The sequence below is a fragment of the Gammaproteobacteria bacterium genome, from assembly GCA_037388465.1.
GTDB lineage: Bacteria > Pseudomonadota > Gammaproteobacteria > SpSt-1174 > SpSt-1174 > JARRKE01.
Window position 1 is genome coordinate 1 of the sequence record JARRKE010000017.1, and the last position, 43,271, is coordinate 43,271.

40 protein-coding genes are annotated in these 43,271 nt (G+C 63.8%); 20 read left to right on the forward strand and 20 right to left on the reverse strand.

The window, feature by feature from the left end; all coding sequences use genetic code 11:
* The 3 genes from gcvPB to P8Y64_05325 form a co-directional block, all read left to right on the forward strand.
* The coding region (gcvPB, locus tag P8Y64_05315; protein MEJ2059890.1) for an aminomethyl-transferring glycine dehydrogenase subunit GcvPB at positions 1 to 1,299 on the forward strand (1,299 nt) is incomplete at its 5' end.
* A 66-nt stretch (positions 1,300 to 1,365) separates the two neighbouring features.
* Entirely contained in the window at positions 1,366 to 1,743 is a 378-nt protein-coding gene (locus tag P8Y64_05320; protein ID MEJ2059891.1) for a diacylglycerol kinase, read from the forward strand.
* Positions 1,744 to 1,834: 91 nt separating this feature from the next.
* Complete coding sequence (locus P8Y64_05325; GenBank protein MEJ2059892.1) at positions 1,835 to 2,701, forward strand: UDP-2,3-diacylglucosamine diphosphatase; 867 nt, start codon at positions 1,835 to 1,837, stop codon at positions 2,699 to 2,701.
* A gap of 319 nt (positions 2,702 to 3,020) precedes the next feature.
* Here P8Y64_05325 and P8Y64_05330 read toward each other — a convergent pair whose 3' ends face one another.
* Complete coding sequence (locus tag P8Y64_05330; GenBank protein MEJ2059893.1) at positions 3,021 to 4,985, reverse strand: DUF839 domain-containing protein; 1,965 nt, start codon at positions 4,983 to 4,985, stop codon at positions 3,021 to 3,023.
* 224 nt (positions 4,986 to 5,209) lie between these two features.
* Between P8Y64_05330 and P8Y64_05335 the strand changes: the two genes are divergently transcribed.
* Together P8Y64_05335 and P8Y64_05340 are read left to right on the forward strand one after the other, a co-directional pair.
* Positions 5,210 to 5,584, forward strand: a complete 375-nt coding sequence (locus P8Y64_05335) for a DUF5362 family protein (GenBank protein MEJ2059894.1) — start codon at positions 5,210 to 5,212, stop codon at positions 5,582 to 5,584.
* Positions 5,584 to 6,069 carry a Fur family transcriptional regulator gene (locus tag P8Y64_05340; protein ID MEJ2059895.1) on the forward strand — a complete coding sequence of 162 codons (486 nt, stop codon included), beginning with the start codon at positions 5,584 to 5,586 and terminating at the stop codon, positions 6,067 to 6,069. The genes P8Y64_05335 and P8Y64_05340 overlap by 1 nt, the downstream gene beginning before the upstream one ends.
* 4 nt (positions 6,070 to 6,073) lie before the next feature.
* Here the strand turns inward: P8Y64_05340 and P8Y64_05345 are convergent, their stop codons facing one another.
* From P8Y64_05345 to P8Y64_05370, 6 genes are all read right to left on the reverse strand, one after another.
* The gene (locus P8Y64_05345; GenBank protein MEJ2059896.1) at positions 6,074 to 7,456 is read right to left on the reverse strand and encodes a sodium:solute symporter; all 1,383 of its coding nucleotides are present in this window, start codon (positions 7,454 to 7,456) and stop codon (positions 6,074 to 6,076) included.
* A 402-nt stretch (positions 7,457 to 7,858) separates the two neighbouring features.
* Entirely contained in the window at positions 7,859 to 8,362 is a 504-nt protein-coding gene (locus P8Y64_05350; protein ID MEJ2059897.1) for a phosphatase PAP2 family protein, read from the reverse strand.
* Positions 8,355 to 9,563, reverse strand: a complete 1,209-nt coding sequence (locus P8Y64_05355; protein MEJ2059898.1) for a glycosyltransferase family 1 protein — start codon at positions 9,561 to 9,563, stop codon at positions 8,355 to 8,357. The genes P8Y64_05350 and P8Y64_05355 overlap by 8 nt, the downstream gene beginning before the upstream one ends.
* On the reverse strand, positions 9,535 to 10,245 hold the full coding sequence (locus P8Y64_05360) for a lysophospholipid acyltransferase family protein (GenBank protein ID MEJ2059899.1): 711 nt from the start codon (positions 10,243 to 10,245) through the stop codon (positions 9,535 to 9,537). The genes P8Y64_05355 and P8Y64_05360 overlap by 29 nt, the downstream gene beginning before the upstream one ends.
* 22 nt (positions 10,246 to 10,267) lie before the next feature.
* Complete coding sequence (locus P8Y64_05365) at positions 10,268 to 11,065, reverse strand: GNAT family N-acyltransferase (GenBank protein ID MEJ2059900.1); 798 nt, start codon at positions 11,063 to 11,065, stop codon at positions 10,268 to 10,270.
* Between the two features lie 97 nt (positions 11,066 to 11,162).
* Positions 11,163 to 11,576 carry a rhodanese-like domain-containing protein gene (locus P8Y64_05370; GenBank protein ID MEJ2059901.1) on the reverse strand — a complete coding sequence of 138 codons (414 nt, stop codon included), beginning with the start codon at positions 11,574 to 11,576 and terminating at the stop codon, positions 11,163 to 11,165.
* A 109-nt stretch (positions 11,577 to 11,685) separates the two neighbouring features.
* Between P8Y64_05370 and P8Y64_05375 the strand changes: the two genes are divergently transcribed.
* Complete coding sequence (locus tag P8Y64_05375) at positions 11,686 to 12,456, forward strand: MBL fold metallo-hydrolase (GenBank protein MEJ2059902.1); 771 nt, start codon at positions 11,686 to 11,688, stop codon at positions 12,454 to 12,456.
* Here the strand turns inward: P8Y64_05375 and P8Y64_05380 are convergent.
* The gene (locus P8Y64_05380) at positions 12,449 to 14,524 is read right to left on the reverse strand and encodes a thioredoxin domain-containing protein (GenBank protein MEJ2059903.1); all 2,076 of its coding nucleotides are present in this window, start codon (positions 14,522 to 14,524) and stop codon (positions 12,449 to 12,451) included. The genes P8Y64_05375 and P8Y64_05380 overlap by 8 nt on opposite strands.
* 280 nt (positions 14,525 to 14,804) lie before the next feature.
* Between P8Y64_05380 and P8Y64_05385 the strand changes: the two genes are divergently transcribed.
* Genes P8Y64_05385 through folA form a run of 4 tightly spaced genes read left to right on the forward strand, consistent with a single transcriptional unit; the run spans position 14,805 to position 18,139 of the window.
* On the forward strand, positions 14,805 to 16,007 hold the full coding sequence (locus P8Y64_05385) for a class I SAM-dependent rRNA methyltransferase (protein ID MEJ2059904.1): 1,203 nt from the start codon (positions 14,805 to 14,807) through the stop codon (positions 16,005 to 16,007).
* Between the two features lie 48 nt (positions 16,008 to 16,055).
* Positions 16,056 to 16,838: a prolipoprotein diacylglyceryl transferase gene (gene lgt, locus P8Y64_05390; protein ID MEJ2059905.1), complete on the forward strand. Its 783-nt coding sequence runs from the start codon at positions 16,056 to 16,058 to the stop codon at positions 16,836 to 16,838.
* A 15-nt stretch (positions 16,839 to 16,853) separates the two neighbouring features.
* Positions 16,854 to 17,648: a thymidylate synthase gene (locus P8Y64_05395; protein ID MEJ2059906.1), complete on the forward strand. Its 795-nt coding sequence runs from the start codon at positions 16,854 to 16,856 to the stop codon at positions 17,646 to 17,648.
* 8 nt (positions 17,649 to 17,656) lie between these two features.
* Positions 17,657 to 18,139 carry a type 3 dihydrofolate reductase gene (folA, locus tag P8Y64_05400; protein ID MEJ2059907.1) on the forward strand — a complete coding sequence of 161 codons (483 nt, stop codon included), beginning with the start codon at positions 17,657 to 17,659 and terminating at the stop codon, positions 18,137 to 18,139.
* Between the two features lie 21 nt (positions 18,140 to 18,160).
* Here folA and P8Y64_05405 read toward each other — a convergent pair whose 3' ends face one another.
* Both P8Y64_05405 and moaA read right to left on the reverse strand, forming a co-directional pair.
* Entirely contained in the window at positions 18,161 to 19,798 is a 1,638-nt protein-coding gene (locus P8Y64_05405; GenBank protein MEJ2059908.1) for a diguanylate cyclase, read from the reverse strand.
* Between the two features lie 28 nt (positions 19,799 to 19,826).
* Positions 19,827 to 20,810: a GTP 3',8-cyclase MoaA gene (gene moaA, locus P8Y64_05410; protein ID MEJ2059909.1), complete on the reverse strand. Its 984-nt coding sequence runs from the start codon at positions 20,808 to 20,810 to the stop codon at positions 19,827 to 19,829.
* Positions 20,811 to 20,908: 98 nt separating this feature from the next.
* Here moaA and P8Y64_05415 point away from each other — a divergent pair, with 98 nt between their 5' ends.
* The 6 genes from P8Y64_05415 (at position 20,909) to P8Y64_05440 (ending at position 30,321) form a co-directional block, all read left to right on the forward strand.
* Positions 20,909 to 21,349 (forward strand): DsrE family protein, encoded by a 441-nt coding sequence (locus P8Y64_05415; GenBank protein MEJ2059910.1) that lies wholly within the window; start codon positions 20,909 to 20,911, stop codon positions 21,347 to 21,349.
* Positions 21,350 to 21,422: 73 nt separating this feature from the next.
* On the forward strand, positions 21,423 to 25,028 hold the full coding sequence (locus P8Y64_05420; GenBank protein MEJ2059911.1) for a hydantoinase B/oxoprolinase family protein: 3,606 nt from the start codon (positions 21,423 to 21,425) through the stop codon (positions 25,026 to 25,028).
* 123 nt (positions 25,029 to 25,151) lie between these two features.
* Positions 25,152 to 28,046, forward strand: coding sequence for a molybdopterin oxidoreductase family protein (locus P8Y64_05425; GenBank protein MEJ2059912.1), 2,895 nt, complete (start codon positions 25,152 to 25,154; stop codon positions 28,044 to 28,046).
* 13 nt (positions 28,047 to 28,059) lie between these two features.
* Entirely contained in the window at positions 28,060 to 28,755 is a 696-nt protein-coding gene (locus tag P8Y64_05430; protein MEJ2059913.1) for a 4Fe-4S dicluster domain-containing protein, read from the forward strand.
* Between the two features lie 30 nt (positions 28,756 to 28,785).
* Positions 28,786 to 29,727: a dimethyl sulfoxide reductase anchor subunit gene (locus tag P8Y64_05435; GenBank protein MEJ2059914.1), complete on the forward strand. Its 942-nt coding sequence runs from the start codon at positions 28,786 to 28,788 to the stop codon at positions 29,725 to 29,727.
* Positions 29,728 to 29,766: 39 nt separating this feature from the next.
* The gene (locus P8Y64_05440; GenBank protein ID MEJ2059915.1) at positions 29,767 to 30,321 is read left to right on the forward strand and encodes a hypothetical protein; all 555 of its coding nucleotides are present in this window, start codon (positions 29,767 to 29,769) and stop codon (positions 30,319 to 30,321) included.
* An 85-nt stretch (positions 30,322 to 30,406) separates the two neighbouring features.
* Here the strand turns inward: P8Y64_05440 and P8Y64_05445 are convergent, their stop codons facing one another.
* Positions 30,407 to 30,802, reverse strand: coding sequence for a VOC family protein (locus P8Y64_05445; protein MEJ2059916.1), 396 nt, complete (start codon positions 30,800 to 30,802; stop codon positions 30,407 to 30,409).
* A gap of 210 nt (positions 30,803 to 31,012) precedes the next feature.
* Between P8Y64_05445 and P8Y64_05450 the strand changes: the two genes are divergently transcribed.
* Entirely contained in the window at positions 31,013 to 31,465 is a 453-nt protein-coding gene (locus P8Y64_05450; GenBank protein MEJ2059917.1) for a hypothetical protein, read from the forward strand.
* A 31-nt stretch (positions 31,466 to 31,496) separates the two neighbouring features.
* Here P8Y64_05450 and rhlB read toward each other — a convergent pair whose 3' ends face one another.
* Positions 31,497 to 32,825 carry an ATP-dependent RNA helicase RhlB gene (gene rhlB / locus P8Y64_05455; protein ID MEJ2059918.1) on the reverse strand — a complete coding sequence of 443 codons (1,329 nt, stop codon included), beginning with the start codon at positions 32,823 to 32,825 and terminating at the stop codon, positions 31,497 to 31,499.
* Between the two features lie 255 nt (positions 32,826 to 33,080).
* On the opposite strand from rhlB, the gene trxA reads away from it, so the two are divergent.
* Positions 33,081 to 33,407 carry a thioredoxin TrxA gene (gene trxA, locus P8Y64_05460; protein MEJ2059919.1) on the forward strand — a complete coding sequence of 109 codons (327 nt, stop codon included), beginning with the start codon at positions 33,081 to 33,083 and terminating at the stop codon, positions 33,405 to 33,407.
* Between the two features lie 201 nt (positions 33,408 to 33,608).
* Entirely contained in the window at positions 33,609 to 34,868 is a 1,260-nt protein-coding gene (rho, locus tag P8Y64_05465) for a transcription termination factor Rho (protein ID MEJ2059920.1), read from the forward strand.
* A gap of 45 nt (positions 34,869 to 34,913) precedes the next feature.
* Here the strand turns inward: rho and P8Y64_05470 are convergent, their stop codons facing one another.
* The 5 genes from P8Y64_05470 to hemW form a co-directional block, all read right to left on the reverse strand.
* On the reverse strand, positions 34,914 to 37,388 hold the full coding sequence (locus P8Y64_05470) for a glycogen/starch/alpha-glucan phosphorylase (protein MEJ2059921.1): 2,475 nt from the start codon (positions 37,386 to 37,388) through the stop codon (positions 34,914 to 34,916).
* A gap of 63 nt (positions 37,389 to 37,451) precedes the next feature.
* Positions 37,452 to 38,738, reverse strand: coding sequence for a phosphoribosylamine--glycine ligase (purD, locus tag P8Y64_05475; protein ID MEJ2059922.1), 1,287 nt, complete (start codon positions 38,736 to 38,738; stop codon positions 37,452 to 37,454).
* Between the two features lie 66 nt (positions 38,739 to 38,804).
* A complete protein-coding gene (locus tag P8Y64_05480) occupies positions 38,805 to 39,056 on the reverse strand; it encodes a transcriptional antiterminator, Rof (protein MEJ2059923.1) in 252 nt (83 codons plus the stop codon).
* Positions 39,056 to 39,253: a CPXCG motif-containing cysteine-rich protein gene (locus P8Y64_05485; protein ID MEJ2059924.1), complete on the reverse strand. Its 198-nt coding sequence runs from the start codon at positions 39,251 to 39,253 to the stop codon at positions 39,056 to 39,058. The genes P8Y64_05480 and P8Y64_05485 overlap by 1 nt, the downstream gene beginning before the upstream one ends.
* Complete coding sequence (gene hemW / locus P8Y64_05490) at positions 39,246 to 40,412, reverse strand: radical SAM family heme chaperone HemW (protein MEJ2059925.1); 1,167 nt, start codon at positions 40,410 to 40,412, stop codon at positions 39,246 to 39,248. The genes P8Y64_05485 and hemW overlap by 8 nt, the downstream gene beginning before the upstream one ends.
* A 64-nt stretch (positions 40,413 to 40,476) precedes the next feature.
* Here hemW and P8Y64_05495 point away from each other — a divergent pair, with 64 nt between their 5' ends.
* Positions 40,477 to 41,292 carry a hypothetical protein gene (locus P8Y64_05495; protein ID MEJ2059926.1) on the forward strand — a complete coding sequence of 272 codons (816 nt, stop codon included), beginning with the start codon at positions 40,477 to 40,479 and terminating at the stop codon, positions 41,290 to 41,292.
* On the opposite strand, the gene rdgB is transcribed toward P8Y64_05495, so the two are convergent.
* From rdgB to P8Y64_05510, 3 genes are all read right to left on the reverse strand, one after another.
* Positions 41,289 to 41,900, reverse strand: coding sequence for an RdgB/HAM1 family non-canonical purine NTP pyrophosphatase (gene rdgB, locus P8Y64_05500; protein MEJ2059927.1), 612 nt, complete (start codon positions 41,898 to 41,900; stop codon positions 41,289 to 41,291). The two genes, P8Y64_05495 and rdgB, sit on opposite strands and share 4 nt — an antisense overlap.
* 5 nt (positions 41,901 to 41,905) lie before the next feature.
* Positions 41,906 to 42,622: a ribonuclease PH gene (gene rph / locus P8Y64_05505; protein MEJ2059928.1), complete on the reverse strand. Its 717-nt coding sequence runs from the start codon at positions 42,620 to 42,622 to the stop codon at positions 41,906 to 41,908.
* Between the two features lie 172 nt (positions 42,623 to 42,794).
* The coding region (locus P8Y64_05510) for a c-type cytochrome (protein ID MEJ2059929.1) at positions 42,795 to 43,271 on the reverse strand (477 nt) is incomplete at its 5' end.

Below are 43,271 nucleotides of genomic sequence, written 5' to 3' on the forward strand. Positions count from 1 at the left end.
CGGCTGTCGCAAAAGAACTTTTCCATCGACACGCATTTTTATCCGCTGGGTTCCTGCACCATGAAGTACAACCCGCGGGCCTGTCATGAACTCGCCATGCTGCCGCAGTTTCTCGGCCGACATCCTTATGCGCCGGAAAGTCACAGCCAGGGCTTCCTGGCCTGCATGTTCGAGCTGCAGGAAATGCTCAAGGCCGTCACCGGCATGCAGGGCGTGTCGCTGACCCCGATGGCGGGCGCGCAGGGCGAATTCGCGGGCGTGGCCATGATCCGCGCGTATCACGAATCGCGCGGCGACGCGGCCCGCACCGAGATCCTGGTGCCCGATGCCGCGCACGGCACCAACCCCGCCACCGCCACCATGTGCGGCTACAAGGTGCGCGAGATCCCCACCGACGACAGCGGCGACGTGGACATGGAGGCGCTGCGCGCCGCCGTCGGACCGCAAACCGCGGGCATCATGCTCACCAATCCCTCCACCCTGGGCGTGTTCGAGCGCCGTATCGAAGAGATCGCCCGCACCGTCCACGAGGCCGGCGGGTTGCTGTACTACGACGGCGCCAACCTGAACGCCATTCTCGGCAAGGTGCGTCCGGGCGACATGGGGTTCGACGTCATTCACGTCAACCTGCACAAGACCTTCTCCACCCCGCATGGCGGCGGCGGGCCGGGCTCCGGTGCCATCGGGGTGGGCAAGCGCCTGCTGCCGTTCATGCCGGTGCCGGTGGTCGGGCGCGAAGGCGACGCCTATCGCTGGCTGACCGAACAGGACCTGCCGCAGAGCATCGGCCGCCTGTCCGCCTTTATGGGCAACGCCGGCGTACTGCTGCGCGCCTATGTCTACATGCGGCTGCTGGGCCGCATCGGCATGGAGCGGGTGGCGGAGTTTTCCACCCTCAACGCGAACTACCTGATGGCGCGCCTCAAGGAGAAGGGCTTCGATCTCGCCTTCCCGCAGCGCCGCGCCACGCACGAGTTCATCGTCACCCTCAAGCGTCAGGCCAAGCAGCAGGGCGTCACCGCCATGGATTTCGCCAAACGCCTGCTGGACTTCGGCATTCACGCGCCGACCACGTACTTCCCGCTGCTGGTGCCCGAGTGCCTGCTGATCGAGCCCACCGAAACCGAAGCCAGGGAAGAACTCGACCGCTTTGTCGATGCGATGACAGCCATCCTGGCCGAAGCGGAAAGCGATCCGGACAAGGTCAAGGGTGCACCGTATACCCAGCCGAACCGCCGTTTCGACGAGGTGCGCGCCGCACGTGAGCTGGATCTGAAATGGCAGCCGCCTGCTGCCTGAGGATGTTGTCACAGGCCTGACATGCAGGCTTCATAAACTGCGCCCTTTAATTCGAATAACAACTTCATGGCATACAGCGGTAATACGGGGCTGACCCGCATCATCAAGGCGGGCGGATATTCCTGGAAGGGGCTTAAGGCCACGTTCAAACACGAAGCGGCATTCCGTCAGGAGCTGGCGCTGTTCGTGATCCTCGCACCGATCGCTATCTGGTTGGGGCATACCGGGCTGGACCGCGCCATGCTCATCGGCAGCCTGTTTCTGATCCTCATCGTCGAACTCCTCAACTCGGCCGTGGAGGCCGCCATCGACCGTTTCGGTCATGAAATCCACAAACTCTCGGCGCGCGCCAAGGACATGGGCTCGGCCGCGGTATTGCTCAGTATCCTCAATGCCGTGGTGATCTGGGGCCTGATCCTGATCCCCTGGCCGTCTTCGCTCTAATGACGCTGCCATCGAACTGCAATTAAATCGATAAATAAGCGTCATCTTCAGGTAGCAGACTTGGCGGCAGCGAAGCTGCGGGAGTGCCGTCATGTCGAAGCTGAATTACCGTTCCATATTCATCTCCGACGTCCACCTGGGCACGCGTGATTGCCACGCCGCCTATTTGCTGGACTTTCTCCAATCCACCGACTGCGAACATCTCTACCTGGTCGGCGACATTTTCGACCTGTGGAGCATGCGCAAGCAGGTGCACTGGACGGCCGAACAAAGCGCCGTGGTGCAGTGCATTTTTGACAAGGCTGCCGCCGGCACCGAGGTTACCTTTATTCCCGGCAACCACGACGCCCTGTTGCGCGATTTCGTGGGGACCACCTTCCGCGGCGTGAAGGTGCGCCGTGACGCGATCCACACCGCCGCGGACGGCAGGCGCTTCCTGGTAAGCCACGGCGATGAGTTCGACACCGTGGTCAAGCACAACGCCCTGCTGCGCTTTATCGGCGACAACGTTTATTACTGGCTGCTGCGGCTTAACCGCTGGTACAACGGCCTGGGCTGCCGCCTCGGTATCCGTTACTGGTCGCTCGCCACCTGGCTCAAATCCCGGGTGGGCAACGCGCGCGCCTACATCCGCAAGTTCGAGGAGGCCGCCGCGCTCACCGCCAACGACCAGGAGCTGGACGGCTATATCTGCGGGCATATCCACAAGGCGTCGATCGAAAAGATCAACGGCGCCCTGTACTGCAACGACGGCGACTGGGTCGAGCACTGCACCGCCCTGGTCGAGGACGACGCGGGCTGGCTGCAGCTGCTGCACTGGTCCGATCACCAGCGCGTCGAACTCATCACCCAGGGGCAGGAGGTCGCGCCGGCCGGCATTCCGCCGGGTTCGCCGGCACTCGCCCTGTTGATGCAGCAATATGAAATCGAGGTGTCCAGTGCAAAAGAAGCGGCTTGAGGCATTGCGACACCCCATCCGATCCTGGCGGTCGGCACGGCACCGTTGGTCCGCCTATGGGGTGACCCTTTCGCTGTTGCAGGACTGGCGGTTTTTGTAGGTTTTTGAGTACTAAGTGCTCGCACCAGATGTTCGATTGGACAGTCATGAGGTTTCGTTTCGCGCGCTAACGCGCTGGGGTTTGGGGGTGAGGTGAAAAACATCCTCTCTTCCTTATGCCTTACTCCTAACCCCTCACGCCTCGCTCCTCTCAAGCAAAAAACCCCCTCTCCCGACGGGAGAGGGGGTTTTTTTACTGCGGTGCCGACGGTGCCGGCTGTCAGGCGTCCTTGATGCGTCCCGTGATGGTCAGGTAACCCACTGCGGCGCTGAACTTGCCGTTGTAGTTCGCTGACTCCAGCGGTTCGAGCACACCCTTCACCACGTCATGCAGCGGGCTTTCCCAGTCACCGGGGTGCTGGAAGTTGCTCATGATGTAGCTGAAGCCGTTGACGTCGTCCACCGCATGCAGGCCGGTGGATTCGGCGCCCGCCGGGCAGGACAGGATGCGGCTCAGTTCCCTGGTGTCCACGTTGTAGGCCCACAGGAAGTTGTTCACGTGGTTGCCGCTGTCCTCGCCGATGAACAGGGTGCGCATGGCCTCGGAGTACTTGATGTTGTCCGGGTTGGCGATCCTGTCGGCGTTGGCGCTGTTGCCGAGCGGGTCGCGCACGGCGAGGTCTTCGCCGGCCAGGCCTTCCGGCACCGACATGGAGGTGGACACCCACTCGCTGCGGATCGGATGGCCGTCGCTGTCGGTCTGGCCGCCCTGCAACACATGCTCGTACACCGCGCCGGCCACCGGACCCTGCACGTGGATGTCGGTACTGCCGTCGGTCATCGACTTGTAGATGTAGGACATGGCGGAATAGGCGCGCTTGTCGGCGGCGTTCACCGTGGTGCCTTCCATCTTGGTGAAGCCCATGGAAGCACCGACCAGGGCGGCGTAGCGGTGGGTTTCGAGGAAGGCGGCGGCCTTTTCCATGCCCGGCATCAGCTTGACCCAGTTGTCATGCCCGCCGAAGCGGATCTTCGTGTAGCTCGCGTCGCCGGGGTCGCTGGTCTTGACGTCCATGATGTCGAAAGGCTTGATGCCGCCCTCGACCAGGGCCTTGATCTCGGCGCTGGTGGCGTGGCCGAGCCGGATCCAGGAGATGTCACCGGCACCGGGGCCGACGCCGGAGGTCTGGGTCCACTTGGCCACGTACAGGGTGCCGGCGGACAGGTCGCGGCGGCGGTCGGCCACGAACATGAACAGGCCGCCGTTGGTGGCGTCGTCGCCCATCAGCACGGTGCGCTCGTCGGGCATGACCTGCACCAGTTCGTGGGAGATGCGGCCCAGGCAGTAATGTTTCTTGATGCTGCCGGTACCGTTGCGGTGCACGGTTACTTCCGGCAGATGGCCGTAGTCGTAGGGGTTGGCCACGCTGCTGTCGCCGAACAGGTTCTGGCTGAAGGTTTCCAGCTGCGCGTTGCTCGCGCGCGTTGCGTCCGGCTCGTATTCCTCGCTCGCCAGATGGGTGTTCCAGGGAGACTTGCTCGCGCCGCAGGTAATCCACAGGCCCTTCACGTCCGAGGTGTCGACGTTGTGGTAGCTCACCAGGCTGAGCTTGCCGGTGCGCTCGTCCTGGTCCAGGGTCAGCACGGCGATGGGCGAGGGCAGCTTGCCGTACATGGAGGTGCCGGCCGCGTTCTGCGAGGTGTATTCGAACTGCACGACCGCGAAGACACGCTTGCAGCCGCGCCGACGCGAACGCACGCCATGGAGCTGGATCAGCGACATGCCGTCCGGGCAGTCGGAGAAGAACTGGCGCTGGTCGGCCGAGGTGGTGTCCAGGATCGGGTCGTTGTGGATGTCGTAATAACCGCCGGCGATGACCGTGCCGCCGCCGGTGGCGGGCACCGTGTCGCCGGTGAGGAAGAAGGTCTCATAACCCAAGGCGTAGGTCGCTTTATGGTGTTTGCCGATGCGCTTGGTCAGCGTGGAGGCGACGTAGGTGGTCGCCATCTGGGCCGGGTCCGCCAGCGAAGGGGCGGCCATGGAACCGAAGCTGTAGCTGATCGGCACGCCGTGGCGGAACGGCCGGTCGAACCAGCCGCCGTGGTGACGGCCAAAAGGGGCGGCCTCCGCCAGCAGCGGCAGACCGGTCAGGGTTGTGGCCAGCGGCAGCATAGGGGCGCCGGCGAGCATTTTGAGCGCCCGGCGGCGTGAAAAGGAAACGGAATCCGAATCGGAATCAGACATGATGCACCTCCCAGTAGGCATCGAATTTGGGTCCGGGCGCCCCCCTGGCGACCGGATGGACCCGACGCTAGCAAGCGGTGATGACCGGCCGGTGACGTGCAGATGGCAGTTGATCTACAAGATGCTTCGGTGCCGCCCCGGGAAGGGCTGTGCCGCGGCTCGGTGGCATTCGATAAGTGCATCTGACAGACTCTCCGGGAGAAAGACCGCCGGGCGAGGTGCCGATGAATACCGAAACAGACCAGACCATCGCGCAGATCGCGCTGCCCCTGTTCAATGCCAAGGGCTGGATGAAGTTTCTGGCCGTGCTCATGATCATCTACGGCGTGATGATGGTGTTCACCATCTGGGGAATTCTGTTGTGCTGGCTGCCGATCTGGATCGGCGTGTCGCTGTATCAGGCGGCGACGGCCGTGGAGCGTGCCTACATTTCCCAGCAGACCGATGAGCTGGTGCGGGCAATGATGCGCCTGAAGACCTTTTTCACCGTGCAGGGCGTGCTGATGCTCATCACCCTGGTGCTGAGCGCGGCGGGTTTCCTGATGATGGGCTTCGGCATGTTCGCCATGATGGCCGGCCAGCAATCCGGACAGTTCTGATGGCTGCCGGTCTGCGCGTCAAACACCTGCGTCCCGAGGTCGTGCAGCAGCACCTCGACCGTGCCGAGACGCTGTGCGCCCAGCACGGCGCGCGTCTCACGCCGCTGCGCCGGCGTGTGCTGGAGCTGGTGGTGCAGGCGGGCAAGCCGGTGGGTGCGTACGACATTCTCGACCGTCTGCGCGCCGAGGGTATGGGCAGTGCGCCGCCCACGGTGTACCGCGCCCTGGAGTTCCTGCAGGAGCAGGGACTGGTGCACCGCGTTGCCACCGCCAATGCCTTCGTGGCCTGCAACCAGCCGGGACCCCGGCATTACGGGGTAATCCTGATCTGCAGCCGTTGCGGCACGGCGCTGGAGGTGCATGACGAGGACATCGACCATGGCATCGAGGCCGCCGCACGCAGCCGGGGGTTCGAGGTTGAGACCCGGCCGATCGAGGTGTCCGGCCTGTGCGCGGCCTGCCGGGAGGGAAGTACGGGCGCCTGAATCCTCAGGTCCGGCGTGCGGGCCTCAGCAGGCTGCCGAGCAGCCCGATCAGCAGGACGGCCAATGTGCCCGCCAGCCCGACCAGCATCAGGTTGAAGGGAAACGCCGGACCCGCCCAATGCCCCTGCAAGCCGTGCGTCAGGGTTGCCCACGCGACCACCAGAATACCCACGATCACGCCCCACAGGGCGTCCCGGCTTCGTGCCCCGGGGACCAGCAGACCCAGCAGGAACAACCCGAGCATCGCACCGCCGAAGATCGCCGACAGCTGCCACCAGACGTCCAGCACCGTTTTGGCATGAATCATGAGCAGTGCGGCGGCCGTGCCCAGGATGCCGATCAGCAACGTGGCGCCGCGGGTGACCACGAGCAGTTTGTGTTCGTCGGCATTCGGTTTCAGGCGCTGGTAGAAGTCCACCGCACAGACGGTGGCCGAGGTGTTGAGGCTGGAATCGAGCGTGCTCATGCCCGCCGCCAGAATGGCGGCCAGCAGGATACCCACCAGGCCGTGCGGCAGTTCGGTGACGATGAAGAACGGGAAGATCTGATCGGGCTTGGCCGGCAGGCCGAGCCCGGTGTGTGCCTGGTAGTACACATACAGGGCCGTGCCGATGAAAAAGAACAGCGCGGAAACGGGTACATAGAGCAGTGCGCCCAGCCACAGCGAACGGCGCGCGGCGGCGGTGTCGTGCGCCGACAGCATGCGCTGCACGTAATTCTGGTCCACGCCGAAGTTACGCAGGTTTTCCACGATGCCGAACAGCAGGATGACCCAGAAACTCTGGTGCAGCAGGTCGAATGAAAAGCCTCCCAGGCCGAATTTTCCTTCCATCCAACCGGTGTGGATGATCTGCCCGAAACCACCGGGCAGGTCCAGGACCAACAGCACCACCGCGATCAATGCTCCGCCGATCAGCACGATTGCCTGGACCACGTCGGTCCATACCACCGCCTCGAATCCGCCCAGCGTGGTATAGGCGATGGTGACCACGCCCAGCAGCAGGATCACGCTGATCAGGTCCCAGCCCAGCAGTTCGCCGAACGCCAGTGCGATCAGATACAGCACCACCGCGAAGCGGCCGATCTGCAGCAGCACGATGCTGATTGCGCCGTAGGCGCGCGCCCAGTAGCCGAAGCGCCGTTCGAGGTGTTCGTAGGCCGTGGTCTGGATGCGTTCGCGATAAAAGGGAATGAACCAGCGCGAGGCGACGAAGGCCGCCAGCGGTATGGTCAGCGAGAACACGAAGGGTCGCCAGTCGGTGGCGTAGGCCTTGCCCGGATTGGCCAGGAAACTGATGCTGCTCAGATAGGTGGCCAGGATCGACAGTCCGATGGCCCAGGCCGGCAGGCGCCGGCCGCCCCAGGAGAGGGCGTGGTTTTGCAGCATGAGGCCGGGGTTTGTTGGCTTTGTTCTGGGCGGTTAGTTTAACCGGGGAGAGTGTGAGGGGTGAGGAGAGGCCGTGTCTTTTCGCCTCACTCATCACATTTCACGTCTTACCAATAAACCCCGTCCCGCCTTGCCGAACAGCTGATGGCTTGCAGGGTCAGCCCGGCATGGACGCCGGGCTGAGGTTCATCGCACCAGGGAAGGTGCGTTGAGCCGTGCCCGTTGCAAGTCAGCGGTTGTGAGGGAAGCCGAAGGCCAAGGTGGTGGGGCGCCCTTCTCTTTCCCCTGTTTCTCTTGGGCGAGCAAGAGAAACAGGGTCGCGCACTATGACTGAAGTTAGATAAGAACAGGAGGTCTTAAGTGCGCGAAACAGGACTACATGCCCGTCTAACTGGGCTCAATTCAAAACAACACCAAACTCCCAACTGCCACTGTCGTCCCGATAATCGCTCCGACCAGTACGTCGCTGGGGTAGTGCAGGCCGAGCACCAGCCGCGACAGGGCCACCAGCAGGGTGAAGGGCACGACGACGATCGCCCACTGCGGATAGTAGCTGACCAGGATGATGGTGAAGCCCACCGCGTGCATGGTGTGCCCGGAGGGGAAGCTGAAGCGGTCCAGCGGCGGGACGCTCTGCAGGATGTCGCTGTTCATTCTGAAGGGGCGTTCGCGCTGGGTGCTGAGCTTGATCAGTTTGTACAACAGCAGCGAAAGCAGCCCGACGATCATCATGTGTGCCGAGACCCGGGCGGCGGACTGGCCGTAGAGAAACGGCAGGGCGATGATGATGCTGTACCAGAAGATACCGTCTCCGAGCCGGCTCACCACGGCGAAGCTGCGCCTCAGCAGACGGCGTCGGGTGATGCGGTTGAAGAACAGGCAGGCCGAGATCTCGGCTTCACTCATACGCGCTAGCCAGTTCATGACGTAGACCTCTCTGTGCGTGTTCCAGAAGAATGGCCTCGAGCTGGTCGAAGATATGTTCCCAGTCGAGGCGGTCGGTGGTGTCACGGGCGGCGGTGCGCAACGCTGCGATGCGTTGGGGTGCATCAGCCAGGTCGGTGGCGGCACGAATGAATGCCGCCGGGTCGTTTGGGGTGGCGAGCAGGCCGTTTTGCCCGTCGCGAATGTGTTCATGCGCCGCGGCGTCGTCGAAGCTGACCACCGCCAGCCCGCTGGCCATGGCCTCGATCACGACGTTGCCGTAGGTCTCCGAGGTGGAGGGGAACAGGAAGATGTCGCCGCTGGCGTAATGGCGGGCGAGGTCTTCGCCGCGTCGCGTGCCGCAGAACACGAAGTCCGGGTTTTGCGCCTTGAGGGGCTCCGCCTCGGGGCCGTCGCCCACCAGCACGAAGCGTGCGCCGGGATGGTTGACCTCGATGCCGCGAAAGGCCTGAGCGGCGAGCGACAGGTTTTTTTCGGCGGCGAGGCGGCCGACATAGACAATGGCTAGGGCATCGTCGTTCACGTCCCAGCTCCGGCGCAGTTCGTCGCTGCGGCGTACCGGATTGAACAGCGTGGTATCCACCCCGCGCGCCAGCACGTTCACGTTGGCGAAGCCGCGTGCCTCGAGGTCCTGCTTGAGGGCCCGGGTCGGGACCAGGGTGGCGCGGCTGCGATTGTGGAAGCGTCGCAAAAAGCCGGTGATGACCGTTTCCAGAAAGCCGATGCCGTAATAGCGGGAGTAGTAATCGAAATTGGTGTGAAAGCCCGTCACGGTCGGGATGCCGAGCCGGCGCGCGGCCTTCAGGGCGGAGCCGCCCAACGGGCCCTCGGTGGCGATGTAGATGACGTCCGGCATGGACACACGCCAGGATCGCTGTATGGCGCGTCGGGCCGGCAGGCCGATGTGTAGGCCGGGGTAGCCGGGCAGAGGCGCTCCGCCGACCAGCAGTTCCTGATACGCGCCTTCTGTTTGCGGCCGGTCGTCGCGGCCCTGGCGCGGGCGGATCACCTGGATACTGTGGCCTCGTTTGTGCAGCCCACGCACGAGCTGGGAAAGGGTATGGGCGACACCATTGACCTCCGGGGGCCAGGTTTCGGTGACCAGGGCGATGTGCAGCCCCGGTTCGACCGCGTCATCCGCGTTGGCTGCCTTGGTGTCCATCGTGTACGACTGCACGAACGATTGTGTGGGCATGGGCCGCCAGGTCGGTGCGCGAGGCGCCATGGGTGTCCTGAAGCGGCAGGAAATTCACCTCCACCTGGATCCGCTTTTCGCCGGTCAGATGCCACAGGTTGTCCAGCAGGCTCTGATCGTCGATGAAAGGCGCGACGGGGTTCACACCTTCCGGATGCGGGTAGGTGATGGCGACGGGCTGTACCGGGCGATGGGTGGCCACCGCGGTGTGGAACAGACGCGAATGGAAACGGCGTACGTCGCTGCCGTCACTGGTGGTGCCTTCGGGGAACAGCGCCACCTTCGCGCCGGCCTGCAGGCGGGTTTCCATTTCCCGGGAGGTAGCTTCGGCCGCGCCGCGGGCGCCGCGCTGGATGAAGACGGTGCCGGTGACGCGGGAAAACCAGCCTATCAACGGCCAGCCGCTGACCTCGGCCTTGGAAACGAAGCACAGCGGGGCGAGACCGCCCAGTATGTGGATGTCCAGCCAGGAGATGTGGTTGGCCACTACCAGGGCGGAACCCGCGTGGGGAGTGCCCTTGACGCGGATATCGAGCCCCAGCGCCCGGCACAGGCCGTGGTGCCACCATTGGATGATGCGGAAGAAGCGCGGTGTGGGGACGCCGCCTTCTCCGGTCCGGGCCATCAGCAGGGTGAGCAGGACTCCCATCAGGGCGTACCCGATCAAGAGGCTATAACGAGAGATTCGGCGCAGTGTTTTCATGCGCCCCTTTATACTCGACGTACTCCTTGCCGAGGAAATGACGCTGGTATCGCGGATTGACATGCTCCATATCCAGCAGGATGAAAACGTCCGCCACACTGAAGTCCGGATCCCAGCAGGGCTCGCCGCAGACCTTGGCGCCGAGACGCAGATAGGCCTTGAGCAACGGCGGCATGAAGACGTCCGCGGCGGGGATCTGGTTGATGTCCGGCAGCGCCAGGCGCGGCGCGACGCGTTGTTCGGGATCGGCCAGGTACTTGTCGCGGATCTGCTCCATGATGGCGTGGGCCTGATAGCCGCCGTCCAGCATGGGGATGCTGGCGCAGCCCATCATGTAGTCGAAGCGGTTGATGAACATGAAGCGCGCGAGTCCGGACCACAGGACCGCGATCGCGCCGCCGCTGCGATAATCGGAATGGATGCAGGTGCGCCCCACTTCCATGATGCGGCCGGGCAGCGGCAGCAGGCCGTTGAGATCGAATTCGTTCTGGGAATAGAAGCCGCCGGCGAGCTGGGCCTGGTCGTCGGTCAGGATGCGGGTGCTGCCGACCACTTCGCCGCTGGCGTTGTCGCGCACCAGAAGATGATGGCAGTACGAGTCGTAATGGTCCTGGTCCAGGCCGCTTTCACCGGACTCCAGTTGCGCACCCATCTCCTCGGCGAAAATGCGGTAGCGCAGTCGCTGAGATTCACGTACGGCGTCCGCGTCGGCAGCGAGCATGACGCTGAGCGCGGGTTGGTCCTGTTTGGCTGCGGTATGAGTCATGGCGTCTTCCCTCTGAGACGGATGACGCCATCGTATGCACGTTAATTGTCAACTTCGTGAAATGCCTGTGACAGCCAGGTGACGGTGATACTTCAAATCAAGGAAGTGGGCCTTCATAAGGGCCGGATTCCAGCGGCAGGTCTTCCGCCTCCCACATCTTGATGCCGCCGGCCAGGTTCAGCACCTGGTCGAAACCCATCAGGTTCAGGGTGGTGCAGGCCATGGCGCTGCGCGCGCCGGTGTCGCAGACCAGCACCAGTTCGCGCCCCCGGGCGCTGTACAGGGTCTCGACGCGGTGCTTGTTGTTGGGGTCGGCGGCGCCTTCCAGCATGCCGCGCGGGATCAGCAGGCTGTCCGGGATGTGGGTCTGCTCGTACTCGTAGGGCTCGCGTACGTCGACCAGCAGCAGGTCCTCGCCGTCCTCGATCCGCTCGGCGAGGTCGTCGGCCTGGATCTCCTGCAGATTGGCCCGGGCCTCCTGGATGAAATCGCTCAAGGTTTTGCTCATAATCAAATTTCAGATTTTTTACAGGGTTTATAGTTGTAACCTAGCTGCCAGTGCGTGCGGGCTATGACAAGGTCGAACATTATATAAATCTCCACATTATTAAGGATTCCACATGCCGGTCGAACTCTATAACGATGGCAAGCATCGTTGCATTGTCTTCACCGATCTGGTCACGGGGGAGGGTGTCCAATCCAACCAGTTCCTGATCGTTGACGGTACCCACGAAGCCCTGATCGATCCGGGCGGGGAACTCACCTTCACTGCGTTGAGCATGGCGATCTCGCAGGTTACCAACATCAAGAACCTGGACTACCTGCTGGTCTCCCATCAGGATCCGGACATCATCTCCTCGCTGCCGAGCTGGATTTCCCGCACCGAGGCGAAGATCGTCGTCTCCCAGCTCTGGTCACGTTTCCTGCCTCACCTGATCCCGAACTATATGGGAGACAAGGTGGGCGATCGCTGCATCTGCCTGCCGGATACCGGCGGCGTGGTGCCTTTCGGCGACAGCGTCATCAAGGCAATTCCGGCGCACTTCCTGCATTCGGTCGGCAATATCCAGTTCTACGATCCGGTGAGCAAGATCCTGTTTTCCGGCGACATGGGGGCGTCCATCGTCGAGGCCGGGGCCGATGAAGCGGTCGAGGACTTCGCCGCCCATGTGCCCTCCATGGTCGGGTTCCACCGGCGCTACATGGCCTCGAACAAGGCCTGCCGCCTGTGGGCCAACATGGTGCGCGAAATGGACGTCGACATGATCGTTCCCCAGCACGGACGGCACTTCAAGGGGCCGGAAATGGTCAATCAGTTCCTCGACTGGATTTCCGACCTGCAGTGCGGGGTGGACCTGCTGACCCAGGACAATTTCCGCGAACCTAAGTAGTTCCTTCCAGCGCCGCCTCCAGTTCCGCCGCTGCGCGGATGGGGGCGGAGCAGGTCATGCCGGTGCACAGGTAGGCCACCGTTTGTTCTTCCACCGGTTTGTCCGCCAGCGCGGGCGGCAGATCGTCCGCCTGCGCCGGTAACGCAAAGCACAACCGGCGCGGCGCGTACGGCCTGATGCAGGCCTGCGCCCAGCGGTCCAGGTCCTCTCCCTCGCCGCGCAGGATCGCCACCTGCGGATAATGCAGGTGCTCCTCGAAGGCGGTCAGCAGGGCGCAGTGGGCGGAAGGCGCCTGTTCCATGGCGTAGGCCGCCGCGCGCAGCGCGCGTTCGGCCGCCTCCAGATAGCGGGTCTCGCCCAGCAGATGGCCAAGGCGGGACAGGGCCTGTACCGCGATGGCGTAGCCCGCGGGCATGGCCTCGTCGGCCAGCGCCCGCGGACGCTGGATCAGCGTCTCGTGATCGTCGGCGGTAAAGAAGAAGCCGCCGTGTTCCTTGTCCTCGAAATGCGCCAGCAGCACCTCCGCCAGCTCCCTGGCGAACAGGAGCTCGTCGGTGCGCCAGCGTACCTGCAGCAGCTCCAGAATCGCGTCGATCAGGAAGGCGTAATCGTCCAGATAGGCGGCCAGATGGGCCCGTCCGCCCTTGTAAGTGGCCAGCAGCCTGCCGTCCCGCCACATCGTGGCGCGGATGAAGTCCAGGGCGCGGTCGGCCGATTCCGTGCAGCGGTTCAGGCCAAGGTGGCGTGCGGCGATGGCCATGCCGCGGATCATCAGCGCGTTCCAGCTGGTGAGGATCTTGTCGTCGCGCCCCGGGCGCACGCGTCGTTCCCGTGCGGCGAGCAGGGTCGCGCGCGCCGTATCGAGCAGGACCTCGGTTTCCTTGACCGGGCGGCCGGTCTTCGCGGCAAGGGTTTCGAGATCCTTGAAGACGTGCAGATGCCAGCGTCCCTCGAAGTTGGGTGGATGATCGAGGCCGAACCGTCGGGCAAGGGTTTCATAGGCGTCAGGTGGCAGCAGCTCCCTGGCTTCGTCCGGGGTCCACACGTAATAGCGTCCTTCCTCTCCCTCCGAATCGGCATCCAGAGAAGCGTAGTAACCGCCTTCCGGCGACTGCATCTCGCGCATCACCCAGTCGGCCGTTTCGCGCGCGATGCGCTCGAACAGCGGCTCGCCGGCCGCCGCGGCGGCCTGGGCATACAGCGCCAGCAGCGGGCCGTTGTCGTAGAGCATCTTTTCGAAGTGCGGAATCATCCACTGGTCATCCACCGAATAGCGGCAGAATCCCCCGCCCAGCTGATCGTAGATGCCGCCCAACGCCATCTTCTCCAGGGTGAAGAGGGCCATGTGCCGGGCGTGATCGTCCGCCCCGCCGCCGTCGCATGTCAGGGCCCAGTGGCGGAGCAGCCGTTCGATGCTGGCGGGATGCGGAAACTTGGGTGCCGCACCGAAGCCGCCGTCGTGGCTGTCGAAGGCCTGGGCCAGCTCCGCTCTTGCCTGATCGAGGGCGGCCGAATTGAGCGGCATGCCGGTTTCGCGCTGGGCGTAGACCTCGCCCAGCGCCGATTGCAGCGACGCATTCTGGCGTTCGATTTCGTCGCCGTGCTGCTGGTGGAAATCGGCCACGCGCTGCAGCAGCTCCCGGAAGGCGGGCAGGCCGTAGCGTGCCTCTTTGGGGAAGTAGGTGCCGCCGAAGAACGGCATCTGGTCGTGGGCGGTGAGGAACATGGTCAGCGGCCAGCCGCCCGCGCGCTGGGTGAGCATGGCGTGCGCCGTCTGATACAGCTTGTCGAGGTCGGGACGCTCCTCGCGGTCCACCTTGATGTTGACGAAGCGTTCGTTCATCAGGCGGGCGGTATCTTCGTCCTCGAAAGACTCGTGTGCCATGACGTGACACCAGTGGCAGGCGGAATAGCCGATGGACAACAGGATCGGCTTGTTTTCGCGGCGGGCGGTTTCCAGGGCCTCCGGGCCCCAGGCGTACCAGTCCACCGGATTGTCGGCGTGCTGCTGCAGGTAAGGGCTGGTCTCTTCGCCCAGGCGATTGCGTGTCTGGTGGGTGTCGTTCATGATCTGATCTGTCGAATATTCGAAAATGTGCGCTCTGCACATTTTTCAATCGCGCCGGTGTGGTACCTATCCGGGCGTGGCTTTGGATTTCGGGCGGGCTCCGGCCCACGCGGACCTGTCGCGGCAGAAGCGCTTTGCGACGACTTGCCGGACACTATAGCGACTGTGAACGGAGCCCGTCTCGTTTCCGCGTTGCACGTGGGGGCATGCGGATGAACCTGTTACCGCCCTTGCCTCGGAACCCGTTCGATAACAACCGTACGATCAGAGCTCGAATATCATGTCCGATCCCAGTCTGCCCGTCCTGCGCCTCAAGCGACATGAAGAACGCCGCCTGCGCGCCGGCCATCTATGGATATTCAGTAACGAGGTCGATACCCAGGCCACCCCACTGAACGATTTTTCTCCGGGGCAGGTGGTGGAGATCCAGGATTCGGGCGGGCGTGCGCTCGGTACCGGCTACGTGAATCCGCACTCCCTGATCTGCGCTCGCCTGGTCAGCCGCGACCCGCGGGTGGTCCTCGACGCGGCGCTGATCGGTTTGCGTCTTACCCAGGCGCTGGCGCTGCGTGAGCGCCTGTTTGCAGAACCCTATTATCGTCTGGTGCATGCCGAGGGCGACGGTCTGCCCGGGCTGGTGGTGGACCGTTACGGCGACGTGCTGGTGGTGCAGATCACCACCGCGGGGATGGAGGTCCAGCAGGACGTGGTGCTGGAGGTACTGCAGACCCAGTTGGCGCCGAAGGCGATCGTGTTGCGCAACGACACCGCGGTGCGCGAGCTGGAAGGGCTGCCGCAGGAGATCCGCGTCGCCCACGGCGAACTGGCGGACATCCTCGAGGTGCGCGAGAACCACGCCCGCTACCGGGTCGCGGTCAGCGGCGGGCAGAAGACGGGCTGGTTCTACGACCAGCGCGACAACCGTGCGCGTCTGGGCCGCTACGTGCGCCTGCCGGGCGCGCGGGTGCTGGACGTGTTCAGCTACGTTGGCAGCTTCGGCATCCAGGCCGCCCTCGCCGGTGCCGACGAGGTGGTGTGCGTGGACGCCTCGCAGCAGGCGCTCGGACTGCTACGCGAAAACGCCGCGCTCAACGATGTCGCGGCGCGCGTCGAGACGGTGCACGGCGATGCGTTCGAGGCCCTGCGGGCCCTGCGCGGCGAAGGGCAGCGCTTCGACGTGGTGGTGGTCGATCCACCGGCCTTCATCAAGCGGCGCAAGGACATCAAGGCGGGGGAACAGGCCTACCGGCTGATCAACCGGCTGGCCATGCAGGTGCTGGCCGACGACGGCATCCTGGTCTCCTGTTCGTGCTCCTTCCACCTTTCGCGCGAGGCCCTGGTGCGCCAGATGCAGCACGCCGCCCAGCTGGCCGGGCGCAGTCTGCAGATTCTGGAACACGGCTATCAGGGGCCGGATCATCCCATGCATCCGGCCATCGCCGAGACCGCCTATCTCAAGGCGGTGTTTGCGCGAATTCTTTGAATGCGCCTGTCATTTCGGTGTCCGGGTTGCGTGCTACCATAGCGCCCCATGCTGCCCTATCCCCGGATCGATCCCATCGCCTTTTCAGTCGGACCGCTCAAGGTCCACTGGTACGGCATCATGTATCTCATCGGCTTTCTGGGGTTCTGGGGGCTCGGCAGTCTGCGTGCCCGGCGGGCGGACAGCCCACTGCGCCCCGAGCAGGTGGGCGACCTGTTGTTCTACGCGGCGCTGGGGGTGATTCTCGGCGGCCGCATCGGCTACGTCCTGTTCTACAACCTGCCGTTTTATTGGTCTCACCCGCTGGAGGTCTTCGCCGTATGGGACGGCGGGATGAGTTTCCACGGCGGGATGCTCGGCGTTTTCGCCGCCGCCTGGCTGTATGGCCGTTATCTGGGCTGCGGATTCCTGCGCCTGACCGACTTCGGCGCGCCCATGGTGCCCATCGGCCTGGGGGCCGGGCGCATCGGCAACTTCATCAACGGCGAATTGTGGGGGAAGGTCACTGACCTGCCCTGGGGGATGGTGTTCCCGAGCGGCGGACCGCTGCCGCGCCAGCCCTCGCAGCTCTACGAGTTTGCGTTGGAAGGGGTGGTCCTGTTCACCATCCTGTGGACCTTTTCGAGTCGCTCGCGTCCCGTGGGCGCGGTGTCCGGCATGTTTTTGCTTTTTTACGGCCTGTTCCGTTTCCTGGTCGAATTCGTGCGTGAGCCCGACCCGCAGCTCGGCTATTTGGCCTTCGGCTGGCTGACCATGGGGCAGGTGCTGAGTGCGCCCATGATCCTGCTCGGCATCGGCATGCTGGTGTGGGCCTATCGGCGTGCGGGCTAGGCGAGGATTGATACGGTGAAACAGTATCTCGATCTGATGCGGCATGTGCGCACCCAGGGTGTGCGCAAGGACGACCGCACCGGCACCGGCACGCTGTCCGTGTTCGGTTACCAGATGCGCTTCGATCTGGCGCAGGGCTTCCCGATGGTCACGACCAAGAAGCTGCATCTGCGCTCGATCATTCACGAGCTGCTGTGGTTTTTGCGCGGCGAGACCAATGTGCGCTATCTGCACGAGAACAAGGTCAGCATCTGGGACGAATGGGCCGACGAAAACGGTGAGCTGGGGCCGATCTACGGCTATCAATGGCGCTCCTGGCCCGCGCCCGACGGGCGGCACATCGACCAGATCGCCCAGGTGGTCGACCAGCTCAAACGTAATCCCGATTCGCGCCGCATCATCGTCAGCGCCTGGAACGTCGCCGACCTCGACGCCATGGCGCTTGCGCCCTGTCACGCCTTTTTCCAGTTCTACGTGGCCGACGGACGGCTGTCCTGCCAGCTGTATCAGCGCAGCGCGGACATCTTTCTCGGCGTGCCCTTCAATGTCGCCTCCTATGCCCTGCTGACCCTGATGATGGCGCAGGTCACCGGCCTGCAGCCCGGCGATTTCGTGCATACCTTCGGTGACGCGCATCTGTACCTGAACCATCTCGAGCAGGCCGATCTGCAGCTCTCGCGCGAGCCGCTGCCGCTGCCCGAGATGCGGCTCAATCCGGAGGTGAAGTCGATATTCGATTTCCGCTTCGAGGATTTCGAACTGGTGAATTACCAGTCCCACCCCCACATCAAGGCGCCGGTTGCGGTGTGAGCGGGCCGATGCTGACGCTGGTGGTCGCGATGGCCCACGATCGGGTGATCGGGCGCGACAACGAGATGCCCTGGCATCTGCCTGCGGACCTCAAGCACTTCAAGTCCATCACCCTGGGAAAGCCGGTGGTGATGGGGCGACGCACCTACGAGTCTATCGGCCGACCGCTGCCGGGACGCCTGAACATCGTCATCACCCGCGACCACGGTTACGAGGCGCCGGGCTGCACGGTCGTGGCCAGCCTCGATGCGGCCCTGGCCGCCGCCGGCGATGCGCAGGAGGTGATGGTCATCGGTGGCGCGAATCTGTATGCACAGGTTATCGAACGCGCCGAGCGCATGTACCTCACCCTGATCGACGCCGAGCTGGAAGGGGATACGCATTTCCCCGAATACGATGCACAGGCGTGGCGGGTCTGCGCGCGCGAGCCGCATTCCGCCGATGAGAAGAACGCTTATCCCTATGAGTTCGTGACCCTGGAACGGGTCTGAATTGCGCAGGGTGGGCCCTGTCTACTCGTGAGAGGGCTTGCCGTAGTAATACCCCTGCGCCCAGTCGACCCCGAGTTCGTGCAGTGCGTCGGCGGTCTTGGCGTCCTCCACCATTTCCGCAATGCTCACGATGCCGATCTCGTCGGCCAGCCGTTTCAGGCTGGTCACGATGCTGCGCGCACGCCGGTCGAACAGTACCCGGCTCACCAGACCGCCTTCGATCTTGATGTAATCCACCGGCAGGTCGGACAGGTATTCGTAACCCGCGGCGCGCCCGGAAAAGGTGTGCATCGCGAATTTGACGTCCAGATCGATCAGCGGCGCCAGGCCCTGGCGGATGCGATGGCTGTCGGCGCTGTTGCGGTCGGCATCGAGTTCCAGCACCAGATTGCCGTAGCCCAGCTCGCGGGCCTCGGCGATCTGCTGGGCGAGTTTTTCGATCATTTCCCCGTGTTCGACGAGTTGATGTGAAAAGCTCAGGAAAAAACGCAGTTCGCGTCCATCCTTGGGCGTCTGCGCGATGCGCTTGATGGCGGTGCCGATGACGCGATAGTCCACTTCGGTGGCGAGATGCAGCTGGTGCGCGGCGTGAATGAACTGTTCGGCGGGCATGATTTCGCCCTTGGCGGTCCGGATGCGCGCATAGCACTCGTAGCCGACCTTTTCCTCCGTGGCCAGCTTCACGATCGGCTGGAAGGCGGTGAGGATTTCCTCCTTGCGGATGGCGCGGTCGAGCTGGCCGACGATGGTCATTTCGCCGGAAGGGGAAGGCCCCATGTGCACCACCTTGTTGCGTCCCGAGCGCTTGGCTTCGTACAGGGCGCTGTCGACCAGATTGATCAGCCGGCTCAGGTGTTCGCTGTCTTGCGGGTAGGAGGCGACACCGGCGCTGATGGTGATGTTGATGTCGCGCCAGCGGGTTTCCAGTGGAGCATTTTCCACGCGGCGCCGGAAGCGCTCGGCGATCAGCGTCGCCTGCTGGGCGTCCGTGTCCGGCAAGAGGCAGAGAAATTCCTCGCCACCCCAGCGGCTCATGGCGTCGCCTTCGCGGTTGCCGCTGCGAATGGTCTTGGTGACCTCCTTGAGTACCGCGTCGCCGATCTGATGCCCGAAGTTGTCGTTGACGCGTTTGAAGTGATCCAGGTCGATCAGGATCAGGCTGTAGGGACGCCCGCTGCGATGAGACTGCGCATGGGTCTTTTCCAGCAGGGTCTGCATGTGGGTACGGTTGAGCAGCCCGGTCATGGCGTCATGCGAGGCGTGGTATGCCATGACCCGCTCGCGCGCCTTTTGCTGGGAGATGTCCAGCGAGATCTGCATGCGCGCCAGGCGGCCTCCGGTCCAGCGGATGGCCTTTTCCACGATCAGGTACCAGCGCCCGTCTTCGGTATTCTTGAACTCGTTGCGTACCGGTGCGCCCGGCTCACCGTTTTCGTCCAGCAGGCGTTCCTTGGGGGAGCAGAATGAGCAGGGACCGTCGCCGCCGTCCTGTTTCAGCAGCTCGGCACGGACGGTGCCGGGTTCGACGCCAAAGTTCTCCCGCGCATAGGCATTGGCGTAGAGAATCTCATAGGTCTCCATGTCGGCAACGATGACCACCGCATCGAGCTGATCGAGAATCTCTTCCTTGGGGATTGCCGGTGTGCTGTCTGGGGGCATCTGGGCGTGTCGCTTGTGCTGTGGCTTCTCAGCCGCCGGTCATGGACATGAAGCGAACGATCTTTTCGGGGCGGTCGCTGAATTCGTGGCGTTCGGGTTTGAGGTCCACGGCCTGCATGATCGCCTGTTCGAGTTCCTTGTCGTCGGCACCGCCGCGCAGCAACGGGCGTAGTGCCAGATTATGTTCCTGCCCCAGACAAGTGTAGATGGTTCCATCGGTGGAGAGGCGGATTCGATTGCAGGTGTCGCAAAAATGCTGGGAGATGGGGGTGATGAAGCCGATGTGCAGATCACTGCCGGCGACCCGTACGTAACGGGCCGGACCGCCGCCCGGCATCATGCCGGGGATCAGTTCGAAACGACGCGCAAGGCGGGTCTTGATCTCGTCCAGGTTAATGTACTGCTCGCTGGCCGAACGCCCGGTGTCGCCCATGGGCATGGTTTCGATAAAGCGCAGGGTAAAGCCGTGCTCGATACAGAACTCGACCATGTCCTCGACTTCGCCGTCGTTCACGCCGCGCATCACCACCATGTTGATCTTTACCGGTGACAGGTCGGCCTGCTTGGCTGCCATCAGTCCCGCGAGCACCTTGTCCAGTTTGCCGTGAGTGATGCTGCGGAACACCTCGGGGCGCAGCGAGTCGAGACTGACGTTGATGCGCGACACGCCGGCGGCCTTGAGTTCGTCGGCATGGCGGGCGAGGCGGGTGGCGTTGGTGCTGAGGGAGAGGTCCTCCAGACCCGGCAGGTCGCACAGCTGCCGGGCGAGGTCCGGGACCCCCTTGCGGGTCAGCGGCTCGCCGCCGGTGAGCCGGACGCGGCGCACCCCCAGCCGGGTGAAGGCGCCGATGACGCGCACGATCTCCGCAAAGCTCAGCCAGTGCGCCGGCTCCTCGAAATCCCTGAACCCTTCCGGCATGCAGTAATTGCAGCGCAGATCACAGCGGTCGGTGATCGAAAGCCGGACATACTCGATCGTGCGTCCGAAACGGTCTGTAAGCGAGGTAGTCATTTGTTCATTATAAGACCACATGATAGTGATTGAGCCACCCGCCGTACCCCGTTAGACTCGACGTCTTCAAGAAAACACTTGATAGAGGTAAGGAACCCATGAAGACCCTGTTTGCGGTGTTGATTTCCCTGGGGCTGTTTCTCGGTATGGCCGGTACGGCCAACGCCGACGATGCCAAGCCCTTTGCCAAGCATCACGTCGTGATTCAGGTGAGCAAGGATGACCCGGCCACCTGGAACCTCGCCATGAACAATGCCAACAATCTCATCAAAGAGTTCGGTACGGACAATATCGATGTGGTGATCGTCGCTTACGGCCCCGGCCTGAAGATGATGCTGGCCAACAGCAAGACGGCCAAGCGCGTCACCGACGTCAGCATGCAGGGCGTCGAGTTCGATGCCTGCCACAATACCATGGAGCACATGGCCAAGAAGATCGGGCATCTGCCCAAGCTGACCGAGGGCGTGAAGGTCGTGCCCTCCGGTGCGGGCCAGATCGTCCTGCTCGAGCAGAAGGGGTATGCCTACCTGCGTCCCTGAGTCAGGCATTTGTTGTGATGAGTTTCCGGGGCGCCGCAAGGCGCCCCATTTGTCTTCGGCCGGATAAAGTGGCGTGAGCGGGTATCGTTTCTGGATCGATCGCGGCGGGACCTTCACCGACGTGGTGGCGCGCACACCCGCCGGCGAACTCGTTACCCGCAAGCTGCTTTCCGAAAATCCCGAACGTTATCGCGATGCCGCCCTGCAGGGCATCCGCGAGGTGCTGGGGCTTGCGCCCGAAGCGAAAATTCCGGCCGGGATGATCGATTCCGTGCGTATGGGCACCACGGTGGCCACCAACGCCCTGCTCGAACGCAAGGGCGAACCGACTTTGCTGGTCACCACGCGTGGTTTCGGCGACGCCCTGCGTATCGGCTATCAGAACCGTCCAGACATCTTCGCGCGCCACATCGTGCTGCCCGCACCGCTGTATACGCAGGTGATCGAGGCCGACGAGCGCATCGGCGCCGATGGCGAGGTGGTCCTGCCGTTGAACGAGGATGCGCTGCAGGCCGGTCTGCAACGGGCGTTCGATCACGGCCTGCGCAGCGTCGCAATCGTCTTCATGCATGCCTACCGGTTTCCCGCGCACGAGCAGTGCGCCGCAGCCATAGCGCAGGAAATCGGCTTTACCCAGATATCCGTTTCCCACCGGGTCAGTCCGTTGATCAAGTTCGTGGCGCGCGGCGATACCGCGGTGGTCGACGCGTACCTGTCGCCGATACTGCGCCGTTACGTGGACCGGGTCGCCGGGGAGCTCGAGGGCGTACCGCTTTATTTCATGCAGTCCAACGGCGGCCTGGTGGACAGCCGGCGGTTTCAGGGCAAGGACAGCATCCTCTCCGGACCGGCGGGCGGGATCGTCGGGGCGGTGGAGACGGGGCGTGCCCTGGGGTGCGAACGCCTGATCGGCTTCGACATGGGGGGCACCTCGACGGACGTGTCGCACTACGCCGGCGAATACGAGCGCAGCCTGGAAACCGAGGTCGCCGGCACCCGCCTGCGCGTGCCGATGATGCACATTCACACGGTGGCGGCCGGCGGCGGTTCCATCCTGCATTTCGACGGCGCACGCTTCCGGGTCGGGCCGGATTCGGCCGGCGCCAATCCCGGGCCGGCCTGTTACCGGCGCGGCGGTCCGCTGACCGTAACCGACGCCAACCTGATGACCGGCAAGTTGCTGCCGGCCCATTTCCCGCAGATCTTCGGTCCGGATGCGGACCAGCCGCTCGATGCCGAGCGGGTGCATACGGGGTTTGCCGAGCTGGCGCATGAAGTCGCGCAGTCGACCGGCGTGGCCCGCGATCCCGAACAGCTGGCGCTGGGCTGTCTGCAGATCGCGGTCGAGAACATGGCCCACGCCATCCGCCGCATTTCGGTGCAGCGCGGCTACGACGTGACCCGCTACACCCTGAGCTGCTTCGGCGGAGCCGGCGGCCAGCTGGCCTGCCAGGTGGCGGACGCGCTGGGCATGCGCGATATCCTGATCCACCCGCTCGCGGGCGTGTTGTCCGCCTATGGCATGGGGCTCGCCCGTTTGCGCGTGCTGCTGGAATATCCGGTGGAGGCCGAGCTCGATCCCGCTTTGATCGAAATGCTCGGGGCGAAGCTGCGCGAACTGCAGGCCGAAGGGCAGGCCTCGCTGCAAAGCCAGGGGGTGGAGGCGCATACGCTGGAGACCGCAGTGCGTGTGCATGTGCGTTACCGCGGCACCGATACCGCGCTGCCGGTCGCCTATGGCGATGCCGCGGCCATACGCGCGGCCTTCGAAGATCTGCACCGGGAGCGGTTCGGGTTCGCGGAACCGGCGCGGGCATTGATCGTCGAGGCGCTGCAGGTCGAGGTGTCCGGCGGCGGGCATGCGCCCGATACCCTGGCGACGACCACACAGGAACGGCCGCCGGAAGCGGTGGACCAGACCCGCTTGTACACCCTGAATGCCGCCCATGATGGCGAGGGATGGCTGCCGGCCCCGGTTTACCGGCGCGAATCGCTGAGTGATGGGTCGGACGTCGATGGGCCGGCCGTGATCCTGGAGCCCAACAGCACCATCATCGTCGAGCCGGGCTGGCGAGCCCAGGCCGGCGGGGGCGTGCTGCGACTCACCCGTGTTCAGCCGCTGGCCAGGCGGGCGGCGTTGGGAACGGCGGTGGACCCCATCATGCTGGAGATCTTCAACAACGCCTTCATGGCCATCGCCGAGCAGATGGGCGAGATCCTGCGCAACACCAGCCATTCGGTGAACATCAAGGAGCGGCTGGATTTTTCCTGCGCGCTGTTCGACGTTCAGGGCCGGCTGGTGGCGAACGCCCCGCACATTCCGGTGCACCTCGGCTCCATGGGGGAGAGCGTGCGCCACATCGCCAGGGCAAGGGCCGGCCGCATGCGCCCGGGCGATGCCTATCTCACCAACGCGCCCTATTCGGGCGGGACACACCTGCCCGACGTGACGCTGGTGACGCCGGTCTTCGATGCGCAGGGCGAGGATCTGCTGTTTTTCGTGGCCAGTCGGGCGCATCACGCCGACATCGGCGGCATCTCGCCAGGGTCCATGCCCCCGGCCAGCCGGTGCATCGAGGAAGAGGGCGTGCTGATCGACGACTTCGAACTCATGCGCGGTGGCGAATTCCAGGCCGATGCGCTGCGGGGCCTGCTCACCGCCGGCCCCTGGCCGGCGCGCAATCCGGATCAGAACCTCGCCGACTTCAGGGCGCAGCTCGCCGCCAATGCGCGCGGGGTGCAGGAGCTGCACAGGATGGTCTCCCATTACAGCCTGGACACCGTGCACGCCTACATGCGGCATGTGCAGGACAATGCCGAGGCGGCCGTGCGCCGGGTGGTACGGGGTCTGAAGGACGGCGCCTGCGACATGGAGCTGGACGACGGTTCGCTGATCCGTGTGCAGATCCGTGTCGATAGTGAGGCCGGTACGGCCGAGATCGACTTCTCCGGCACCAGCCCGCAGCAGGCGGGCAACTTCAACGCCCCGCTGGCGATCACCAAGGCCGCCGTCCTGTACGTGTTCCGCACCCTGGTCGACGAGCCGATTCCTCTCAACGAGGGCTGTCTCAAGCCGCTGCGCCTGATCGTACCCGAGGGATCGCTGCTCAACCCGCGTCCGCCCGCTGCGGTGGTGGCGGGCAACGTGGAAACCTCGCAGTGCATCGTCGATGCCCTGTACGGGGCCCTGGGCGCCCTGGCGGGCTCGCAGGGGACGATGAACAACTTCACCTTCGGCGATGCGCGTTACCAGTACTACGAGACCATCGCCGGCGGTGCCGGCGCGGGCCCGGGGTTCGCCGGGGCCAGTGCCGTACAGACCCATATGACCAATTCGCGTCTGACCGACCCGGAGGTGCTGGAACTGCGCTACCCTGTGCGGCTGGAATCCTTTGTCGTCCGGGCGGGCAGCGGCGGTGCCGGGCAATGGCCGGGCGGAGACGGGACGGTGCGCCGGTTGCGCTTCCTGGCGCCGATGCAGGCGGCGATGCTGTCCAATCACCGCCTGCGGGGCGCGCAGGGCCTGGCGGGCGGGTCGCCGGGGCTGCCCGGGCGCAACGCGGTGGAGCGTAGCGACGGTGCGGCGGAGACCCTGCCGTCGTGCGCCCGCGCCGAAATGGCCCCGGGCGACGTGTTCGTCATCGAGACCCCCGGTGGGGGCGGTTATGGGCGTGATTAGGAATTTTTGTGGTCTATAGAACCAGCTAATAAAAAAATAAAAAAGTCTGTTTGGTATTCGTCACCCTGAGGTCTCAGACTTAGCTCCATTTATTGAAGGCCCCGTTTGCCAGGAGGTACCCCGATGAGTGCCCTGCCCGAATTTGAAAACCATAAAAAACAAGAAGTTAAATACAGTACTTGCTATATGTGCGCCTGCCGCTGCGGCATCAAGGTGACCGTGGAGGACAACCAGGTCCGCTTCATCCAGGGCAACCGAGAGCATCCGGTGAACAAGGGCGTGCTCTGCGCCAAGGGCAATTCCGGCATCATGAAGCAGATCTCGCCGGCCAAGCTGTCCACGCCGCTGATGCGCAAGCCGGGTACCGAGCGCGGCGCCGGCGAGTTCGAGGCCATCTCCATGGACAAGGCGCTGGACATCCTGACCGAGCGCCTCAAGAAGATCCGCGAGACCGACCCCAAGAAGCTCGCCTATTTCACCGGCCGCGACCAGATGCAGGCGCTGACCGGTCTGTGGTCCACTCAGTTCGGCACGGTCAACTGGGCCGCCCACGGCGGCTTCTGCTCCGTGAACATGGCCGCCGGCGGGCTGTACACCACCGGTTTCGCCTTCTGGGAATTCGGCGACCCCGACTGGGACCGCACCAAGTACTTCATGATGTGGGGCGTGGCCGAAGACCATGCCTCCAACCCGATCAAGATGGGTCTGGAAAAGCTCAAGCGCAACGGCGGCAAGTTCGTGTCCGTAAACCCGGTGCGCACCGGTTACCAGGCCATCGCCGACGAATGGGTCGGCCTGCGTCCCGGCACCGACGCCATGCTGGCGCTGTCCATGGTCCATGTCCTGCTGAAGAACGACCAGTTCGACTGGGACTACCTGGTGCGTTACACCAACTCGCCCTATCTGGTGGTGCACACCCCGGGCAAGAAGGGACACGGTCTGTTCTATCGCGACGCCGACGGCAAGCCGCAGGCCTGGGATCTCGAAAAGGAGGCCTTCGTCGACGCCACCCTGCCCGAGATCAAGCCCGCGCTGTTCGGTGAGTACACCGCGCCGGACGGCACGCCACTGAAGACCGTCATGACCCTGCTGGCCGAGAAGTACCTCGACGAGCAGTACGCCCCCGAGAACGCCGCCAAGGTGACGGGCATCCCCGCCGAGCAGATTGAGCGTCTGGCGCTGGAGATGGCCCACGTGGCGTTCAAGGAGACCATCGAGATCGATACCGAGTGGACCGACTGGGCCGGCCGCAAGCAGACCAAGTTCATCGGCCGGCCGGTGTCCATGCACGCCATGCGCGGCATTTCCGCACACTCCAACGGCTTCCAGGCCTGCCGCGCGATCCACATCATGCAGCTGCTGCTCGGCACCGTGGACGTGCCCGGCGGTCATCTGGCCAAGCCGCCGTATCCGAAGCATATTCCGCCGGCCATCCGCCCGGCGCGCGAGATGGCGCCCAACACGCCGCTCAAGTCGCCGCCGCTGGGTTTCGTCAAGGGCCCCGAGGACTTGGTCATCGACGGCGACGGCAACCCGATCCGCATCGACAAGGCCTATTCCTGGGATGCGCCGATCTCCGCGCACGGCCTGATGCACATGGTCATCACCAACGCCGTGAAGGGCGATCCCTATCCGATCGACATGCTGATGTTCTTCATGGCCAACATGTCCTGGAACTCCACCATGAACACCAAGGAGATCCAGGACCTGCTGCGCGAAAAGGACGAGAACGGCGAGTACAAGATCCCGTTCCTGGTGGTCGCCGACGCCTTCCATTCGGAGATGGTCAACTTCGCGGATCTGGTGATCCCGGACACCACCTACCTGGAGCGTTTCGACACCATCTCCATGCTGGACCGTCCGATCTCCGAGCCGCACGCGGCCGCGGATTCGATCCGCCAGCAGATCATCAAGCCGGAGCGCGACGTGATGTCCTGGCAGGAGGTGCAGGTGGAGCTGGCCTCGCGCCTCAAGTTCCCCGCCTTTACCAACGAGGACGGCACGCGCAAGTTCAAGGACTACAAGGACTTCATCGTCAATTACCAGAAGGAGCCGGGCATCGGCTTCCTGGCCGGCTGGCGCGGCGAAGACGGTTCCAAGAGCCTGCGTGGCGAGCCGAACCCGAACCAGTGGGACAGGTACATCGAGAACGGCGCCTTCTTCGAGCATCACCTGGAGCCGAGCCAGCGCTACTACCGCTTCGCCAACCGCGACTACCTCGAGCTGGCCAAGCATGCCGCCTGGGTGGGTTCCACCGACCCCATCGTGATGGAGCTGTACTCCGAGACGCTGCAGAAATTCCGCCTGGCGGGCGAGGGCCTTTACGATGGTCCGATGCCGACCCAGGAGCATCACAAGGAGCGCCTGCGCAAGTACTTCGATCCGCTGCCGGACTTCTACAAGCCGCTGGAGCAGAGCCGCATCAACGAGGACGAGTATCCGTTCCATGCGGTCAACCAGCGCCCCATGTTCATGTACCACTCCTGGGATTCGCAGAACGCCTGGCTGCGCCAGATCATGGCCCAGAACTTCCTGTACATGAACCGCGCCCAGGCCGAGAAGATGGGTATCGAGGATCTGTCCTGGGTGTGGGTCGAGTCGCACAACGGCAAGATCCGCGTGCAGGTGAAGCTGACCGAGGGCTGCCAGCCGAACACGGTGTGGACCTGGAACGCCATTTCCAAGCAGTCCGGTGCCTGGGGCCTCAAGCGGGGTGCCAACGAGGCGACCAAGGGCTTCCTGATGAATCACCTGATCCGCGAGCTGCTGCCCAAGAAGGGCGACGCACTGGACAACGTCACCAATTCCGACCCGGTGACCGGCCAGGCCGCCTGGTACGACCTGCGCGTGAAGATCACCAAGGCCGCCCCCGGCGAAGAGGGCAGCTGGCCGCAGTTCGACCACATCAAGCCGCTGCCGGGCAGCAATGCCTCGCCCGACGTGCTGCGTTATGCCGCGCATGAACCCGTGCGTCTCGTCCGCGACATCCAGGATGTCCTGACCCGCGGCGAGAAGTGAGAGGAGACGAACAATGAGACTTGGACTGGTAATCGATCTCGACACCTGCGTGGGCTGCCACGCCTGTGCGACCGCCTGTAAGCAGTGGAACACCTCCGGTACCACCGGCCCGCTGGCTGACTATCGCCCCTACGGCGAAAACCCCAGCGGCGTGTGGTTCAACCGCATCCGCCACTACGAGGTGGGCGACTACCCGAACAACAAGACCATCAACTTCCCCATGTCGTGCATGCACTGCGACGACGCCGACTGCGTCACGGTGTGCCCGACCGGTGCCTCCTACAAACGCAAGGAGGACGGCGTGGTGCTGGTCGATCAGACCAAGTGCATGGGCTGCAATTACTGCTCCTGGGCCTGCCCCTACGGCGCGCGCGAGCTGGATCGCGAGTCCGGCACCATGAAGAAGTGCACCCTGTGCATCGACCGCATCTATGACGAGACGCTGGACCCGGTCGACCGCCAGCCGGCCTGTGTCATCACCTGCCCGGCGCATGCGCGCTACTTCGGCGATTTCGATAATCCCGATTCCGAGGTCAGCAAGCTGGTGCGCGACCGCGCGGGCATGAAGCTGATGCCCGAACTCGGCTACAACCCGACCAACACCTATCTTCCCCCGCGGCTGACCCGCCCGGTGCCCACCGACGATGTGCGGCGCAAGGACCTGGTCAGCTCCGTAAAGGAATGGGTCAACCGCGCCGTCGCCCGCTAAGCGGCATCAACTCGAACACGAGAGGCAGACATGCATCCCGCGCTTTCCGTTATCTTTTTCACCGTGATCTCCGGGGCAGGCTTCGGCCTGTATTCGCTCACGGCCGCCCTGCAGATCTTCCGGCTGGGGCCGGCGCTCAACCGCGTCGAGCTGCTGGCCATGCTGGTTACGGCGTTCATCCTGATCATCGCCGGTCTGCTGTCCTCCACCGGGCATCTGGCCAACCCCAAGAACGCCTGGCGTTCCTGGATGCGCTTCAAGACCTCCTGGCTGTCGCGCGAGGCGGTGTTCGCCGTGGTCTTTTTCCCGTTCGCCTTCCTGTATCTGGTCGGCGTGTTTTTCTACGGCGCGCACCCTCCGGCCTTTTTCCTGTGGATGGGGGCCGTCGGCGTGGTGCTGGGCTTCGTGACGGTGTTCTGCACCGGCATGATCTACGCCTGCCTGAAGACCATTCGCCAGTGGAACACCGCGCTGGTACCCGCTAACTACCTGCTGATGGGCCTGAGCCTGGGCGCCCTGTTTTACCTCGCCGTCTCGGCTTACTTTGGCGCCGATCTCAACCTGATCGGCGGCGTGGCCGGCACGGCACTGATCGCGACCGCGGTAATGAAGGCGATCTACTATTTCTGGATCGCCAAGGTCGACGGGCCCAGCATCAATACCGCCACGGGCTTTACCCGCGCCACCGTGCGCCTGCTCGACGTCGGCCACACCGCCGGTACCTTCCTGACCGACGAGTTCGGCTACCAGGTGGATCCCGGCACGCGGCGCCTGTTGAAGGGCATTGTGTTCGCCCTGGGCTTCATCCTGCCGCTGATTCTGATCGCCTATGCCCTGACCGCGGAACATCCCTTCGGTCTGGCGGTGGTGGCCCTGCTATCATCATTGATCGGCAAGGGTGTGGAGCGCTGGCTGTTTTTCGCCGAGGCGCGTCACGTCGTCAATCTCTACCATGGGGCACAGCACACCTGAGTGTGGTGTCACCGCCCTGCTGAGGAAGGAGGGTTTAAGATGAAGCTGCGTAACTTGTTGGTTTCATTGGCGGGCAGTGCGCTGCTTGCGGGTGGTGTTGCAGCCCACGCCGGGCCGTATTTCGGCGGCGACGTCGGCTTTTCCGATACCGACCAGGGCAACAGCCCGACCATCCGCCTGTTCGGCGGCTACATGTTCGACCAGCAGCAGCTTCAGCTGCGCGGACCGCTGCGCTGGGGTGCGGAAGGTGCGCTGATCAACGTGAACAAGGACGGCGGATTCAGTTCCACCGGCGTGAGCGCCAGCCTGGTCGGCGAGATGCCCTGGACGGTGCTGTTCAAGGATTGGAGTTACGCCCCCCAGTTCGCGTTCACCGCCAGTGTGGGCGTTTATCTGTGGCACGCCAAGTACGAAAAGACAGGATTCTCCGAGTCGGACAACGGCGTCAGTCCGGTGGCCTCCATCGGCGCCAGTTACGCCATTCAGCCGGGCTTCAAGGCGCGCCTCGGTCTGCGCAACACCCTGAACGTCGGCAAGTCCGACTGGCAGACCGACCTGTTCATGCCGTATGTCGGATTGAGCTACGAATTCTGAGCCTATCCGGCAGAACGGCAGTTCCGTTTATGACGCCCGGCAATGCCGGGCGTTTTTTTGAGTGGGTATTGGCTGCGACACGTGCCTATTGGTAATGGCCGTGCTTTTGAATGAACTCGATTTCGTAGCCGTCGGGGTCCTTCATGAAAAAGAACTTCGCGGCCTCCTTGTCCTCGCTGCTCAGGCTCATGATGTCCCGCGGCTCATAGCCCGCCGTCTTGAAGCGGGCGTGCTCCGTTTCCAGGTCGTCCACGGTCACCGCGATGTGGCCGTAGCCGGTACCGTGCGTATAGGGCTCCGTCTGATCCCGGTTCCAGGTCAGCTCGAGCTCCACGTCGTTTTCCGGGTTTCGCAGGTAGACCAGGCTGAAGTCGTCGAAATCCAGTCGATTGGAAAGCTCCAGTCCCAGGGCGTCCCGGTAAAAACCGATGGATTTATCGAGGTCGAGCACGCGGATCATGGTATGGATGATTTTCGCCATGACAGTCCTTGAGTGTGATGAAGGGTTAAGGGTTTGCAGGGCGAATAGCGTAGCGCCCGAAGCCGGAATAAAAAAGGCGCTGTCAGCAGGGTTGTGAGCCGGCTGGGCGGCGGTGTCTTGCGCTAGATCGGCTGCAGGCGGCGGGATGCCTAATCGGCCCGGGCGGGTTATCTTTCGGCGCAGGTGTTTTGACAGAGTAAGGAGCCGGTATTGAAACCCTTTTCATTTCCCGCCCGTCCGCCGCGCGGTACGGCATGGCTCGGGTTGTTGCTCCTGAGTCTGGTCCTGGCCGGCTGTGCCGACCGGCCGGGACGGGAGCTGGTCAAGCAGCAGGTGACCGGATACCTCATGAGCGGTGGCATGTCCGGGGTTTACGAGGTCAGCGACTTTCGCGTTATCCAGTGGATTCCGCAGACGCAGGACAGGAATAAGAACGCCTACGTGGTGGAGGTGCGCTACACCCTGACCTTCAAGCATGACCTCAAGGAGGTCGCCGACTTGAGTGCCTCCCGGGATAATCCGCTGGCGGCCGGTCTGAATGCCCTGGCTCTCGGATTGAAATACGGAAACTTCCGGCGCGGCGAACAGGTGATGCGCCTGGAAAGGTTCCGGTTCGAACGGACCAAAGACGGCTGGGTACTTGATACCGGCCCGTCGGACTAAAGGCCGGTTGCGAAGAAGCGCCTGAATAGCCTCAGTCGTGCTGCTCGGGCGTCGGGCGCCGTCCGCGGCGCGAGCGGCGGCGTTTGTTGCCGGGCGCGCCTTCCTTCGGGGCATGCGCGGATTTGGGTTTGCCGCCTGAGCCGTGTGGGCGGTCCTTGGGTTTTGCATGCCTGACGCGCGGCTGCGGTTTGACCAGCAGTGCCGGATCGACCGATTCCATATCGATGCGCGTGCCGATGTATTCCTCGATCTCCGGCAGATAAAAGGCCGTGTCCTCGCAGGCGAAGCTGATGGCGTCGCCTTCCGCACCCGCACGGGCGGTGCGTCCGATGCGGTGGACGTAATCCTCGCCCGATTGGGGCAGGTCGTAATTGAATACGTGCGAGACATCGGGGATGTGCAGGCCGCGGGCCGCAACGTCGGTGGCGACCATCACCGTGGCCTCGCCGGCGGCAAAGGCCTTGAGCAGATGCTGGCGCTTTTTCTGCGGCACGTCGCCGGACAGCAGCGCGACGTGGTAGCCGTTGCCTTCCAGGTAGGAGGCGACGTACTCCGCGCTGCGCTTGGTATTGGTGAACACAATGCTGCGTTCGGGCTTGTCGGCCGCCAGCAGGCCCAGCAACAGGGGAATCTTCTCCTCGTTGGCGGGGTAGTACACGCGCTGGCGGACCCGTTCCGCGGTCATCTGCTCGGCCTCGATGCGCACCGTTTCAGGGTTGTTCATGTGCTCATAGGCCAGCTCCATGACGCGGTAGGAGAGCGTGGCGGAGAACAGCATGGAAAGCCGCTGTTCGGGTGGCGGACAGCGGCGCATCAGAAAACGGATGTCCTTGATGAAGCCGAGATCGAACATGCGGTCGGCCTCGTCCAGCACCACCACCTCGGCGGCGCGCAGGTCGAAGACCCGTTGCTTGAAGTAATCGATGATGCGCCCCGGCGTGCCGATCAGGATGTCGATGCCTTCCTCCAGCTGGCGGCGCTGCTTTTCGTAGTCCACGCCGCCGTACACCAGACCCAGCGTGAGCGGCACGTGCCGGCCGAGCGCCTCGGCGTCCTTGTGGATCTGGATGGCAAGCTCGCGGGTCGGCGCCAGGATCAGCGCGCGCGGCTGGTTGGCGCGGCGCTCGGGGGGCGCCTCCCTGTTCAGCAGGCGGTTAAAGCAGGCGATGAGGAATGCGGCCGTTTTGCCGGTGCCGGTCTGGGCCTGCCCCGCCACATCGTGGCCCGCTAGGGCGACGGGCAGGGTGGCGGCCTGGATGGGGGTGCAACGGGTGAAGCCTGTATCATGCAGGCCCTGGAGGATTGCATCCTGGATCCCCAGGGAATCGAAGCGGGTATCTGTCAAATGTCTTTCTGTCATGGCGGCGTAGCATAGCCGTGTACGAGGCAAAAGAGCAAAACGGCCGCCAGGGCATGAGCCGGCCCGGTTCAGATGTGTTTCGGTTTCCGGCCGCCAGGATGCGGTGTATCAGGCTTGAAAAGGGGGGATGAATAGGCACAGAATATCGAAACAGCCAAAAATCCCTCCCGCCCCGTATTCCATATCCATCCTTGTGAGCATCTTTTTTGGCGCGAGGTTATGCTGCGCGAAATCCACCTAATGGAGGTTTGAAGCGTGAGTGAGCAAATCGCTTATGTCACCGACGACAGTTTCGAACAGGACGTTCTGAATTCCAGCGTTCCCGTCCTGGTCGACTATTGGGCCGAGTGGTGTGGCCCCTGCAAGATGATTGCCCCGATTCTGGACGAGATTTCCGAGGAATATGCCGGACGGATTCAGATCGCCAAGCTCAATATCGATGAAAATCCGGCCACGCCGCCCAAGTACGGCATTCGCGGCATTCCGACATTGATGCTGTTCAAGAACGGCCAGGTCGAAGCCACCAAGGTAGGCGCCCTGTCCAAGTCCCAACTGACCGCCTTTCTGGATCAGAACATCTGATTGATGGACGCCGTCCGGCTTCGCCGGCGAGGCTGGACGGCGTGAATGTGACGTGCTAATTTATGCTGACGCCTCGCTCAGCGAAGGCCGCTCCGCCGTACCCCGGCTCGCAATCTCCTGATAACAAAATCACCTACCAGGTCCCCCGGTTCCATGCCGGGAGTTGTCTCCAACTACGCGCTGTTTATCTCAAGCCAATCGATGAATCTCACGGAATTGAAGAAGAAGACGGCCTCAGAGCTGTCTGAAATCGCCAATGAAATCGGTGTAGAGGGTGTTTCCCGTTCTCGCAAACAGGACATCATCTTCGGCATCCTCAAGGGTCTCGCCAAGAAAGGCGAAGACATCTTCGGGGATGGCGTACTGGAGATTCTCCAGGACGGATTCGGTTTCCTGCGCTCGGCAGACAGTTCTTACATGGCCGGACCGGACGACATCTATGTGTCGCCCAGCCAGATCCGCCGTTTCGGACTGCGTACCGGCGACACCATCTCCGGCAAGATCCGCCCGCCCAAGGAAAGCGAGCGCTACTTCGCCATGCTCAAGGTCGACGAGATCAACTTCGAGCGGCCGGAAGTGGCGAAGCACAAGATCCTGTTCGAGAACCTCACCCCGCTACATGCCGACGAACGCCTGCGCATGGAGCGCGGCAACGGCAGTACCGAGGACATTACCGCGCGCGTTATCGATATCGTGGCGCCGTTCGGTAAAGGGCAGCGCGGACTGATCGTCTCTCCGCCGAAGGCGGGTAAGACGATGATGCTGCAGAACATCGCCCAGAGCATCGCCTCCAACTATCCGGAGTGCGACCTCATCGTGCTGCTCATCGACGAACGCCCGGAAGAGGTGACCGAGATGCAGCGCATGGTGCGCGGCGAGGTGGTTTCCAGCACCTTCGACGAGCCGGCCTCGCGCCACGTCCAGGTCGCCGAGATGGTGATCGAAAAGGCCAAGCGGCTGGTCGAGCACAAACGCGACGTCGTCATCCTGCTCGATTCCATCACCCGTCTGGCGCGCGCCTACAACACGGTGATTCCCTCCTCGGGCAAGGTGCTCACCGGCGGTGTCGACGCCAACGCCCTGCATCGTCCCAAGCGCTTCTTCGGGGCGGCGCGCAATATCGAGGAAGGCGGTTCGCTCACCATCATCGCCACCGCGCTCATCGACACCGGCTCCAAGATGGACGAGGTGATCTACGAGGAATTCAAGGGCACCGGCAACATGGAGATCCACCTGGATCGCCGCATTGCCGAAAAACGCATCTATCCCGCCATCAACATCAACCGTTCGGGCACCCGCCGCGAGGAACTGCTGACCGATCAGGAAGAACTGCAGAAGCTGTGGATTCTGCGCAAGTTCCTGCACGACATGGACGATCTGGCGGCGATGGAGTTCCTGCTCGATCGCCTGCAAAAGACCAAGACCAACGGCGAATTCTTCGATGCCATGAAGCGCTCCTGACGGAGCGCCGCGCTGCGCCCGGCCCGGGTAGGGGCCGGTTCGCGTTCAGACGAAGCAGGTCGGCGTCAGATTCCAGATCTGATCCGAATACTCCTTGACCGTCCTGTCGATCGAGAATTTCCCCATGCGCGCGGTATTCAGCATGGCCCTGCGCGTCCACGCCTCCTGATCCCGGTAGAGAAGGTCGACCTGCGCCTGTACGGCGACGTAATCGGCGTAGTCGGCCAGCACCAGATAGGGATCGACCTCCATCAACTGCTTGGCGATGCCGCGGTGAAGTTCGGGCTCCTCGGGGGAGAAAAAGCCCTCGACGATCATGTCCAGCGCCTGTTTGAGGTGGGCGTTCGATTCGTAGTAATGGCGCGGCGAATAGCCCTGGCTGCGCAGTGAGGCCACTTCCTCGGTACGCAGTCCGAACAGGAAGAAATTGTCCTCGCCAACCTCTTCGCGTATCTCGATGTTGGCGCCGTCCAGGGTGCCGATGGTCAGCGCCCCATTGAGCGACAACTTCATGTTGCCGGTGCCCGAGGCCTCCGTGCCGGCGGTGGAAATCTGTTCCGACAGGTCGGCGGCCGGGATGATGATGGAGGCCAGGCTGACGCTGTAGTTGGGCAAAAACACCAGTCTGAGCCGGTCGCCGACAGCAGGGTCGTTGTTGATGACATCCGCCACGTCGTTGATCAGATAGATGATGCGCTTGGCAAATTCATAGCCCGGTGCCGCCTTGCCGCCAAAGATCACCACCCGAGGCACCCGTTCGGTATATTCGCCGGCGCGGATCAGGTTGTAGAGGGTGATCACGTGCAGCAGATTGAGCAGCTGGCGCTTGTATTCGTGGATTCGCTTGATCTGCACGTCGAACAGCGCCTCGGGATTGACCTCGATACCGGTGCGTGCGCGGATCTCCTCGGCGAGGGCGTGCTTGTTGGCGAGCTTCACCTCGCGGAATGCATGCCGGCAGGCTTCGTCGTCGATTGACGACTCGAACTGGCGGATCAGGTCGAGGTCGCTGGCCCAGTCACCCTGAATGTAGTTGCGCAGCAGGTTGCGCAGGCCGGGATTGGCCTGGTGCAGCCACAGGCGCGGGGTGATGCCGTTGGTGATGTTCAGGAACCGCTCGGGGAACAGTTCGTAGAAATCCTTGAACAGGTTGTCGGTCAGCAGCCGGGAGTGCAGTGCCGCCACCCCGTTGACGGCATGACTGCCGAAGATGGCCAGGTAGGCCATGCGCACCTGACGCCCGTGCCCTTCATCGATCAGCGACATGCGCTGCACCCGGTCGATGTCGCCGGGATAGTGGTGACGCACCAGGGTGAGCAGGTCGTGGTTGATCTGGTAGATGATCTGCATGTGGCGCGGCAGCACGGCCTCCATGAGCGCAACCGGCCAGACCTCCAGCGCCTCGGGCATCAGGGTGTGGTTGGTATAGGCGAAGGTCCGTACGCACAGATCCCAGGCCTTGGTCCATTCCAGCTGATACTCGTCCACCAGCAGGCGCATCATTTCCGCCACGGCGATCGCCGGATGCGTGTCGTTCAGCTGAATGGCGACGTAATCCGGCAGTTCGGTGATGTCGTGCCCTTCGCGCAGCAGCCGGTCCAGGATGTCCTGCAGCGAGGCGCTGACGAAGAAGTATTCCTGCTTCAGGCGCAGCTCGCGGCCGATGGCGGTGGCATCGTTGGGGTAGAGCACCTTGGAGATGGTTTCGGACTGGTTCTTGTCCTCCACCGCGCCCACGTAGTCGCCGACGTTGAAGTAGGTCAGGTCGAAGTCGCGCGAGGCCTTGGCCGCCCACAAACGCAGGTTGTTGACGTTCTTGTTGCCGTAGCCGGGTATGGAATAGTCGTAGGCCATGGCCATGACGGTCTCGCCGTCCTCCCACACGTGCACCACGCCGTCGTGAGGCAGATGATGCTCGGTGACCTGACCGTAAAAACGCACCTCGTAGAGATGGTCGGAGCGGGGGTACTCCCAGGGATTGCCGTAACGCAGCCAGTTGTCCGGGTGCTCGATCTGCTGGCCGTTGTCGATCTCCTGGTGGAACATGCCGAACTCGTAGCGGATGCCGTAGCCGATGGCCGGGTAGCAGTGCGTGGCCAGGGAGTCGAGTATGCAGGCCGCCAGGCGCCCCAGGCCGCCGTTGCCGAGCGCGGCGTCCGGCTCCAGGGCCTCGATGGTGTGCAGGTCGACGCCGAGTTCTTCCAGTGCCTCGCAGGCCGCACCGAAGAAGCCCATGTTGAGCAGGCCGTTGATCAGCATGCGTCCGATCAGGAATTCCATGGACAGGTAGTAGACGCGTTTGACGCCTTCTTCCTGGTAGTGGCGCTTGGTGTACATGCGCCGTTCGATCATGTGGTCGCGCGCCACGATGGAAACCGCGTGCAGCCAGTCGCGCGCGGTGGCCTCCAGCGGGTCCTTGCCCACGGCGTGGATCAGGCGCTCGCGGATCAGGTGCTTGAGCGTCTGCGCATCGCAGGCGAGCGGAGTATGTTCGGAGGAAACCGGTTGTGGACTGCTCATGGCCTGACCTCGTGTAGAAACCCTAAGGGTATATCCATGAGTTAAGCAAATGCCGTGCCGCGCTCAACCCGTTTGGCGCTGGAGGGCGCGATATCCGATGTCACTGCGATAGAACATCCCGTCCCAGTGAACGGCGGCAGCCAGCTCGTAGGCGCGCGCGTGTGCGGCACGGATATCCTCGCCCAGCCCCACGGCACACAGGACGCGTCCGCCGTTGGTCAGAATACGTCCATTCTCCTCGCGGGTGCCAGCGTGGAATATCTTGGCATCCTCCGCCTCGGTTTGGGGCAGGCCATGGATTTCATCGCCTTTACGGTAGCTGTCGGGATAGCCTCCGGCGGCCAGCACCACGCCGAGTGCGACGCGTGCGTCCCATTCCGCCTTTTCCCGGTCCAGGCGGCCGTCGAGCGCGGCTTCTACGTGGTCGATCAGGTCGGAGCGCAGGCGCATCATGATGGGCTGGGTCTCGGGGTCGCCGAAGCGGCAGTTGAACTCCAGCACCTTGGGCGTGCCTTCTGCGTCGATCATCAGGCCGGCGTATAAAAATCCGGTGTAAGGCGTGCCTTCCAGCGCCAGTCCCTTGACGGTGGGTTCGATGACCTCGCGCAGGATCCGGTCGTGAATCTCGGGGGTGACCACCGGTGCCGGCGAATAGGCGCCCATGCCGCCGGTATTGGGGCCGGTGTCCCCTTCGTCACGCGCCTTGTGGTCCTGCGAGGTGGCCATGGGCAGCACGTGCTCGCCGTCCACCATGCAGATGAAGCTGGCCTCCTCGCCGCGCAGGAATTCCTCGATCACCACGCGGTGTCCCGCTTCGCCGAAGGCGTTGCCGGCGAGCATGTCCTTGACCGCCGCCTGTGCCTCCTCGACGGTCTGCGCCAGGATCACCCCCTTGCCAGCGGCCAGGCCGTCGGCCTTCACCACGATGGGCGCGCCCCGGTCATGAATGAAGTCCATGGCCTCGTCCAGGTCGGTGAAGGCGCCGTAGGCGGCGGTGGGGATGTTGTGCCGGGCCAGAAAGTCCTTGGCGAAGGTCTTGGAGCCTTCGAGCTGGGCCGCGGTCCGGGTCGGGCCGAAGATGCGCAGGCCCCCGTCGGTGAAGGTGTCCACGATACCCGCAACCAGCGGGGCCTCGGGGCCGACGACAGTGAGGTCGATGCCCTCGTCCGCCGCAAAGGCGAACAGCGCCGGGATGTCCTCGGCGCCGATGGCGACGTTGGTTATCTTGGGTTCATGCGCCGTGCCGGGGTTGCCCGGCGCGACGAATACCTGCGTGACCCGGGGTGAACGGGCGATTTTCCAGGCCAGCGCGTGTTCGCGTCCGCCGCCGCCGACTACCAGTACCTTCATCGTTTCAGCCCTCGTGATAGGGCGCAAAATCTTACGAAGTTTGAGGGCGTTTGTCTTGTCGGCGTTTCAGTCGACCAGGCCGACCGGTTCGGCGTGACGTATCCGGTCCAGGCGCAGGACGCGGCGCGATCCTTCCTGATTGCGGGCAATCAGGAACTCCGCATGGGTGCGGGTACGCAGATCGAGCGGGATGAGGGTTTCGACGTGCGCGACGCCACGGGCGCCCCGCCAGCTGACGCGCAGCGCCTGCCCGCGCAGGATGGCGAGTTCGTAGCGGCTGTAATCGGCGCAGGAGATGGGGATGTATTCGTTGGACATCAGTCGTTCTCGCGGCGTACCTGAATGAGGTCGATGCGTCCGTCGGGCTGCACACGGTAGTCGATCAGGATCGGTGCACAGCAGGTAGGGCAGTCCTCGACAGTCTGCTGGCTGCCGGCGCTGATGTCGACCTCACAGGTCAGATGTACCCCGCAATAGGGGCAGGTCAGGGTGAGATATTGCAGCGGCTCAGTCATGCCCCGACAAGAACAGCGCGACGAGGTCGTTGTGAAAGCGGCGGCCCAGTTCGGTGGGGCGGTATTGTGTGCCTTCGGCGGTCAGCAGGCCGCGTTCGCAGGCCTGGTCCAGGATCGGCTGCACGCTGTCCAGCGGCAGGCCGGCGCGCGCCGGGAACAGGCCGGCATCGAATCCGGCGTTCAGGCGCAGCGCATTGAGCATGAACTCGAAGGGCAGGTCGTATTCCGGTACCGCACTGCGATCGCTGCTGGCCGAACCTTCCCGGGCCGAACGCATGTACTGCTCGGGTTGCCGATGCTTGCGGGTGCGTAGCACTTCTCCCCCCGCCGGGTCGGTGAGCTTCCCGTGCGCACCGGCGCCCAGCCCAAGATAGTCGCCGAACTCCCAGTAGTTCAGATTGTGCCGGCACTGGTGCCGGCCGCGTGCGTAGGCGGACACTTCATACTGAGTATAGCCAGCCTGTTCCAGGATGATGCGTCCCTGTTCGGTGATGTCCCACAGCGTGTCTTCGTCGGGCAACTGCGGCGGGTATTTGTGGAATTGCGTGTTCGGTTCCAGCGTCAGCTGGTAGTAGGACAGATGCGTCGGTTCGCAGGCGATGGCCGCTTCCAGATCACGGCGGGCCTGTTTGGCGTCCTGACCGGGCAGGCCGTGCATCAGGTCCAGATTGAGATTGTCGAAACCGGCGGCACGGGCGATGTCGACGGCGCGCAGCGCCTCGCTCGCACTGTGTATGCGTCCCAGGCGTTCGAGCTGCGCATCGTCCAGGCTCTGGACGCCGATGGACAGGCGGTTCACGCCCGCCGCACGGTAGTCGGCGAAACGGGCCTGTTCGAAGGTGCCGGGATTGGCCTCCAGGGTGATCTCCACGTCGGGACGCAACGGTAATCGCGCACGCAGACCTTCGAGCAGCGCGGCGATGCCTTCGGCCGAGAACAGGCTGGGCGTTCCGCCGCCGATGAACACGCTTTCGATGCGCCGCCCCCAGATGCCGGGCAGTTCGGCCTCCAGGTCGGCGAACAGGGCATCCAGGTAGCGCCGCTCATCCACGCCGTCCGGTGCGGCGTGCGAATTGAAGTCGCAATAAGGGCATTTGCGCACGCACCAGGGAAGATGGACGTACACGCTCAGGGGGATTGGCGCAGAAAAACTTGCCATGAAGGATGGAATCAAGGTGCAGGTCTGGTAAATTCTAGGCCACTTGGCATGAACGGGGGCTCAAGTGCCCGTAATCAATCTCTCATTCTTTTCCATACTTGTCTTCAGCGCGACGTGGATACTGCCGGCCGTACTGGTCGGCGTCGTCATCATTGCCGCACCCTATCTGTGGGCTGCGGCGAATGCGCGTATGAAGTTCGTCATGCCGGCACTGCCCACCATCGATCCGTTGTCCAAGGACGCCGAAAACGACGACATCCTCGGTCATTTCAATCAGTTCACGCCGGTGCTGGAGCGTCTGGGTTTCGCCAGCTACGGCGACTATTCGGTCACCGACTACCTGCCCAATATGTGGATGGCGCTGCGCCTGTTCCTCAACCGCAAGACACACGAGGCGGCCGGCGTGCTGTATTTGCGCGAAAGCCAGCCCAAAGGCCGGGTGCGCACCGCGCGCATGCTCGTTTTCGTGACCGACTTCATTCACGACCGCAGCATCATGACCCTGAACGGGGATCATCTCAGCCTGTTCGCCAACGGCGCCAACTGGCGGCAGGTGCATGTGCCCGACCTGAACACGGTGGAGCTGCTGTACCGCATTCACCACATCAACGGCAGCCGTTTTGCCCCCGGCGCGATGAAGATCATGACCCCGGTGGGGCGGGAGGTCGCGTGGCTGCACGAGGCCCTGCTCAGGCCGGTGCAGACCCAGGTCGAGCTGGACCGTATGCGCCTGAGCCGCGGGGGAACGCATTATCACCTGACCTGGTCCGGGGCGGCCTCGTTCGCCTGGAAAGGGCTGTGGCCGTTCAAGTCGAAGCGCGCCAGGCGGTTGCATCGTGAATCCGAGGCGTTGATCCGCTTCGCCAGCGAACACATCTAACCGCCGCCAGGCGGGGACAGCTGCGCCAGCAGTTGATGCAGGGCCTGGGCACGGTGACTCAGGCGGTTCTTCTCCTCGGCCGGCAGTTCGGCCGCGCTGCAGTTCATTTCCGGCACGAAGAACAGCGGATCGTAACCGAAGCCGCCGCTGCCGCGCGGTGCGTGCAGGATGCGGCCCGCCCAGCGCCCTTCGGCGATCACGGGGGAGGGGTCTTCGGCATGCCTCATGAACACGATCACACAGCGGTAGGCGGCTGTGCGCGCCTCGTCCGGCGCTTCGGCCAGTGCCTGCAGCAGCTTGCGATTGTTGGCCTCGTCATCGCCCTGGGCGCCCGCGTAGCGGGCCGAATAAATGCCGGGCGCACCGTTGAGGGCATCGACCTCGATGCCGGAGTCGTCGGCAATGGCGGGCAGACCCGTGTGACGGGCGGCGTTGCGCGCCTTGAGGATGGCGTTTTCGACAAAGCTCAGGCCGGTCTCTTCCGCCTCGGGAACCCCGAAATCGGATTGGGGCAGGACTTCCCAGCCGGCCGGTTCGAGCAGGGCACGCAGTTCACGCAGCTTGCCCGCGTTGCCGCTGGCCAGCACGGCGCGCTGTTGAGCCGCCATTGGAATCAGCTGGCCAGCGCCTCGCGCTGGGCCTGGATGATGTGCTCGATGCCGTTCGCGGCGAGGTCGAGCATGGCGTCGAGTTCTTCGCGGCGGAAGGCATGCCCTTCGGCGGTACCCTGCACCTCGATGAAGTGGCCGGCGTCGTTCATGACCACGTTCATGTCGGTTTCGGCCTCGGAGTCCTCGGCATAGTCGAGGTCGAGTACCGGCACGCCGTCGAAGATGCCCACCGAGACGGATGCGATCATGCCGTGCAGCGGATTCTTCTTCAGCAGCTTCGCCGCCTGCAACCCGCCGATGGCGTCACACAGGGCCACGTAGCCGCCGCTGATGGAGGCCGTGCGGGTGCCACCGTCGGCCTGCAGCACGTCGCAGTCGATGGTGATCTGGCGCTCACCCAGCGCTTCCAGATCGACTCCCGCACGCAGGGAACGGCCGATCAGGCGCTGGATTTCCAGGGTGCGGCCGCCCTGCCTGCCGCGCGCGGCCTCGCGCGCCATGCGTGTGCCGGTGGAGCGCGGCAGCATGCCGTATTCGGCGGTCACCCAGCCCTGGTTCTTGCCCTTGAGAAAAAACGGGACGCGCTCCTCGACAGTGGCGGTGCACAGCACGCGGGTTTCGCCGAATTCGACCAGTACCGAGCCTTCGGCATGGCGGGTGTAATGGCGGGTAAAACGAATCTCGCGAAGCTGGTCCGGTTGGCGGCCACTGGGTCGCATCACAAATCCCCTCTGTTAATGAGGGGCGGCATTATAGGCGTGGGGGCTGGGGGAGGCCAGCGAGGCCCGGTCCGGTTGGCGGCCACTGGGTCGCATCACAAATCCCCTCTGTTAATGAGGGGCGGCATTATAGGCGTGGGGGCTGGGGGAGGCCAGCGAGGCCCGGCTCCCCTCAGTGCTGCGCCAGAGGGTCGGGATAGGGGTGGGCTCCCAGGATCTTGCCGCGTTCCTTGTGGCCGTACAGGCAGTCGTGCCGGTGGTAGCGCATCTGGGTTTCCTCCACGCTACCCACGAAGCGGGGGTCCTGCGGGCGTTCGTGGCTGTCGATGTAGGCGGCCACGTCCCAGGCCTGCTGGACGGACAGCGTATCGGGTTGTCCGAGTGGCATATTGGCGTGGACGAAGCCGGCCGCAACGTTGAGTTCGTGCATGCCGGCGCCCCAGTTGTAGGCATCCGGCCCCCACAGCGGCGGAAAGGCGTAGTGCCGGCTGTCCAGCTTGGTTCCCCGTCCGTGGGCCCCGTGACAAAGAGCGCAGTCGGCCTCATAGACCTGTTTGCCGCGGGCGATGCTCGGCGCCCGGTCCGGTTCGGCGATGGGCGGATAGCCCGCGCCCTTTAGGGCCACGCCCTTGGGGGCGCCGGTGGCGAG

Bases quoted from the DNA above. Each gene is read 5' to 3' on its own strand.
- rph (MEJ2059928.1), bottom strand. From the start codon at position 42,622: ATGCGACCCAGTGGCCGCCAACCGGACCAGCTTCGCGAGATTCGTTTT.
- P8Y64_05345 (MEJ2059896.1), bottom strand. From the start codon at position 7,456: ATGCTGCAAAACCACGCCCTCTCCTGGGGCGGCCGGCGCCTGCCGGCC.
- P8Y64_05470 (MEJ2059921.1), bottom strand. From the start codon at position 37,388: ATGAGCAGTCCACAACCGGTTTCCTCCGAACATACTCCGCTCGCCTGC.
- moaA (MEJ2059909.1), bottom strand. From the start codon at position 20,810: ATGACTACCTCGCTTACAGACCGTTTCGGACGCACGATCGAGTATGTC.
- P8Y64_05375 (MEJ2059902.1), top strand. From the start codon at position 11,686: ATGCCGGTCGAACTCTATAACGATGGCAAGCATCGTTGCATTGTCTTC.
- rhlB (MEJ2059918.1), bottom strand. From the start codon at position 32,825: ATGACAGAAAGACATTTGACAGATACCCGCTTCGATTCCCTGGGGATC.
- P8Y64_05330 (MEJ2059893.1), bottom strand. From the start codon at position 4,985: ATGTCTGATTCCGATTCGGATTCCGTTTCCTTTTCACGCCGCCGGGCG.
- P8Y64_05340 (MEJ2059895.1), top strand. From the start codon at position 5,584: ATGGCTGCCGGTCTGCGCGTCAAACACCTGCGTCCCGAGGTCGTGCAG.
- P8Y64_05445 (MEJ2059916.1), bottom strand. From the start codon at position 30,802: ATGGCGAAAATCATCCATACCATGATCCGCGTGCTCGACCTCGATAAA.
- P8Y64_05380 (MEJ2059903.1), bottom strand. From the start codon at position 14,524: ATGAACGACACCCACCAGACACGCAATCGCCTGGGCGAAGAGACCAGC.
- P8Y64_05355 (MEJ2059898.1), bottom strand. From the start codon at position 9,563: ATGGACACCAAGGCAGCCAACGCGGATGACGCGGTCGAACCGGGGCTG.
- rho (MEJ2059920.1), top strand. From the start codon at position 33,609: ATGAATCTCACGGAATTGAAGAAGAAGACGGCCTCAGAGCTGTCTGAA.
- P8Y64_05360 (MEJ2059899.1), bottom strand. From the start codon at position 10,245: ATGGGAGTCCTGCTCACCCTGCTGATGGCCCGGACCGGAGAAGGCGGC.
- P8Y64_05335 (MEJ2059894.1), top strand. From the start codon at position 5,210: ATGAATACCGAAACAGACCAGACCATCGCGCAGATCGCGCTGCCCCTG.
- P8Y64_05430 (MEJ2059913.1), top strand. From the start codon at position 28,060: ATGAGACTTGGACTGGTAATCGATCTCGACACCTGCGTGGGCTGCCAC.
- P8Y64_05485 (MEJ2059924.1), bottom strand. From the start codon at position 39,253: ATGACTGAGCCGCTGCAATATCTCACCCTGACCTGCCCCTATTGCGGG.
- P8Y64_05435 (MEJ2059914.1), top strand. From the start codon at position 28,786: ATGCATCCCGCGCTTTCCGTTATCTTTTTCACCGTGATCTCCGGGGCA.
- hemW (MEJ2059925.1), bottom strand. From the start codon at position 40,412: ATGGCAAGTTTTTCTGCGCCAATCCCCCTGAGCGTGTACGTCCATCTT.
- P8Y64_05425 (MEJ2059912.1), top strand. From the start codon at position 25,152: ATGAGTGCCCTGCCCGAATTTGAAAACCATAAAAAACAAGAAGTTAAA.
- lgt (MEJ2059905.1), top strand. From the start codon at position 16,056: ATGCTGCCCTATCCCCGGATCGATCCCATCGCCTTTTCAGTCGGACCG.
- P8Y64_05385 (MEJ2059904.1), top strand. From the start codon at position 14,805: ATGTCCGATCCCAGTCTGCCCGTCCTGCGCCTCAAGCGACATGAAGAA.
- P8Y64_05480 (MEJ2059923.1), bottom strand. From the start codon at position 39,056: ATGTCCAACGAATACATCCCCATCTCCTGCGCCGATTACAGCCGCTAC.
- rdgB (MEJ2059927.1), bottom strand. From the start codon at position 41,900: ATGGCGGCTCAACAGCGCGCCGTGCTGGCCAGCGGCAACGCGGGCAAG.
- P8Y64_05415 (MEJ2059910.1), top strand. From the start codon at position 20,909: ATGAAGACCCTGTTTGCGGTGTTGATTTCCCTGGGGCTGTTTCTCGGT.
- P8Y64_05365 (MEJ2059900.1), bottom strand. From the start codon at position 11,065: ATGACTCATACCGCAGCCAAACAGGACCAACCCGCGCTCAGCGTCATG.
- P8Y64_05405 (MEJ2059908.1), bottom strand. From the start codon at position 19,798: ATGCCCCCAGACAGCACACCGGCAATCCCCAAGGAAGAGATTCTCGAT.
- P8Y64_05325 (MEJ2059892.1), top strand. From the start codon at position 1,835: ATGTCGAAGCTGAATTACCGTTCCATATTCATCTCCGACGTCCACCTG.
- folA (MEJ2059907.1), top strand. From the start codon at position 17,657: ATGCTGACGCTGGTGGTCGCGATGGCCCACGATCGGGTGATCGGGCGC.
- P8Y64_05320 (MEJ2059891.1), top strand. From the start codon at position 1,366: ATGGCATACAGCGGTAATACGGGGCTGACCCGCATCATCAAGGCGGGC.
- P8Y64_05350 (MEJ2059897.1), bottom strand. From the start codon at position 8,362: ATGAGTGAAGCCGAGATCTCGGCCTGCCTGTTCTTCAACCGCATCACC.
- P8Y64_05440 (MEJ2059915.1), top strand. From the start codon at position 29,767: ATGAAGCTGCGTAACTTGTTGGTTTCATTGGCGGGCAGTGCGCTGCTT.
- purD (MEJ2059922.1), bottom strand. From the start codon at position 38,738: ATGAAGGTACTGGTAGTCGGCGGCGGCGGACGCGAACACGCGCTGGCC.